A 56613-nucleotide genomic window follows, 5' to 3' on the forward strand; every position below is an offset into this window, starting at 1 on the left:
GCCAATTAAAGCTTTCCTCTTATTTGAAGCCGACTCCGATCAGTGCAGAAATGATTCCCCCCCCACAGATCATTTCATTTTCGTTAATCGCAACAAACACCGGCAGGCCAAACCCTGTCTGCTCTATCTGCTCCATGATGCCGCTGTACAGATCGGGCACGGACAGCACGGCGGCGGCCACGTCGATGAAATCGGTGGTCAATAAATTGGTGATTTCTCTCTCGGTAGCAAAGCAGTCAGGGCAATTACGGTTGAGTGCGATTTTTAAAGATTGCATAATATAACCTTTATTTCAGATAAAGTTGTTCTGCAACTGCTAAAAAACTCAGCAGCTGTTGGTGGCTGGAAAATGGCATTAGCATGCCGCTGACTTAATAATAATCGTCAGTGGGTCAGACCATTTTTCTTTGAACAATAAAATCCCGACGGCCCAGCAGCCGCGAATAAAAAGATTTTATTTTGTTGCCGACGAAATTAGACACAGGTTATCTGTCGCCAAAAATTAATCAGGTGACGGAAGTAATAAGGCTAATTCAATGTCGGCTATCTGAAAGGTTAGAGAGCGTTAAAGAAGTGGAAGTCGAAACAGCTGCGGTGGGAAACCATCATAATATGCGTTGTGCGCCTGATATGAGGCATAACCCGGTTATTGTTTTCCATTTGATTTTCCTTTTATGAAAAGGTAGCGCCATTTTATCGGGCAAAAAGCCTTTTACTGTGAGCTTAATCAACAAATTAAAGGTGAAACAGAAATAAAAAATCACTGATTATGCATAACGTAGTGAATACGTTTGCATAAAGAACTATTGGTAGTTTAATTGTTTGTTATATGTTGCTTTTTGAGGGGAGTTGATCTTGTTTCAATAGAGCAGGGAAGGGGGTGCCGCGAGGCACCCGTAGGAAGTATTTAGCCTAAAGCCACCATCAGCGCGCCGCAGGTGATAAGCGCCACGCCTATCCCGGCGATCAGCGACACTTTCTCACCAAACAGAATCACCGCCAGAATCACAGCGAACACCACGCTCAGCTTATCGATAGGGGCGACCTTCGACACTTCACCGCTTTTGATCGCCATAAAATAGAACAGCCAGGACAGCGCCCCGGCCACGCCGCTTAACAAAATAAACAGCAGCGCTTTTTTATCGGCAAACACCGTACTAACAAGATTCAGTTTTCCCTGAACGACGACCACTCCAACTAAAAATAACGCCATGACCACGGCACGAACGGCCGTGGCGGTATTGGCATCCAGATGCTGCAAACCAACCTTGCCAAAAATAGCGACCAGCGCTGCCGTGGCGGCAGACAACAGGGCGTAGACTAACCATGCGCTCATAAAAGACTCCTCCTGAACCGACAAGAGGTTACTCTTTCACAGCATAAAACGGTAGCCGATCCCGGTTTCGGTGAGCAGATGGCGAGGGCGGGCGGGGTCGCTCTCCAGTTTCTGGCGCAGATGGCCCATATAAATCCGCAGATAATGGCTGTGTTCCACGGCATTCGGGCCCCAAACCTGATTCAGGAGCTGGCGCTGTGTCAGGACTTTGCCGTGGTTATTCAGCAGGGTGGCCAGCAGGCGGAACTCAATGGGCGTGAGGTGAATTTCCTCTTCGCAGCGGGTAATGCGGCGGGAGGCGAGGTCGACCCGGATTTCGGAAAACTGATAAACCGGATCGGGCTGAACGATGCTGGCGTGTCGGCGCAGGGCAACACGAAGCCTGGCCTGCAGTTCACCGATGCCAAACGGCTTGCTGAGAAAATCATCCGCGCCGGCATCCAGGGCGGCTATCTTCGCCTGTTCGTCACTCCGGGCTGACAGGACTATGACCGGCGTCTGGCTCCACTGGCGGAAGTCACGAATAAAATCGATGCCGTCGCCGTCCGGCAGGCCAAGATCCAGAATCACCAGATCCGGCTTGCGGGTGGCGGCTTCAATCAGGCCGCGCTGCAGGGTTTCGGCATCAAACACGCGTAACGATTCATCTTCCAGCGCGGTGCGCAGAAAGCGGCGGATCTCTTTTTCATCCTCAATTATCAGAACCGTTGTCACAGCACCTCAATCATTTCAGGGAGTTCGGGGGGAGGCGATAAAGGTAGCACAACGTGGAAGCTGGCACCGCCTTCCGGGCGGTTAAGCGCATAAATTGTGCCGCCGTGGACTTCAACAATCGCCCGGCAGATGGCCAGCCCAAGCCCAACGCCAGGAATAGCTGACTCTTTGTTACCTCGGGCAAATTTATCAAAAATCAGCAGTTCTTTACCAGCGGGAACCCCCGGGCCGCTGTCCCAAACTTCCAGGTCCAGTTTGTCTGCCGTCGATGTAGCTTTAATGCCAATGTTGGCTTTATAACCGGCATATTTCACCGCATTTTCCAGCAGGTTGATCAGCACGCGTTCAAACAGCGGGCCGTCGACTTCAATCAACATCAGCGGGTCAGGCAAATTAAGGGCGATATGGCGGCCGCCGAGGCCCGGCTCAAGCATCTTCAGCGCGCTGCCAACCACTTCTTCAAGCGTCAGCCACTCTTTGCGAAGGTTAAAACCGCCAGACTGAATGCGGGCCATATCCAGCAGATTATTCACCAGCCGGGTGGTGTTCAGCACGTGCTGACGGATTTCGTTGGCCTGCGGGGCATGTTTTGACCCTTCACTGGCGAGATCCAGCGTGAGGATTTCTGCCTGGCCGAACAGCACGGTTAGCGGTGTGCGCAGATCGTGCGAAAGCGCGGCCAGCAGCGAGTTGCGGATTTGCTCCCGCTCGCTGGAAAGCCTGGCCTGTTCTTCGCTGGCGGTGAGCAGCAACCTGTCGAGCGCGGTGGCGACCAGCAAGGTAAAGGTTTCCAGCAGGCGCTGTTGCTCGGGGATCATCAACTGGCGCAGATTCTCAGGCTCAACGACCAGCAGGCCCAGCGTTCTTTCCGTCGTGCTGAGCGGCAGAATACGGTAGGGCACGCCCGGTAGCGTATCCGTCCCGGCACCGGCGGGCTGGCCTTTATCAAAGCTCCAGCGGGCAATGGCCTCATCCCACTGAGCGGGTTCCCCTTCGGCAGCAATGCGGCTTAGTTTGCCATGATCGTCCGGCAGCAGCAGCAGGCTGCGGGCCTGGAAGGTATTATTAATAAACTGCACGCTGGTGGCGGCGACGTCCTGCGGCGTGCGGTCATCGGCCAGCGCTTTAGACATCTCATAAAGATGGCGAGTGCGCTGTTCTCGATAGCGGGCGATGCGTGCCTGATAGCGCACACCGGCGGTCAGATTACCGATCACCAGCCCCACGGTGAGCATCACGCCGAAGGTCAACAGATACTGAACATCCGACACGGCGAGCGTGCCTCGCGGCGCAATAAAGAACAGATCGAAGCTGATAACGTTGATGACTGTCGCAAGGACGGACGGCCAGCGGCCATAAAACAGCGCGACCATCACCACGCCAAGCAGGTAGATCATCACCAGGTTGGCGGCATCAAAGGCCACCAGCCACTGATTGGCGATAAAGGTAATAAACGCACAGAGCACCACTGCCACGGCACAGCCGCGCAGTTGAATGCGCCATTTCTCGCTTAACGTTCTGGTGTCCGGCGCTCTGGTCGGGGAGGGGAGAGGCTTTTCATCCAGCGCAACAATCACCAGATCGAGGTCCGGGGCGCGTTTGGCTAACCGGTCGGCAAAAGAAGTACGGTGCCACCAGCGGCGCGTAGTATGGCGGCCAATAATGATTTTGCCGAGATTGTGTTCGCGGGCGTAACGCAATACCGCTTTTTCTTCATTGGGATCGGCAAGCGTGGCGGTCTCAGCCCCCAGTTCCTGAGCGAGCCGCAGAGCGCTTAAAATTGTCCGTCGCTGATGCTCCGGCAGGCGGTGAAGCTGTGGCGTTTCGACGTAGACGGCGTGCCAGACGCTGCCGAGCTTGGCGGCCAGGCGCGCGGCGGTGCGAACCAGTTTTTCATTGCCGTTGCTATGGCCGATGCACAGCAGGATGGCGTCGCGCGTGTGCCAGACTTTCTCCTGACCCTGGTTATCCCGCCAGGCGCGCATTTGATCGTCTACGCGGTCCGCCGTACGTCGCAATGCCAGCTCGCGCAGGGCGATAAGGTTGCCTTTACGGAAGAAATGCTCGATGGCGCGTTCTGCCTGGCCGGAGATATAAACTTTGCCTTCGTGCAGGCGCTGGCGGAGATCGTCCGGCGGTAGGTCAACCAACACAACTTCGTCGGCGGCGTCGAAAATAGGATCGGGGACGGTTTCGCGCACCTGAATCCCGGTTACGCCGCCTACCACGTCATTCAGGCTCTCCAGATGCTGAACGTTAACGGAGGTGAGGACGTCGATCCCGGCTTCAAGCAGCTCTTCCACGTCCTGCCAGCGTTTGGGGTGACGTGAGCCTGGCGCGTTACTGTGCGCCAGTTCGTCCATCAATATCAGGGCAGGGTTGCGGGCGAGGGCGGCGTCCAGGTCAAACTCCTGAACCAGACGCCCCCGGTGATGAATACGACGAGGGGGCTGAATCGTCAGCCCTTTCAAAAGTTCGGCGGTTTCCTGGCGGCCGTGGGTTTCCACCACGCCCACCAGTACATCGAGGCCCTGCGCCCGCAGGCGCTGCGCCTCCTGAAGCATCGCGTAGGTTTTCCCGACGCCCGCACAGGCGCCGAAGAAGATTTTCAGTTTCCCACGCGGCTGGCGGTTGACTTTCTCCAGCAGCTTATCGGGGTTGGGGCGCAGCGGCTCCTCGGTCATAACGCGTCCTTTTTACTTCGCCTGGAGATGGTCCAGCGCCAGGTTCAGCTTAACGATATTCACTACCGGCATGCCGATAAAATTCACCAGCGGCGTCGTTGTGTTTTCAGCCACCAGACGAGCGATTTGCTCAACCGGCAGGTTTCTGGCTTTAGCCACCCGTGGGATTTGCCACGCGGTAGCCTCAGGAGAAAGCTGCCCGTCCAGGCCGCTGGCGGAGGTGGTGACTAAATCAACGGGAACCGCTGGATTAGCCTCCGGGTTAGCCGCACGCAGCGCGCTAATGCGAGCCTTAACCTCTTTGTCCAGCTCCGGGTTGCTGGCCGCAAGGTTGCTGCCGCCGGATGCCATTGGATTATAGGGGCTATCTGAGGTGGCAGAAGGGCGGCCCTGGAAATATTTTGCGTTAGTAAAGTCCTGACCAATCAGCTCTGAACCGCGAACCTTACCTTCTTCAACGATCAACGAGCCGTTGGCCTGGGCCGGGAACCACCATTGCCCCAGCAGCGTGGCGACGAGGGGATAAACCCCTCCGGTAATCAGCGTCAGGATAATCAGCAGTAATAAAGCGGGGCGTAACGTAGCCATGTTCTTTTCCTCTTAGACCAGACCGAGCACGGTCAGGATCACGTCAATCACTTTGATACCAATAAACGGCACGATGATACCGCCCAGGCCATAGATCCACAGGTTACGGCGCAGCATCGCGGCAGCACTCAGCGGCTTGTAGCTAATGCCTTTTAACGCCAGCGGGATCAGGCAGATGATGATCAGCGCGTTAAAAATGACCGCACTCAGAATGGCCGAAGCAGGGGAGTGCAGGTGCATCACGTTCAGCGCGTTGAGCTGCGGATAAGTCACCGCAAACGCCGCCGGAATAATGGCGAAGTATTTCGCCACGTCGTTAGCGATACTGAAGGTGGTCAGCGACCCGCGCGTCATCAGCATTTGCTTCCCGATGTGGACCACTTCAATCAGCTTGGTTGGGTTAGAGTCCAGGTCAACCATGTTACCGGCTTCTTTCGCCGCCTGAGTCCCCGAGTTCATTGCTACCGCTACGTCTGCCTGCGCCAGGGCAGGGGCGTCGTTGGTGCCGTCGCCCGTCATTGCCACCAGGCGGCCTTCGGCCTGATACTGGCGAATCAGCGCCAGCTTGGCTTCCGGCGTGGCTTCGGAAAGGAAGTCATCGACCCCCGCTTCGGCGGCAATCGCCGCGGCGGTCAGGCGGTTATCCCCGGTGATCATCACCGTTTTGATGCCCATCTGGCGCAGCTGCGCGAAACGCTCTTTGATGCCGCCTTTAACGATGTCTTTCAGCGCAATCACGCCCAGAACGTTAGCCCCTTCGGCAACCACCAGCGGCGTACCGCCCTGGCGAGCCACGCCTTCAACCAGCGTGTCGACCTGGGCCGGGAAGTGGCCGTTGTTCACTTCTACATGGCGGCGGATGGCATCCACAGAACCTTTGCGGATCATGCGATCCTGAATGTTGATGCCGCTCATACGGGTTTGTGCGGTAAACGGCACAAATGTCGCCTGCAGGTTTTGCACGTCGCGTTCGCGCAGGTTAAAGCGCTGTTTTGCCAGCACTACAATGCTGCGGCCTTCCGGGGTTTCATCCGCCAGCGAGGCCAGCTGCGCGGCATCGGCCAGCTCTTTTTCATCCACGCCAGGGGCAGGGAGGAACGCAGAAGCCTGGCGGTTACCGAGCGTGATGGTACCGGTTTTGTCCAGCAGCAGGACGTCGATGTCGCCTGCGGCTTCTACTGCACGGCCGCTGGTGGCAATAACGTTCGCGCCCAGCATGCGGCTCATCCCGGCTACGCCGATGGCGGAAAGCAGGCCGCCGATGGTGGTTGGGATCAGGCAGACCAGCAGGGCCACCAGCACGGTGACGCTTGCCGCCTGGCCGCCATAGGCAGAGAACGGCCACAGGGTAGCGGTCGCCAGCAGCAGCACGATGGTCAGCGCTACCAGCAGGATAGTCAGGGCGATTTCGTTCGGCGTTTTACGACGCTGGGCGCTTTCCACCATGGCAATCATGCGGTCGAGGAAGGTTTCCCCAGGGTTTACGCTGCACTGGATGACCAGCCAGTCGGACAGAATGCGCGTCCCGCCGGTTACCGAGGCAAAGTCGCCGCCGGATTCACGGATAACCGGGGCTGATTCCCCGGTGATGGCGCTTTCATCCACCGACGCGCCACCTTCAAGGACTTCGCCATCGCAAGGGATGATGTCCCCGGCTTCCACCAGCACGATGTCACCTTTACGCAGGTCGGCTGCCGGAACATGGTCAACCTGGGCATCGTGCTGCGGGCTGCGCAGTTTGCGCGCCCAACTGGTTTTTTTCACCCCTTTCAGACTGTTTGCCTGGGCCTTGCTGCGGCCTTCTGCCAGCGCCTCAGCAAAGTTGGCGAACAGTACGGTAAACCACAGCCACAGGCTGATGGCGAGCGTGAAGAGGGCATCCCCCTGCTGTAAGCCGGTGAACATCGCTATCCCGAGTAGGGTAGTGATAATGCTCCCCACCCAGACGATAAACATCACCGGGTTGCGCCACTGCACCTGCGGGGCGAGCTTTTTAAAAGAATCAATTAGCGCCTGACGGATCAGACCAGGTTCAAACAGCGCCTGTTGCTTGCGACTCATGGAAGCCTCGTAATCAGAAATTAACCAGAGAAAGGTGTTCCGCAACCGGGCCTAAAGCGAGGGCGGGGATAAAGGTCAGGGCGCCAACCAGCAGCACTGTCCCAATCAGTAAACCGATAAACAGCGGGCCATGCGTTGGTAATGTACCAATGCTGACGGCCTGGGATTTTTTCGCGGCCAGGGAGCCGGCAATCGCCATCACCGGGATAATCACCCCGAAGCGCCCAATCCACATGCACACGGCCAGCAGCATGTTCCAGAACGGCGTGTTGGTGCTCAGCCCTGCAAATGCGCTGCCGTTGTTGTTTGCGGCGGAAGACACCGCATACAGCACTTCGCTGAAGCCGTGAATCCCTGGGTTTGCCATTCCGCTGCGGCCAGCTTCCGTCATCATCGCCAGCGCGGTGCCAAGCAGCACCAGAGCCGGGGTGATAAGAATAGCCAGCGAGGTCATCTTCATTTCCGGCACGTCGATTTTCTTACCCAGGTATTCCGGAGTGCGTCCAATCATCAGGCCGGCGATAAATACGGCCAGCAGCACGAACAGCAGCATGCCGTACAGGCCAGCGCCTACGCCGCCGAAGACCACTTCGCCAATCTGCATCAGCCACATTGGCACCATACCGCCCAACGCCGTGAAGGAGTCATGCATGGCGTTGACCGCCCCGCAGGATGCGGCGGTAGTAATGACCGCAAACAGGCTGCTGTTCAGAATGCCGAAGCGGCTCTCTTTGCCTTCCATGTTGATGCTGCTGTTCGCGCCCAACTGCATAAAGTGCGGGTTGCCCTGCAGTTCGGCCCACATCACCACCACTACGCAGACCACGAAGATGATGGTCATCGCCCAAAGCAGCGCGCGCCCCTGACGACGGTCACCAACGGCTTCACCAAAGGCAAAGCAGAGTGCGGCCGGAATCAGGAAGATGGAAACCATCTGCACGAAGTTGCTCAGCGCCGTAGGGTTCTCAAATGGGTGAGAGGAGTTGGCGTTGAAGAAGCCCCCACCGTTGGTGCCCAGCATTTTAATGGCTTCCTGAGAAGCGACTGGCCCCATTGGCAGCAGATGCTGAACGCCTTCAAGGGTGGTGTAAGGCTGGTAAGCAGAGAAGTTCTGCAGCGAGCCCTGGCTGATAAAGAACAGCGCCATCACCAGCGAGATCGGCAGCAGGATATACAGCGTAACACGGGTTAAATCGACCCATGCGTTGCCCAGCGTGCTGGTGGAATGGCGAGAGAAACCGCGGATCAGCGCAAAGACCACGGCAATACCGGTTGCGGCGGAAACGAAGTTTTGTACCGTCAGGCCCACCATCTGGCTGAAGTAGCTCAGCGTGGTTTCGCCGCCGTAGGACTGCCAGTTAGTGTTGGAGACAAAACTAACGGCAGTGTTCAGCGCCAGGTGCCAGGAGAGGCCAGGCAGATGCTGAGGGTTAAGTGGCAAACTGTCCTGGAACAGCAGCATCGCAAACAGCAGGATCAGCCCGAAAACGTTAAACGCCAGAATCGCCATCAGATAGCGTTTCCAGCTCATTTCTTCGCCTTTGCTGCCCATCATCGACCACATAAACGGCTCAATGCGGCCCACGATCGGCAGCGGTTCACCGTCGATCAGTCGTGCCAGCACGGCTCCCAGCGGTTTCGCAAGGGCAAAGAGCACCAGCAGGAAGCTGGCGATCAGTAAAAATCCGGACGCAGCCATTAAAACGCCTCCGCTTTAATCAGGGCATAAACCAGGTAACCCAACAGCAAGAAGACCAGCACGATGCCGGTTATGACGCCTGCACTCACAATCCACCTCCAAAGGTGCGTTAAGCATTTCGCGGCAGAATAGGATTTCGGGTGAAAAGATGTCGTAAAAGTCCGGGGGCGGGGTGTAAAAAAAGTATAAAAATGGCAAAAGCCATTAGTTAACTAATGATTAGTATTTATTTAACCATTCTGTAACTTAATTACAGGTAGAAAGATAAGCAGCGCACAAAAAAGTGCAATTATCTGGTCGGAGGAGTAGTAAACTTTCAAACAATGAGATAGTATTTTGACCAGATAACAAGTTTCGATTTTCCGACATGCGGTGTCGGTCACATATTATGAGGAGAAGCCTATGTCTTTATACAAAGAATACCCTGCGCATCAGGTCATCCTGCGTCGCACTTTCGCCGTAGCTGCCGGCGTGCTTGCCCTGCCGGTGATGCTGTTCTGGAAAGATCGCTCGCGTTTTTACAGTTACCTGCACCGCGTGTGGTCAAAAACCAGCGATAAGCCCGTGTGGATGGCACAATCCGAAGCTGGCGCCTTCGACTTTTACTAAAAAGCTGAATCGATTTGACGAAAGCTACCTCCGGGTAGCTTTTTTGTTGCCTGCGTCTTGCTACACTTAGTTAACAACTGAGGCTCGGGCAGGCAGCGATGTCACTTAGTCTGGCATTGGCATTCTTCTGCTGCCCGGAATAACTTCCAATATTGAACCGTCGCCGAAGCGCAAGGGCGGCGGTCAGGCAATTCATTCAGGGAGAGTTATGACCACCCATCTGGTCTGGTTTCGCAACGATCTACGTATTCACGATAACTACGCCTTACATGCCGCCTGCCGTAACCCCGATGCAAAAGTAATCGGTTTATTTGTTGTGACGCCCGAACAGTGGCGGCAGCATGTGATGGCGCCAAAACAGGCTGAATTCATCTTTGAACATTTACGGGCCCTGGGCCAGGCGCTTGCCGCGCGTGGGATTGAACTTCATCTCAGGCAGGTCGCAGATTTTGCCGCGTCGATAGACTGTATAAAAGGATTCTGCACTGAACAAAAAGTCGACGCACTTTTTTACAACTACCAGTATGAAGTCAACGAGCGCGCCCGGGACGCCACGCTGGAAAAAGCGCTTGATGTCGACGTGACCGTACAAGGCTTTGATGACAGCCTGCTGCTGGCACCGGGCAGCGTTACGACCGGCAACCATGAGATGTATAAAGTATTTACCCCGTTCAGCAAGGCGTTTATCCGACGTCTGCAGGAGGGGCTGCCTGAATGCGTGCCTGCACCTAAAGCCCGGGGAGAGTCCCACTTCAATGAACGCTTTGCGTTCGATGCGCCACGTGAAAAATTTGACCACGAGATTTTCCCTGTAGGTGAACAGGAGGCGATCGGTATGCTGCGTAAATTCTGCCAGCAACCGGCTGCCGACTACCCGGAACAGCGAGATTTCCCTGCCGTTGAAGGAACCAGCCGCCTGTCGCCCTATCTGGCAACCGGCGTTTTGTCTCCTCGCCAGTGCCTGCATCGCCTGTTAAAAGAGCAGCCTAAAGCGCTGGAAGGTGAAGCCGGAGCGACCTGGCTCAACGAACTTATCTGGCGCGAGTTTTACCGCCACCTGATGGTTGCTTACCCGAAACTTTGTCGTCATCGCCCGTTTATCGCCTGGACCGATAAGGTTCGCTGGAGCGAGGATGATGCGCAGCTTGAAGCCTGGCAGCAGGGTAAAACCGGCTACCCGATTGTCGATGCGGCGATGCGCCAGCTGAACCAAACAGGCTGGATGCATAACCGCTTACGCATGGTCGTGGCGAGTTTTCTGGTGAAGGATTTGCTGATCGACTGGCGGCAGGGCGAGCGCTATTTTATGTCGCAGCTGATTGACGGCGATCTGGCGGCGAACAACGGCGGCTGGCAGTGGGCGGCTTCCACCGGTACCGACGCTGCACCTTATTTCCGTATTTTTAACCCGACAACCCAGGGCGAGCGCTTCGACGCGGACGGCGACTTTATCCGCCACTGGCTGCCGGAGCTAAAAGCGATTCCCGGCAAGCAAATCCATACGCCGTGGGACTGGGCCGATAAACAAAAGCAAACGCTGGACTACCCGCGCCCGATTGTTGACCATAAGCAGGCCCGACTGAATACGCTTGCGGCCTATGAAGCAGCAAGAAAATAACCGAAGAGAATAATGATGAAAAACAGTGAACTGGAACGCCTGATCAATGAAAAGCTGAACAGCGCGGCTATTAGCGATTACGCCCCCAATGGCCTGCAGGTTGAAGGCCGGGCAGAGATCCGCAAAATTGTTACCGGCGTGACCGCCAGCCAGGCGCTACTGGATGAAGCCGTGCGTCAGCAGGCCGACGCGGTGATTGTGCACCATGGCTATTTCTGGAAAAACGAATCACCGGTCATTCGCGGCATGAAGCGTAATCGCCTTAAGACGCTGCTGGCGAATGACATCAATCTTTACGGCTGGCATTTACCGCTCGATGCCCATCCGCAGTTGGGCAATAACGCCCAGTTGGGTGCGCTGCTGGGCATTGAAACGAAAGGGGAAGTTGAGCCGCTGGTGCCGTGGGGTGAATTCCCGACGCCGCTTTCCGGCGTTGAGCTTGCCTCCTGGATTGAAATGCGTTTAGGCCGCACGCCGCTGTGGTGTGGCGATACTGGCCCGGATCAGATTCGCCGCGTGGCGTGGTGTACCGGCGGCGGGCAGGGCTTTATCGATAGCGCCGCACGTTTTGGCGTGGATGCGTTTATTACCGGCGAGGTTTCTGAGCAGACGATTCATTCGGCCCGCGAGCAGGGGCTGCACTTCTACGCTGCTGGTCACCATGCCACTGAACGCGGCGGTATCCAGGCGCTGAGCGACTGGCTAAACAGCGAAACCGATCTCGACGTTATTTTTATCGATATCCCAAACCCAGCCTGATTCTGGAGGGCCTGTGCAACGAGCTCGCTGTTATTTACTAGGTGAAAAAGCGGTGGTTTTGGAACTGGAGCCTCCCGTCATGCTCGTCAGCCAGCAGCGTATTTGGGGGCTGTTGGAGCGCCTGAATGTCTCTGATGAGGTGAGCGAGGCCATTCCGGGCATGAATAACATCACCGTTGTGCTGAAGGATCCTCAGCGGCTGGCGCTGGACGGTATCGAGTGGCTGCAGCGCTGGTGGGAAGAAAGTCAGGCGGTAATACCCACGCCTCGCCGGATTGAGATCCCGGTAGTTTATGGCGGAGAAGCCGGGCCCGATCTTGACGCAGTAGCTCGCCAGAACGATCTCACTCCCGCTCAGGTGGTCGCCCTGCATTCAAGTGCTGCATACATTGTCTATTTCCTCGGCTTCCAGCCTGGATTTGCCTATCTGGGCGGTTTACCAGACATCCTGGCGACGCCCCGGCGCGCCGAGCCTCGGCTAGAGGTTGCTGCAGGCTCCGTGGGTATTGGCGGTAGCCAAACCGGCATTTATCCGCTGACGACGCCGGGCGGCTGGCAAATTATCGGCCGCACTCCGCTCAGCTTGTTTAACCCTGGCAAATCATCACCCACTTTATTATTGCCCGGAGACAGCGTGCGTTTTGTGCCGCAGAAGGAAGGCATATGCTGAAAATTATTCGCGCCGGTCTACAGACCAGCGTGCAGGATACCGGCCGTGAAGGGTTTCGCCAGCTTGGCGTCAGCCGCTGCGGCGCGCTAGATATGCCCGCGATTACTGTCGCCAATTTATTGGTCGGGAATACGCCCGACACACCGGCGCTGGAGATTACGCTTGGGCAATGCGTGATTGAGTTTGGGCGTGATGGCTGGTTTGCACTGACCGGCGCAGGTTGCCATGCGGATCTGGATGGCAAAGCCGTCTGGACAGGCTGGCGGTTGGCGGTAAAAAAAGGGCAAAGGTTAACGTTAAAAAAACCGACGCACGGTATGCGCAGCTATCTCTCCGTTGACGGTGGCTTAGATGTCCCCGAGGTTATGGGCTCTTACAGCACCGACCTTAAAGCCGGTATTGGCGGCCATGAAGGACGGCTGTTGCGCGATGGCGATCGGCTTCCTCTGCGGAAATCTCAGCACAAATTTCAGCGTTCACGGGGCGTAAAACAGCTGCTGTGGGGCAATCGTATTCGCGCCCTTGCCGGGCCGGAATATCAGGAGTTCAGCAAGGCTGCACAGGAGAGCCTCTGGCGGCTGGCCTGGCAAATCAGCCCGCAGAGTAACCGGATGGGCTATCGGCTACAGGGGCCGGAGCTGGAGCGAACTTCCCAGCGGGAAATGCTGTCCCACGGCCTGCTGCCCGGCGTTATTCAGGTGCCGCGCAACGGCCAGCCAATCGTCCTGATGAACGATGCGCAGACAACCGGCGGCTACCCTCGCATTGCCTGCGTTATCGAGGCCGATCTTTACCACCTGGCCCAGGTCAGGCTGGGGGAGCCTATTCATTTTGTGCCGTGTTCGCTGGAAGAGGCGCTAAAGGCGCGCCGTGAGCAGGCCATTTATCTCGAGCAGATTGCCTGGCAACTGGCGCAGGAAGAATAACGTTTCAGGGAGTTGAGTATGCCGGAAGGACCGGAAATCCGCCGCGCGGCGGACAAGCTTGAAGCCGCCGTGGGCGGCGAGCCGTTAACCGAAGCCTGGTTTGCTTTTGAAGAGCTAAAGCCGTTCGAGGCTATGCTCAAGGGCAAGACTATCGAGCGGATTGAAACCCGCGGCAAAGCAATGCTGACACATTTTTCGAATGGCTTAACGTTGTATAGCCATAATCAGCTGTACGGCGTCTGGCGAGTTGTTGAGGCTGATAAAGAGCCAGAAACTAAGCGAGTGCTGCGAGTTAAGCTGCAAACGGCTGAAAAAGCCATTTTGCTGTACAGCGCTTCGGACATTGAAATGCTGGAGCAAGGACAGCTTGAGCAGCATCCTTTCCTGCAGCGCGTAGGGCCGGATGTGCTGAACGAGGCGCTGACGGTGGAGCAGGTTAAAGAGCGTTTGCTGTCGCCGAAGTTTCGCCGCAGGCAGTTCAGCGGCTTGCTGTTAGATCAGGCATTTTTGGCCGGGTTGGGTAACTACCTTCGGGTAGAGATTCTTTGGGAGGCAGAGCTTGCGCCTCATCATCGCGCCGAAGATCTCACCGCTGAACAGGTTGAGCGTTTCGCCGGGGCGCTGCTGGCTGTGCCACGTCTTTCTTATCAGACGCGAGGGCAGGTGGATGAAAATAAACATCACGGCGCGATCTTTAGCTTCAGGGTATTTCATCGGGCCGGTGAACCGTGCGAACGCTGCGGAGGGATAATTGAAAAAACGATGCTCTCTTCGAGGCCGTTTTACTGGTGCCCTGCCTGTCAGAAATAAAAAAAACGCGCCATAGGGCGCGTTTTTTACTCAGAAAGCGAAAACATTACTTTTTGAGATCTGATTTGAAATCACGTTTGTCGTAGCCGGTATACAGCTGACGTGGACGGGCAATTTTGATGCCGTCGTCGTGCATTTCGTTCCAGTGTGCAATCCAGCCCACGGTACGCGCCATCGCGAAGATAACGGTAAACATGGAGGATGGAATGCCCATCGCCTTCAGGATGATGCCGGAGTAGAAGTCTACGTTCGGGTAGAGTTTCTTCTCGATGAAATACGGGTCGTTCAGCGCGATGTGTTCCAGCTCCATCGCCACTTCCAGCAGGTTGTTGTCCTTCAGGTTCAGCTCTTTCAGCACTTCGTGACAGGTTTCACGCATCACGGTGGCACGCGGGTCGTAGTTTTTGTACACGCGGTGGCCGAAGCCCATCAGGCGGAACGAGTCGTTTTTGTCTTTGGCACGACGGATAAATTCTGGAATGTGTTCCACGGTGCTGATTTCTTCCAGCATCTTCAGCGCAGCTTCGTTCGCGCCGCCGTGAGCCGGTCCCCACAGAGAAGCAATACCCGCAGCGATACAGGCAAACGGGTTAGCGCCGGAAGAACCTGCGGTACGCACGGTGGAGGTTGAAGCATTCTGTTCGTGGTCAGCGTGCAGGATCAGAATACGATCCATTGCGCGTTCCAGAATTGGGTTAACTTTGTACTCTTCGCACGGCGTGGAGAACATCATGTTCAGGAAGTTAGCCGAGTAGGAGAGGTCGTTGCGCGGGTAAACGAAAGGCTGGCCAATCGAATACTTGTAACACATTGCCGCTACGGTTGGCATTTTTGAGAGCAGGCGGAATGCCGCGATTTCACGGTGGCGTGGGTTATTCACGTCAAGGGAGTCGTGGTAGAAGGCCGCCAGCGCACCGGTCACGCCGCACAGCACGGCCATCGGATGCGAGTCGCGACGGAAACCGTGGAACAGACGGGTAATCTGCTCGTGAATCATGGTGTGGCGGGTAACGGTGGTTTTGAATTCGTCGAATTGCTCCTGAGTCGGTTTTTCACCGTTCAGCAGGATGTAGCACACTTCCAGATAGCTGGATTCGGTGGCCAGTTGGTCAATCGGGAAGCCGCGGTGCAAAAGAATGCCTTCGTCACCGTCGATATAAGTGATTTTGGACTCGCAGGATGCGGTAGAGGTGAAACCTGGGTCAAAAGTAAATACACCTTTAGAACCAAGACTACGGATATCAATTACATCCTGACCTAGCGTGCCCTTTAGCACATCAAGTTCGAGAGCATCGTCACCATTTAGGGTGAGGTTTGCTTTAGTATCAGCCATTTACGGTCTCCTTAGCGCCTTATTTCATAAGACTGCCGGGCATCCGATTTGCATTCGAACCCACAATGGTTGGTTACCCCTTTTTTAATTGGCTCGCGGCTCTGTTTAGAGGAGTACAACCAGGGTACAGAGCGATGGGCGCTTGCAGGTAACACTCGCTTTGAGGGCGAAACTACAGCAAATCAGCGTCTTAGCAATCAGTATCATTCAAACCTGTATATCACTAATAACTGTCCTGATCTCTCGGGTCAATACCCATCCACTGTTACATAACTATTACTCAGGTGAAAGGCTGACCCTATAACTTTTGCGAATTATACGGCTTTTCGGGCCCTGTTTGTAACAAGAATGTTTAACTTTTGTCAAATCAGATGATTAAAATTTAAAATAATGTTGTTATCGTGATCCTGCTCACTGTTCCGAGCAAAACCCTTCAAACATTATGTGGGTTAATTGTAATGATTTTGTGAAGAGCCTATACTGCCGCCAGGTCTCCGGAACACCCTGCTACCGGGAGCCACCCAGCGTTGTAGCCAGATCTCTGGCCTCTGGATGTAGCTGTTTTTTGCATGACGCACAGTTATAGAAAGTTAGCGCTGTCTGACCCCGAATGCAGATCCGGAGGAAGGAAACAATAAGAAGAGCATGTGGGCGCTATTCATGATAAGAAACGTGAAAAAACAACGACCTGTCAATCTGGACCTGAAAACGATCCGGTTCCCCGTCACTGCAATCGCTTCCATCCTCCACCGCGTTTCCGGCGTGATCACATTTGTGGCGGTCGGCATTCTGCTTTGGTTGCTGGGACTGTCACTCTCCTCCCCGGAAGGTTTTCTGACCGCTTCCGCCGTGATGAGCAGCTTTATCGTTAAATTTATAATGTGGGGCATTCTGACGGCTCTGGCCTATCACGTGGTGGTCGGTATTCGCCATCTGCTGATGGACTTTGGCTATCTGGAAGAGACCTTTGTAGCGGGCAAACGATCCGCACATATCTCCTTTGTTATTACTGTCGTGCTTTCAATTCTTGCAGGAGTCCTCGTATGGTAAGCAATGCCTCCGCATTGGGTCGCAATGGCGTGCACGATTATGTGCTGGTTCGCGCTACCGCCATCGTACTCACCCTGTACATCATCTACATGATTGGTTTCTTCGCTTTCACCAGCGAGCTGACCTACGACGTCTGGCACGGCTTCTTTGCCTCTGCCTTCACCAAAGTTTTCACCCTGCTGGCACTATTCTCTATTTTGATTCATGCCTGGATTGGCATGTGGCAGGTGTTGACCGACTACGTTAAACCGCTGGCGATTCGCCTTCCTTTACAGCTGCTGATTGTTGTCGCGCTGTTGGTTTACGTCATTTATGGATTCGTTGTGGTGTGGGGTGTGTAATGAAACTGCCAGTCAGAGAATTTGATGCTGTAGTGATTGGTGCCGGCGGCGCAGGTATGCGCGCGGCGCTACAGATTTCCCAGAGCGGCCAGACCTGTGCGCTGCTTTCTAAAGTGTTCCCTACCCGTTCCCATACCGTATCCGCGCAGGGTGGCATCACCGTGGCGCTCGGTAATACCCATGAAGATAACTGGGAATGGCACATGTATGACACGGTAAAAGGTTCCGACTACATCGGTGACCAGGACGCCATTGAATACATGTGTAAAACCGGCCCGGAAGCGATTCTGGAACTGGACCATATGGGCCTGCCTTTCTCCCGTCTGGAAAACGGTACCATTTATCAACGTCCGTTCGGCGGCCAGTCAAAAGACTTCGGCGGCGAGCAGGCGGCACGTACTGCCGCCGCAGCTGACCGTACCGGCCACGCGCTGCTGCACACCTTGTATCAGCAGAACTTGAAAAACCACACCACCATCTTTTCTGAGTGGTATGCGCTGGATCTGGTGAAAAACGCCGATGGCGCCGTGGTTGGCTGTACCGCACTGTGCATCGAAACCGGAGAAGTGGTTTACTTCAAAGCCCGCGCAACCGTGCTGGCGACAGGCGGTGCGGGCCGTATCTATCAGTCCACCACCAACGCCCACATTAATACCGGTGACGGCGTGGGCATGGCTATCCGCGCTGGCGTGCCGGTGCAGGATATGGAAATGTGGCAGTTCCACCCAACCGGTATCGCCGGGGCAGGGGTTCTGGTCACAGAAGGCTGTCGTGGTGAAGGCGGTTACCTGCTGAACAAACACGGCGAGCGCTTCATGGAGCGTTATGCCCCGAATGCGAAAGACCTGGCGGGTCGTGACGTGGTGGCTCGTTCCATCATGATCGAAATCCGTGAAGGTCGTGGCTGTGATGGTCCGTGGGGCCCACACGCCAAACTGAAGCTCGACCATCTGGGTAAAGAAGTGCTGGAATCCCGCCTGCCGGGCATTCTGGAACTGTCCCGTACCTTCGCCCACGTCGATCCGGTGAAAGAGCCGATTCCGGTTATCCCAACCTGCCACTACATGATGGGCGGCATTCCGACCAAAGTAACCGGTCAGGCGCTGACCGTGAACGAGCAGGGCGAAGATGTGGTTATCCCTGGCCTGTTCGCCGTGGGTGAAATCGCGTGTGTTTCCGTGCACGGTGCGAACCGCCTGGGCGGCAACTCCCTGCTTGACCTGGTGGTGTTCGGTCGTGCTGTCGGCCTGCATCTGCAGGAATCTATTGCCGAGCAGGGCGATCTGCTTGATGCAACCGAAGCTGAAATTGACGCCTCTCTTGAGCGCCTTAACCGCTGGAACGGCAACCGTAACGGTGAAGATCCGGTGGAAATCCGCAAAGCGCTGCAGGAATGTATGCAGCACAACTTCTCGGTGTTCCGTGAAGGCGATGCGATGGCCAAAGGGCTTGAGCAACTGAAAGCGATCCGCGAGCGTCTGAAAAATGCCCGTCTGGACGACACTTCCAGCGAGTTCAACACCCAGCGCGTCGAGTGTCTGGAGCTGGATAACCTGATGGAAACCGCTTACGCCACTGCGGTGTCGGCAAACTTCCGTACCGAGAGCCGTGGCGCGCATAGCCGCTTCGACTTCCCGGATCGTGATGACGAAAACTGGCTGTGCCATTCCCTGTATCTGCCAGAGTCGGAGTCCATGACGCGTCGTAGCGTCAACATGGAACCGAAACTGCGTCCGGCGTTCCCGCCGAAGATTCGTACTTATTAATGCGGAGACAGGACAATGAAACTCGAATTCTCAGTTTATCGTTATAACCCGGATGTAGACGACGCTCCGCGTATGCAGGATTACACCCTGGAAGCGGAAGATGGTCGCGATATGATGCTGCTTGACGCTTTAATGCAGCTGAAAGAAAAAGATCCTAGTCTGTCATTCCGTCGTTCCTGCCGCGAGGGCGTTTGTGGCTCTGACGGCCTGAACATGAACGGCAAAAACGGTCTGGCCTGTATCACGCCAATCTCGGCGCTCGGCAACGGCAAACAGAAGATAGTCATCCGTCCTCTGCCCGGCCTGCCGGTGATCCGCGATTTGGTGGTGGACATGGGGCAATTCTATACTCAATATGAGAAGATTAAGCCTTACTTGTTGAATAATGGGCAAAATCCACCCGCTCGCGAGCATTTACAGTCGCCGGAGCAGCGTGAAAAACTGGATGGTCTGTACGAGTGTATTCTTTGCGCCTGCTGCTCGACCTCCTGCCCATCGTTCTGGTGGAACCCGGACAAGTTTATCGGCCCGGCCGGTTTGCTGGCGGCGTATCGTTTCCTGATCGACAGCCGCGACACCGAAACCGACGCGCGTCTGGACGGCCTGAGCGATGCTTTCAGCGTATTCCGCTGCCACAGCATTATGAACTGCGTCAGTGTCTGTCCTAAGGGGCTGAACCCGACGAAAGCTATCGGCCATATCAAGTCGATGCTGTTGCAAAAAAGCGCTTAAGTAAGAAAAGTACCCTTTCCTCGCAGGGGAGAGGGTACAAATTGCAGGAAATCTTTAAAAACTGCCGACGATCTTCCCCCTCTCTCTTATGGGGAGAGAGGGAAGGGGTGAGGGGAAACCCTTAAGACAGTTTCTAAAGGTTCCTTCGCGGGCCGCCCTCCACGGCAACAGGCTCGAAGAAAGTGAACCCTGGAACGTATACCTGTATACCCTACGGTGTGCGTTATAGTTATCCACGGCGAAATAAGCATAAATTTGCTTAAGGGATCACGATGCAGAACGGCGCGATGAAGCCCTGGCTGGACTCTTCCTGGCTGGCGGGCGCAAACCAGTCCTACATAGAGCAGCTCTATGAAGACTTCTTAACCGATCCTGACTCTGTTGATGCGCACTGGCGCACCATGTTCCAGCAGTTAGCTGGCACCGGAGCCAGACCGGATCAATTCCATTCAAAAACGCGTGATTATTTCCGTCGTCTGGCGAAGGATGCCTCACGTTACTCCACCGCAATCACCGATCCTGACACTGACGTTAAGCAAGTTAAGGTTCTGCAGCTGATCAACGCCTGGCGTTTCCGCGGGCATCAGGCAGCTAACCTCGATCCGCTTGGCCTGTGGAAGCAAGAATCCGTTCCCGATCTGGATCCGGCTTTCCACAACCTGACGGATGAGGATCTGCAGCAGAGTTTTAACGTGGGTTCTTTTGCCGGCGGCAAAGAAACCATGAAGCTTGCGGATCTGATTGACGCACTGCAACAAACCTACGGCGGCTCTATTGGCGCCGAATACATGCACATTACCAACACAGAAGAAAAACGCTGGATCCAGCAGCGCATTGAATCTGTGGTGGGCCAGTCAACCTTTACGCCGGAAGAGAAAAAACGCTTCCTGAGCGAGTTGACTGCAGCAGAAGGTCTGGAACGTTACCTGGGTGCCAAATTCCCTGGGGCGAAACGCTTCTCGCTGGAAGGCGGAGACGCGCTGGTTCCGATGCTTAAAGAGATGATTCGCCACGCCGGTAAGAGCGGCACGCGCGAAGTGGTGCTGGGTATGGCGCACCGCGGTCGTCTTAACGTGCTGATCAACGTGCTGGGTAAAAAACCGCAGGATCTGTTCGACGAATTTGCGGGCAAACATAAAGAACACCTTGGTACCGGTGACGTGAAGTACCACATGGGCTTCTCTTCCGATGTTGAAACCGAAGGCGGCCTGGTTCACCTGGCGCTGGCGTTTAACCCGTCTCACCTTGAAATCGTTAGCCCGGTGGTTATCGGTTCCGTGCGTGCGCGCCTTGATCGTCTGGATAAGCCAGGCAGCAACCAGGTTCTGCCGATCACCATTCACGGTGATGCCGCTGTAGCCGGGCAGGGCGTGGTTCAGGAAACCCTGAACATGTCCAAAGCGCGTGGTTATGAAGTGGGCGGTACCGTACGTATCGTTATCAACAACCAGATTGGTTTCACCACCTCTAACCCGCTGGATGCACGCTCCACGCCGTACTGTACCGATATCGGTAAGATGGTGATGGCACCGATTTTCCACGTCAATGCAGATGACCCGGAAGCCGTTGCCTTCGTGACTCGTCTGGCGCTGGACTTCCGTAATACCTTCAAACGCGACGTGTTTATCGATCTGGTTTGCTATCGTCGCCACGGTCATAACGAAGCTGATGAGCCAAGCGCAACTCAGCCAGTGATGTACCAGAAAATCAAAAAACATCCGACCCCACGTAAGATTTACGCCGACAAGCTGGAGCAGGACAAACTGGCCACGCTGGAAGATGCCACCGAAATGGTGAATCTGTACCGCGATGCGCTGGATGCCGGTGAATGCGTCGTCAACGAATGGCGTCCGATGAACATGCACTCCTTTACCTGGTCGCCGTACCTCAACCACGAGTGGGACGAAAGCTACCCGAACAAGGTTGAGATGAAGCGCGTGCAGGAACTGGCTAAGCGCATCAGCACCGTGCCGGAAGCCGTAGAAATGCAGTCTCGCGTGGCTAAGATTTACGGCGATCGTCAGGAAATGGCGAGCGGTAACAAGCTGTTCGACTGGGGCGCTGCGGAGAACCTGGCTTACGCCACGCTGGTCGACGAAGGCGTGTCCGTCCGTCTGTCCGGTGAAGATGCGGGTCGCGGTACCTTCTTCCACCGCCATGCGGTTATCCATAACCAGAGCAACGGTTCTACCTATACGCCGCTGGCGCACGTGCATAACAGCCAGGGCATTTTCAAAGTCTGGGATTCCGTGCTGTCTGAAGAAGCGGTGCTGGCCTTTGAATACGGTTACGCCACGGCAGAACCACGCACGCTGACCATTTGGGAAGCCCAGTTTGGCGACTTCGCTAACGGTGCTCAGGTTGTGATTGACCAGTTCATCAGCTCCGGCGAACAGAAATGGGGCCGTATGTGTGGCCTGGTGATGCTGCTGCCGCACGGCTATGAAGGTCAGGGCCCAGAGCACTCCTCCGCGCGTCTGGAGCGCTACCTTCAGCTGTGCGCCGAGCAGAACATGCAGGTTTGCGTCCCGTCTACGCCGGCTCAGGTTTATCACATGCTGCGTCGTCAGGCGCTGCGCGGGATGCGCCGTCCGCTGGTCGTGATGTCACCGAAATCTCTGCTGCGCCATCCGCTGGCGGTTTCCAGCCTCGACGAACTGGCCAACGGCACTTTCCTGCCGGCAATTGGTGAGATTGACGAACTGGATCCTAAAGGCGTGAAGCGTGTAGTACTGTGTTCCGGTAAGGTTTACTACGACCTGCTTGAGCAGCGTCGCAAGAACGACCAGAAGGATGTGGCGATTGTGCGTATCGAGCAGCTCTATCCGTTCCCGCATCAGGCGGTACAGGAAGCGCTGAAGCCGTTCGCTCACGTGCATGATTTTGTCTGGTGCCAGGAAGAGCCGCTGAACCAGGGCGCCTGGTACTGCAGCCAACACCACCTCCGCGAAGTGATTCCGTTTGGGTCAGCCCTGCGTTATGCAGGTCGCCCGGCCTCCGCCTCTCCGGCGGTAGGGTATATGTCCGTTCACCAGAAGCAGCAGCAAGATCTGGTTAATGACGCGCTGAACGTCGAATAAATTAAAGGATAAATAATGAGTAGCGTAGATATTCTAGTTCCTGACCTGCCTGAGTCCGTAGCCGACGCGACAGTGGCAACCTGGCATAAAAAACCGGGCGACAGCGTCAAACGTGACGAAGTGCTGGTTGAAATCGAAACTGACAAAGTGGTGCTGGAAGTCCCTGCTTCAGCGGACGGCATTCTGGATGCGGTACTGGAAGACGAAGGCACGACCGTGACTTCTCGTCAGATTCTGGGTCGCCTGCGTGAAGGCAACAGCGGCGGGAAAGAAACCTCCGTTAAGTCTGACAGCAAAGAGTCCACCCCGGCTCAGCGCCAGCAGGCTTCTCTGGAAGAGCAGAATAACGATGCCCTCAGCCCGGCTATCCGCCGTCTGATTGCAGAAAATGACCTCGACGCCAGCGCTATCAAAGGCAGCGGCGTAGGTGGCCGTATCACTCGTGAAGACGTTGAAAAACACCTGAGCGAAGCGAAAGCAAAACAGCCTGCACAGGCGAAAGCCGCAGAAGCATCTCAGGCGCCAGTTGCTCCACTGGCTGGCCGCAGCGAAAAACGCGTGCCGATGACCCGTCTGCGTAAGCGCGTGGCCGAGCGTCTGCTGGAAGCGAAAAACTCCACCGCCATGCTCACAACCTTCAACGAAGTGAACATGAAGCCAATCATGGAACTGCGTAAGCAGTACGGTGAAGCGTTTGAAAAACGTCACGGCGTGCGTCTGGGCTTCATGTCCTTCTACATTAAAGCGGTTGTTGAAGCGCTGAAACGCTATCCGGAAGTGAATGCTTCTATCGACGGCGAAGACGTGGTTTACCATAACTACTTCGACGTCAGCATCGCGGTTTCTACCCCGCGTGGCCTGGTAACGCCAGTGCTGAAAGATGTTGATACCCTGGGGATGGCCGACATCGAAAAACGCATCAAAGAGCTGGCGGTGAAAGGCCGTGACGGCAAGCTGACCGTGGAAGAGCTGACCGGCGGTAACTTCACCATCACCAACGGTGGCGTCTTCGGTTCTCTGATGTCTACGCCAATCATCAACCCACCGCAGAGCGCGATCTTGGGCATGCACGCCATCAAAGACCGCCCAATGGCGGTTGACGGTAAAGTTGAGATCCTGCCGATGATGTATCTGGCGCTCTCTTACGATCACCGTCTGATCGATGGCCGCGAGTCCGTGGGTTACCTGGTAGCGATTAAAGAGCTGCTGGAAGATCCAACTCGTCTGCTGCTGGACGTGTAGTCAAACAAGACTCTGGCGGGTGCTATGACACCCGCCCCTACAACCAAATCTAACCTTACCCCGAGCATTAATGCTCTTTATCTGGATGGATAGAACTCATGAACTTACACGAATATCAGGCGAAACAGTTGTTTGCTCGGTATGGTTTGCCGGCACCCGTCGGTTACGCCTGCACCACACCGCGTGAAGCGGAAGAAGCCGCCTCTAAAATTGGCGCGGGTCCTTGGGTGGTGAAATGTCAGGTTCATGCCGGTGGCCGCGGTAAAGCGGGCGGTGTGAAAGTGGTTAACAGCAAAGAAGACATTCGTGCTTTTGCTGAGCACTGGCTGGGCAAACGTCTGGTGACCTACCAGACGGACGCCAACGGCCAGCCTGTACACCAGATTCTGGTTGAAGCTGCAACCGACATCGACAAAGAGCTGTACCTGGGCGCGGTTGTTGACCGTAGCTCTCGCCGCGTAGTCTTCATGGCTTCCACCGAAGGCGGCGTGGAAATCGAAAAAGTGGCGGAAGAAACCCCACACCTGATCCACAAAGTTGCGCTGGATCCGCTGGCGGGCCCAATGCCTTATCAGGGTCGTGAGCTGGCGTTCAAACTGGGTCTGGAAGGTAAACAGGTTCAGCAGTTCACCAAGATCTTTATGGGTCTGGCGACTATTTTCCTTGAGCGCGACCTGGCGCTGATCGAAATCAACCCGCTGGTGATCACTAAGCAGGGCGATCTGATCTGCCTCGACGGCAAACTGGGTGCCGACGGTAACGCGCTGTTCCGTCAGCCGGACCTGCGTGAAATGCGCGATCAGTCTCAGGAAGACCCGCGTGAAGCTCAGGCTGCACAGTGGGAGCTGAACTACGTGGCGCTGGACGGCAACATCGGCTGCATGGTTAACGGTGCGGGCCTGGCAATGGGCACCATGGACATCGTTAAGCTGCACGGCGGCGAGCCGGCTAACTTCCTGGACGTTGGCGGCGGCGCGACCAAAGAGCGTGTAACTGAAGCGTTCAAAATCATCCTGTCAGACGACAAAGTAAAAGCCGTTCTGGTGAACATCTTCGGTGGTATCGTACGCTGCGACCTGATTGCTGACGGCATTATCGGCGCGGTAGCTGAAGTGGGCGTTAACGTGCCGGTGGTAGTGCGTCTGGAAGGTAACAACGCCGAACTGGGCGCGAAGAAACTGGCGGATAGCGGCCTGAACATCATTGCAGCGAAAAGTCTGACGGACGCAGCACAGCAGGTTGTTGCTGCCGTGGAGGGGAAATAATGTCCATTTTGATCGATAAAAACACCAAGGTAATTTGCCAGGGCTTTACCGGCAGCCAGGGGACTTTCCACTCCGAACAGGCGATTGCCTACGGGACGCAAATGGTTGGCGGAGTGACGCCAGGCAAAGGCGGTACTGAACATCTGGGTCTGCCGGTATTCAATACCGTGCGTGAAGCCGTTGAAGCTACCGGCGCGACTGCTTCCGTTATTTACGTTCCAGCCCCGTTCTGCAAAGACTCCATCCTGGAAGCGATTGACGCGGGCATCAAGCTGATTATCACCATCACCGAAGGCATCCCTACGCTGGATATGCTGACCGTGAAAGTGGCACTGGATGAAGCTGGCGTGCGTATGATCGGGCCAAACTGCCCGGGCGTTATCACCCCAGGCGAATGCAAAATCGGCATCATGCCGGGGCACATTCACCTGCCGGGCAAAGTAGGCATCGTTTCCCGTTCCGGGACGCTGACCTATGAAGCCGTTAAGCAGACCACCGACATCGGCCTCGGCCAGTCAACCTGCGTTGGTATCGGCGGTGACCCGATTCCTGGCTCCAACTTCATTGATATCCTGAAGATGTTCCAGGCAGACCCGAAAACCGAAGCCATTGTGATGATCGGTGAAATCGGCGGGAGCGCAGAAGAAGAAGCGGCTGCCTATATTAAAGAGCACGTGACCAAACCTGTTGTGGGCTACATTGCCGGCGTTACCGCGCCTAAAGGCAAGCGTATGGGCCACGCGGGCGCCATCATTGCGGGCGGGAAGGGAACTGCGGATGAGAAATTCGCTGCTCTGGAAGCCGCTGGCGTGAAAACCGTTCGCAGCCTCGCCGACATTGGCGATGCGCTGAAAGCTATTCTGCCGCAGTAAGCAGATGCCCCCGCGTAAGCGGGGGAAACAGTAATAATAAGTGTTCGACATGGTTGGCCACCCTGGGTGGCCTTTTTTTATGTTTCTGCCTTGATAACCCAGCTTCATCTTGCGCTGCATCGCGCATTCCCTCGCCTTTATTCTTTTCCTGAATAATTTCTCATCGCGATATTTTCACTCTGTAACCTTATAAAAAATAATGATTTGTTAATTTAATTTATATCAAAAGTGAATTATTTGTGAATATTAAAAAGAGGGTGCCGAAATCACAACAAAAGATAGCGGATAAATAGTGTAAAGATGACCCGGTGGGCAAAGGGTAAATTTAAGGTTCAGGTTTAAATATCCGCCTTATGTTGAGAATAAGCGCCACGAAATTAACCTAAAGCGAAGTGCCAAAACATATCGTTAACAACAAATTCACGATTAATTCTCTATTGAAAAATAATTAACATTACCAATGTAAATTGTTTTGGATCAAGGTTTAAAGCTGGCTTTGCAGGGTATAAAGGGGCAAAATTGCTGCAGATCAAACTGGCCGAATAACGGTGTTTTAGCTATAAATTGATCGCCGTCGTAAAACGTAAAAAACATTAAGCAAAGACCTGTTTATTGTAAGGGAATTGCAGGGTAATATAATTACGGGTTATTTTTGATTTAATTAACGTGTTTGTAACCTTTCACCTTTTGATTTCACATTTGAATAAAGTGGGCGAGAAAAAGGGGGACTGGAAGCGAATGTATTTGTATTAGGGCATGCTTGTGGGAAACCTCCCGGTGAACCACAGTCGAAGTCTTCATGCGAAGAGCAAGGAGTCAAGATGTTTGATATTGTCGAACTGTCGCGCTTACAGTTTGCCTTGACCGCGATGTACCACTTCCTGTTTGTGCCGCTGACGCTAGGTATGGCGTTCTTGCTGGCCATCATGGAAACGGTCTATGTGCTGTCAGGTAAGCAGATTTATAAAGATATGACCAAATTCTGGGGCAAGTTGTTTGCAATCAACTTTGCGCTGGGGGTGGCAACCGGTTTGACCATGGAGTTCCAGTTCGGGACTAACTGGTCTTACTATTCTCACTATGTAGGGGATATCTTCGGTGCGCCGCTGGCGATCGAAGGCCTGATGGCATTCTTCCTCGAATCTACCTTTGTTGGTCTGTTCTTCTTTGGCTGGGATCGCCTCGGCAAAGTTCAGCATATGGCCGTTACCTGGCTGGTAGCATTGGGCTCCAACCTCTCCGCGCTGTGGATTCTGGTCGCTAACGGCTGGATGCAAAACCCTATCGCTTCCGACTTCAACTTCGAAACCATGCGTATGGAAATGGTCAGCTTTGCCGAGCTGGTCCTGAACCCGGTTGCGCAGGTTAAATTCGTTCACACCGTAGCGTCCGGCTATGTCTGTGGCGCGATGTTCGTGCTCGGTATCAGCTCCTACTATCTGCTGAAAGGCCGCGACGTCGCTTTTGCCAAGCGTTCCTTCGCAATTGCCGCGAGCTTCGGTATGGCGGCTATTCTCTCTGTTATCGTGCTGGGCGATGAGTCTGGCTACGAAATGGGTGACGTGCAGAAAACCAAACTGGCCGCGATTGAAGCCGAATGGGAAACTCAGCCAGCGCCGGCGGCGTTTACCCTGTTTGGTATTCCTGACCAGGATAAGCAAGAAAACCGTTTCGCCATTCAAATTCCTTACGCGCTGGGCATCATTGCAACCCGTTCGGTCGACAAGCCGGTAACCGGCCTGAAAGAGCTGATGGTGCAGCACGAAGAGCGTATCCGTAACGGGATGAAGGCTTACAGCCTGCTTGAGCAACTGCGCAGTGGTTCAACCGATCAAAGCGTGCGTGATAACTTCAACCACGTGAAAAAAGACCTTGGCTATGGTCTGTTGCTGAAGCGCTATACGGAAAACGTTACCGACGCGACCGAAGAGCAGATTCAGAAAGCAACCAAAGATTCCATTCCTCGCGTAGCACCGCTTTACTTCGCGTTCCGTATCATGGTGGCCTGCGGCTTCCTGATGCTGTTCATCATTGCTGTGTCCTTCTGGACCGTGACCCGTAACGCTATTGGCTCGAAAAAATGGCTGCTGCGCGCCGCGCTGTACGGTATTCCACTGCCGTGGATTGCTATCGAATCCGGTTGGTTCGTTGCGGAATATGGGCGTCAGCCTTGGGCGGTAGGTGAAGTTCTGCCAACGGCCGTTGCAAACTCGTCATTGAGCGTGGGCGACCTGCTGTTCTCCATGATACTGATTTGCGGCCTCTACACGCTGTTTATGGTGGCGGAACTGTTCCTGATGTTCAAATTTGCTCGCCTTGGGCCGAGCAGTCTGAAAACAGGGCGCTATCACTTTGAGCAGTCCAACGTGGCTTCTCAGCCGGCACGCTAAGACAGGAGTCGTCAAATGATCGATTATGAAGTATTGCGTTTTATCTGGTGGCTGCTGGTCGGCGTTCTGCTGATTGGCTTCGCCGTCACCGACGGCTTCGATATGGGCGTGGGCATGCTGTCACGCGTGATTGGCCGCACCGACGTTGAGCGCCGCATTATGGTTAACTCCATTGCGCCGCACTGGGACGGAAACCAGGTTTGGCTGATTACCGCAGGTGGCGCGCTGTTTGCTGCCTGGCCAATGGTTTACGCTGCTGCCTTCTCCGGCTTCTATGTGGCGATGATTCTGGTGCTGGCTTCTTTGTTCTTCCGTCCGGTCGGGTTCGACTACCGCTCGAAGATTGAAGATACCCGCTGGCGCAACATGTGGGACTGGGGCATTTTCATCGGCAGCTTCGTACCGCCGCTGGTGATTGGCGTGGCGTTCGGCAACCTGCTGCAGGGCGTACCTTTCCACGTTGATGAGTACCTGCGTCTTTACTACACCGGAAACTTCTTCCAGCTGCTGAATCCGTTTGGCCTGTTGGCGGGTGTTGTTAGCGTGTCGATGATTGTGGCACAGGGCGCAACCTACCTGCAGATGCGTACCGTGGGCGAGTTACATCTGCGAGCTAAAGCCGCTGCCCAGATTGCGGCACTGGTGATGATGGTTTGCTTTGCACTGGCAGGCGTTTGGGTGGTTTACGGCATTGATGGATACGTTGTGACCTCTGCATTGGATCATCACGCTGCCTCTAACCCGCTGACTAAAGAAGTGGCACGTCAGGCAGGAGCCTGGTTGGTGAACTTCAACAATATGCCAGGCCTGTGGGCAATCCCTGCGCTGGGCGTTGTGCTGCCGTTGCTGACCATCCTCATGTCTCGTCTGGAGAAAGGCGCCCTGGCGTTTATCTTCTCCTCGCTGACGCTGGCCTGTGTGATCCTGACTGCCGGTATCGCGATGTTCCCATTCGTGATGCCTTCCAGCACCATGATGAACGCTAGCCTGACCATGTGGGATGCGACGTCCAGCCAGCTGACGCTGAATGTGATGACCTATGTTGCTATTGTGTTCGTGCCAATCATTCTTCTCTACACCACCTGGTGTTACTGGAAAATGTTCGGTCGTATCACGAAAGAGCACATCGAAAGCAACTCCACCTCTCTGTACTAATAAGGAGCTGATTATGTGGTATTTTGCATGGATTCTGGGCACGCTTCTCGCGTGTGCATTCGGGATTATTACCGCGCTGGCTCTCGAGCACGTTGAGGCGAGCAAAGCCGGAAAAGAAGAGCACTGATGGAATACGTTATCGCGAAACTGTACGCGGTAATGGACAAGAGCCCCTTGCGGGCTCTTTCCTTAGTGATGGCGCTGGTGCTGGCTGGGTGTATTTTTTGGGACCCGTCTCGTTTTGCCGCCAAAACGAGTGAGCTGGAGATTTGGCATGGCTTCCTGCTGATGTGGGGCGTTTGTGCCGGGATCATTCATGGAGTGGGTTTCCGCCCAACCAAAGTGCTCTGGCAGGGCATTTTCTGCCCGTTGATTGCCGATTTAGTGCTCATCGCTGGACTGCTGTTTTTCTTCTTCTGAATGCCGTCGCGCATTCCCCTGCACGATGCAGAAATTATGGGCTTTAACAAGCCCATAAAAATTTACTTAACGTTTAAAACAATCCATTCCAAACCCTCATTCTCTTGCGTATAGTAAGCAGCGTTTAATTGCATTACCGGGATGTAAAGTGAGTACAACGCTGTTTCGATGGCCGGTTCGTGTTTACTACGAAGACACTGACGCCGGTGGTATGGTTTACCATGCCAGTTATGTTGCTTTTTATGAAAGAGCACGCACAGAGATGCTGCGCCAGCACAACTTTAACCAGCATTCCCTGTTGGCGGAGCGTGTCGCCTTTGTCGTACGCAGGATGACGGTTGATTATCTTGCGCCTGCCCGACTCGACGATTTACTCGAAATCCAAAGTGAAATTACATCGATGCGCGGCACTTCTATGGTGTTTACGCAGCGAATAGTCAACGCTGAAAATCAGTTACTGAACCAAGCTGAAGTGCTGATTGTTTGTGTTGATCCACACCTTATGAAGCCTCGTGCGCTTCCCAAGTCTATTGTCGCGGAGTTCAAGCAGTGACTGACATGAATATCCTTGATTTGTTCCTGAAGGCTAGCCTTTTGGTCAAATTTATCATGTTGATTTTGATTGGTTTTTCCATCGCATCATGGGCAATCATCATTCAGCGAACGCGTATCCTTAATGCCGCCAGCCGTGAAGCTGAGGCGTTTGAAGACAAGTTCTGGTCCGGGATCGAACTGTCTCGCCTGTATCAGGAAAGCCAGGGCCGTCGCGAAAACCTGAGCGGTTCCGAGCAGATCTTCTACTCTGGCTTCAAAGAGTTCGCGCGTTTGCATCGCGCCAATACCCATGCGCCAGAAGCCGTGGTTGAGGGGGCATCTCGTGCGATGCGCATCTCAATGAGTCGCGAGCTGGAAACGCTGGAAACCCATATTCCTTTCCTTGGCACCGTTGGTTCCATCAGTCCGTATATCGGCCTGTTTGGTACGGTGTGGGGGATCATGCATGCGTTTATCGCCCTGGGTGCGGTGAAGCAGGCGACATTGCAGATGGTTGCGCCCGGTATTGCTGAAGCGCTGATCGCAACCGCGATTGGTCTGTTTGCTGCTATCCCGGCCGTTATGGCGTACAACCGCCTTAACCAACGCGTGAACAAACTGGAATTGAATTACGACAACTTCATGGAAGAGTTCACGGCTATCCTGCACCGTCAGGCTTTTACCAGCAGCGAAAAGCAGTAACAAGGGGTAAGTCATGGCCAGACGCGGACGTGGTCGTCGTGAGCTGAAGTCAGAAATTAACATCGTTCCTTTGCTGGACGTGCTGCTGGTGCTGCTGCTGATCTTTATGGCAACGGCGCCGATCATCACCCAGAGCGTCGAAGTGGATCTGCCGGATGCGACAGACTCACAGACCGTTAGCAGCAACGATGAACCGCCGGTCATTATTGAAGTGTCCGGGGTAGGGCAGTACAGCGTAGTGGTTGAGAAAGATCGCATGGATCAGCTGCCGTCAGAGCAGGTTGTTGCCGAAGCGCAGCGCCGTCTGCAGGCGAATCCAAAAACGGTCTTTTTGATCGGCGGCGCAAAAGATGTTCCGTATGACGAGATCATCAAGGCGCTGAATCTGTTGCATCAGGCGGGCGTGAAGTCCGTTGGTTTGATGACGCAGCCAATCTGATCCATCTCGCTTAAAACGTTTGGGAACCGATAGTGTCAAAGGCAACCGAAGAGAACGCTAAATTAAAACGGGCGATCATCGTTTCAGTGGTGCTGCATATCATTTTGATTGGCATCCTGATCTGGAGCTCGTTTGATGAGCACATTGATGCATCCGCTGGTGGTGGCGGTGGTTCTTCTATTGACGCGGTGATGGTTGACCCGGGTGCGGTAGTGGAAAACTACAATCGCCAACAGCAGCAGCAGGCAAGCAGCAAACGCGCTGCTGAACAGCGTGAAAAACAGGCGCAGCAGCAGGCAGAAGAACTTCAGCAAAAACAGGCGGCAGAGCAACAGCGCCTGAAAGAGGTGGAGAAAGAGCGTTTAGCTGCCCAGGAGCAGGCAAAAGCACAGGCCGAACAGCAGAAGCAGGCTGAAGCGGCCGCGAAGCAGGCTCAGGAGCAACAGAAACAGGCCGAAGCTGCTGCTGCAGCGGCGAAGGCAAAAGCGGACGCGCAGGCGAAGGCTCAGGCTGACGCTCAGGCAAAAGCTCAGGCTGATGCCCAGGCTAAAGCAGCAGAAGAGGCCGCGAAGAAAGCGGCTGCGGATGCTCAGAAGAAAGCCACTGAAGAAGCGGCTAAGAAAGCGGCTGACGCCGAGAAAAAAGCCGCTGCTGATGCTGCCGCAGCAGCGAAAAAAGCTCAGCAGGATGCTGAGAAAAAAGCTGCAGATGCTGCCGCGAAGAAAGCCGCTCAGGAAGCGGAGAAGAAAGCCGCCGCTGAAGCTGCCAAGCAGGCAGCTGCAGAAAAAGCTGAAGCTGCGAAACAGGCTGCTGCCGATAAAGCAGCGGCTGAAAAGGCTGCCGAGAAGGCCGCCGCTGACAAAGCTGCTGCCGCGAAAGCCGCAGCAGATAAGAAAGCGGCCGCTGACGCGAAGAAGAAGGCCGCCGCTGAGAAAGCCGCTTCTGACAAAGCCGCAGCGCAGGGCGTTGACGACTTATTCGGTGATTTAAGCTCAGGTAAGAATGCACCGAAAACAGGCGGTGGGGCGAAAGGTAATGCCGCAGCCGCCGCTGGAAAAGGGAATAATAAAAACAACGGCGCAAGCGGTGCCGAGATCAACGGTTACGCAGGTCAGATAAAGGCAGCGATCGAGAGTAAGTTCTATAACGATCCTTCGTTTGCCGGTAAGACCTGTTCACTGCGGATCAAACTGGCACCGGATGGCCTTCTGCTTGATATCAAGCCAGAAGGTGGCGATGCGGCGCTTTGCCAGGCTGCCATTGCGGCAGCGCGTCTGGCGAAGATTCCTAAGCCGCCAAGCGAAGCTGTTTATGAAGTCTTCAAGAACGCACCGATCGACTTTAAGCCTTAACGCGGTTTTCCCCGCCATGACGGGGAAAGCACACTAAGCTGAGTTACAGGGTTTTGGTAGTTTTGTGTATTTGGGTTTGTTAACATTCTGCTAAATTATCGTGGGCTTTCCGCCCGGATAAGGGAGATATGATGAAGCAGGCATTTCGTGTAGCGTTAAGTTTCTTAATGCTGTGGGCAGCGGTGCTGCACGCAGAAGTTCGTATCGAGATCACCCAGGGTGTCGACTCTGCTCGTCCGATTGGTGTGGTTCCGTTTACCTGGGCAGGCCCTGGCGCCGCGCCTGAAGATATTGGTGGCATTGTTTCTGCCGACTTGCGTAACAGCGGTAAATTCAACCCACTCGACAGATCTCGCCTGCCTCAGCAGCCGGGTTCTGCTCAGGAAGTTCAGCCTGCGGCCTGGACAGCGCTGGGCATTGACGCCGTTGTCGTCGGTCAGGTTACGCCTAACGGTGACGGCAGTTACACCGTTGCTTACCAGCTGGTAGACACCTCTGGTGCGCCGGGCACGGTGCTGGCTCAGAACTCCTACAAAGTGAACAAGCAGTGGCTGCGTTATGCAGGCCACACCGCCAGCGACGAAGTGTTTGAGAAGCTGACCGGGATTAAGGGCGCATTCCGTACCCGCATTGCTTACGTTGTACAGACCAATGGCGGGCAGTTCCCGTATGAGCTGCGTGTTTCTGATTACGATGGCTACAACCAGTTTGTGGTTCACCGTTCTCCGCAGCCGCTTATGTCTCCAGCCTGGTCTCCGGACGGCAGCAAACTGGCTTACGTGACCTTCGAAAGCGGCCGTTCTGCGCTGGTTGTGCAGACGCTGGCTAACGGCGCAGTGCGTCAGATTGCCTCATTCCCGCAGCACAACGGTGCACCGGCATTCTCTCCGGATGGTTCTAAGCTGGCGTTCGCGCTGTCTAAAACCGGCAGCCTGCAGCTTTACGTGATGGACTTGGGCTCTGGCCAGATTCGTCAGGTGACTGAGGGTCGCAGCAACAACACCGAACCAACCTGGTTCCCGGACAACCAAACTCTGGCCTATACCTCTGACCAGGCGGGGCGTCCACAGATTTATAAAGTCAGTATTAATGGCGGTGCTCCGCAGCGTCTGTCCTGGGAAGGTTCTCAGAACCAGGATGCCGATGTCAGTGCCGACGGTAAAATTATGGTAATGGTCAGCTCCGCTAGCGGTCAGCAGCACATTGCCAAACAGGATCTGGTAGCGGGTGGCGTAACAACTTTATCGTCAACGTTCCTGGATGAAACGCCAAGTCTGGCACCTAACGGCACTATGGTAATCTACAGCTCTTCTCAGGGGATGGGATCCGTGCTGAATTTGGTTTCAACAGATGGGCGTTTCAAAGCGCGTCTTCCGGCAACTGATGGACAGGTCAAATTCCCTGCCTGGTCGCCGTATCTGTGATAACAATATTGATTATTAAAGGATCAAAGAAATGCAACTGAACAAAGTGCTGAAAGGGCTGATGATTGCTCTGCCGGTTATGGCTATCGCGGCGTGTTCTTCTAACAAGAGCGCCAACAATGGTCAGAGCGGTGAAGGTATGCTGGGTGCCGGCACTGGTATGGACGCTAACGGCCACGGCAACATGTCTTCTGAAGAGCAGGCTCGTCTGCAGATGCAACAGCTGCAGCAGAACAACATCGTTTATTTCGGTCTGGACAAATACGATGTTAGCTCTGAATTCGCTGCAATGCTGGATGCGCACGCTAACTTCCTGCGTAGCAACCCGTCTTACAAAGTGACCGTAGAAGGTCATGCGGATGAGCGCGGTACCCCAGAGTACAACATCGCACTGGGCGAACGTCGTGCTAACGCTGTTAAAATGTACCTGCAAGGTAAAGGCGTTTCTGCAGACCAGATCTCCATCGTTTCTTACGGTAAAGAAAAACCTGCAGTACTGGGTCATGACGAAGCGGCTTACGCTAAAAACCGTCGTGCCGTACTGGTTTACTAAGAGAATCGCATGAGCAGTAACTTCAGACATCACTTGTTGAGTCTGTCGTTACTGGTTGGCATAGCGGCCCCCTGGGCCGCTACTGCTCAGGCGCCAATCAGTAGTGTCGGATCAGGCTCGGTCGAAGACCGCGTCACTCAACTCGAGCGTATTTCTAACGCTCACAGTCAACTTTTGACCCAACTCCAGCAACAACTCTCCGATAACCAGAATGACATTGATTCCCTGCGCGGTCAGATTCAGGAAAATCAGTATCAGCTGAATCAGGTTGTGGAACGTCAAAAGCAAATTTTGCTGCAGATGGATAGCCTTAGCGGCGCGGCTGCGGGAGCAGGGCAACAACCTGCTGCCGGAGCTACCCAGACTGCCACGCCGGATGCTGGGGCCTCTAACACGGCTCCTGCTGCCCCGGTGCAAGGCGGTGACGCTAATAGCGATTACAACGCTGCTATCGCGCTGGTGCAGGATAAATCGCGTCAGGACGATGCTATCAACGCGTTTCAGTCCTTTGTGAAGAAGTATCCGGATTCAACTTATCTACCTAACGCCAACTACTGGCTTGGTCAGTTGAATTACAACAAAGGCAAAAAGGATGATGCGGCGTTTTATTTTGCCTCTGTGGTGAAAAACTACCCAAAATCTCCTAAAGCACCGGACGCCATGTTTAAGGTTGGCGTGATCATGCAGGACAAAGGCGACACTGCAAAAGCGAAAGCCGTCTACCAGCAGGTCGTTAAACAGTATCCCAATACTGACGGTGCAAAGCAGGCTCAAAAACGTCTGAATGCGCAATAATGCGTGCGGCCTGACCAGATATCGTCGTTTTTCTGGTCTTGCCGTGCGAAACATAATCAGTTGAGCGATCTGCGTCAAAATTATTGTTGCGTCAAAATCTTAAATCAGTAATATATGCCGCCGTTGCCAAGGGATACGAAACAAACCCAAAGTGACGCAAAAGTGGGTCGTTAGCTCAGTTGGTAGAGCAGTTGACTTTTAATCAATTGGTCGCAGGTTCGAATCCTGCACGACCCACCACTTTAAAGTAAAAGCAGTAAAGAAGTTTGCATAAGCCGCACAGCGGGTCGTTAGCTCAGTTGGTAGAGCAGTTGACTTTTAATCAATTGGTCGCAGGTTCGAATCCTGCACGACCCACCAGCTTAAAGTAGAAAGATGTAGTCAGGCGTGAAGGGTTCGAACCTGCAGCAGGTTCTAATCTAGCGAAGCAAAACTTCAAAGCAGTAACCGCATACAGCGGGTCGTTAGCTCAGTTGGTAGAGCAGTTGACTTTTAATCAATTGGTCGCAGGTTCGAATCCTGCACGACCCACCAATGTAGAAAGGCGCCCTAAAGGCGCCTTTTTGCTATTTGCGATTCGTGTGGGTTCGAACCTGCTGCAGGTTCGACAAAATTGTCGGGAACAATTTTGCATCGCCGCTTGCGGTGACCCGAAGGGTGAGTCTCAGGATGAGACGAGTGTATCCTGCATAATTTTCCCACCAATGTAGAAAGGCGCCCTAAAGGCGCCTTTTTGCTATCTGCAATTTGAAAATCCCCGCTTTTTATCCTGCCCTGCATCCTACGTTTCTTTTTCTTACGGCCCATCAGGCAATAACTCACGACATCTCGACTAAATTTCGCTATCTTGTTTAGCATATAAAACATTGAGTGCAGGTAATAGCGTAAATCACGCTTGATACGGCCTGTTGTGTTAAGTCAGTAAAACGAGATTGCATGATGAGCGTAATGTTTGACCCGGAAACCGCGATTTATCCTTTCCCGCCTAAACCCACCCCCCTGAGCGGGGATGAAAAACAGTTCTATCGTGAAAAAATTAAGCGCCTGCTTAAAGAGCGGGATGCGGTGATGGTGGCACATTACTACACCGACCCGGAAATTCAGTCGCTTGCGGAAGAGACCGGCGGATGTATTTCCGACTCGCTTGAGATGGCTCGCTTCGGCGCTAACCACCCGGCATCAACGCTACTGGTGGCCGGCGTTCGTTTTATGGGGGAAACGGCGAAAATCCTCAGCCCTGAGAAAACAATTTTGATGCCAACCCTCAATGCAGAATGTTCATTAGATCTCGGCTGCCCGATTGAGGCGTTTAACGCTTTTTGCGACCAGCACCCGGATCGGACGGTGGTCGTCTATGCTAATACCTCTGCCGCGGTAAAAGCCCGTGCGGACTGGGTCGTGACATCCAGTATTGCGGTAGAGTTGATTGAACATCTGGACAGCCAGGGGGAGAAAATCATCTGGGCGCCGGATCGCCACCTTGGCAGTTATGTTCAAAAGCAAACGGGTGCCGATGTGCTGTGCTGGCAAGGAGCCTGCATTGTGCATGATGAATTTAAAACTCAGGCTCTGGCGCGGATGAAGGCGCTATACCCTAATGCAGCGGTGCTGGTCCATCCAGAATCACCGCAGGCGGTGGTTGATATGGCCGATGCCGTGGGCTCGACCAGTCAGCTAATTAATGCCGCCAAAACGCTGCCTCATCAGCAGCTTATTGTGGCTACTGACCGTGGGATATTTTATAAAATGCAGCAGGCGTGCCCGGACAAAGAGTTACTGGAGGCGCCAACTGCAGGGGAAGGAGCAACCTGCCGTAGCTGTGCACATTGCCCGTGGATGGCAATGAATGGGCTCAAAGCGATTGCAGAGGGGCTGGAGCAGGGTGGCGCTGCGCACACTATAGAAGTAGACGCTGCGCTGCGTGAAGGGGCTCTCGTTCCGCTTAATCGCATGCTCAACTTCGCGGCAGAGTTACGTCGGACGGTAAAAGGTAACGCGTAAGAGAATTACGCTCTGGGGAGTTCATGGATTTTTTTAGTACGCAGAACATACTTGTCCACATTCCCATTGGGGCGGGTGGGTATGACTTATCATGGATTGAGGCCGTGGGGACGCTGGCGGGTTTGCTTTGCCTAAGGCTATTGCCTGGCTGGTGATTATCATCGCCTCGATTGGGCTAATGACGATGTTTATCGACCCGGTCTTTGCTTTCCTCACCCGGATTGCCGTGACGGTGATGCAAAGCCTGGGGATGAACGTTACCCTGCCAGAACTCCAGCCAGATGCTTACCCGTTCTGGGACTCGTGCATGATGGTTCTGTCGATTGTGGCCATGATTCTCATGACCCGTAAATACGTGGAAAACTGGCTGCTGTGGACAATCATCAATGTGATAAGCGTTGTTATCTTTGCGCTGCAGGGCGTTTACGCGATGTCGCTGGAATATCTCATCCTGACTTTCATTGCGCTAAACGGTAGCCGGATGTGGATTAAAAGCGCGCGGCAGTCGGGCTCGCGCGCCTTCTCCTGATCAATGATGATGATGAGCATGGCCGGCAGGATGGTCATGCTCGTTCAGGTCGCAGTTTGGCCCGTGGCAAACCTGATACTCCATCTGTACCGTGGCATGTTCTATCTGGTACTCGTGCGCCAGGAAGTGATGTATACGCTCCAACAGGGCATCATGATCGTGCGGCGGTACGACCTGAACATGCAGCGTCATCAATGGCTTCTCTCCAACCAGCCAGATATGTACGTGATGGACGTTACGCACTTCCGGTATCGAACGTGACAGATTGCGTTTCAGAGCGGCAATATCAATGGCGCTCGGCGCACCTTCCAGCAGTTCATTTACGCTCTCTTTCAGCAGGCTCCAGGCGCTGCGCAATACCAGGCAGGAAACCAGCACCGAGAGGATCGGGTCAATCGGCGTCCAGCCCGTCCAGAGAATCACCACCGCCGCCACAATGGCCCCCACTGAACCCAGCAAATCGCCAAGAACATGGAGTGCTGCAGCGCGAACGTTGAGATTTTTCTCGCCGCTGCCGCTGTGCAGGATCCAGAAAGAGACCAGGTTCGCCAGTAGCCCGGCGATGGCGATAGTCAGCATCGCCCAGCCCGCAATCGGTTGGGGGTTCGAGAAGCGCTGAATCGCTTCCCAGACGATTAGGATTGTGATCACTACCAGTGCGATAGCGTTAACAAAAGCGGCGAGCGTCGTGAGGCGCAGCAGGCCAAAAGTGTGCCGGGCGTTGGGGGGGCGACGGGCAAAATGCACGGCCAGCAGGGCAAACAGCAGGGCGGCTGCATCGGTTAGCATATGGCCTGCGTCGGCCAGCAGGGCCAGTGAGCCGGAAAGCAGGCCGCCGATGACTTCGGCAACCATAAAAATTGCCGTGATGAGGAAAGCAAACAACAGGCGTTTTGCGTTATTGTCGGAAGGTGTGTGTTGGTGTGAATGCGCCATAATCTCTCACAAATATCAGTCACGTTGAGCTAATTATAACCGCTTCCTGACGTCAACTTGTTGAAAGATGCCGATAAAAAAAGAGAGCCGTCTGGCTCTCTTCCAACTATTTTTTGTGAGGGAATTACTGCGAAGTTCCGTCGACTTTTTTGTTCACGTCTTGCCCGCTTCCGGTCTCAACTTTTTTGTTGATGTCAGGGCAACGTCCATCTTTGCACATGCTGTTTTTGTGCACTTCGCTTTTGCTCATTTTATGGTGAGAACCGTTGATTTTGTCATTGCTGACGCCGTTTGGAGCAACTTTTTGATGTGCGTCAGGCGCGACCTGGCCCGCTTCGGCGCTGGCGTTTGCCTGCCCGTTGTTTGCGCCCGACGTTGAGTCTGCGGCATAGACGATTCCGCTACCCAGGGTCAGCGTGGCGGTTAATAGCAGTGTGGTTAATTTTTTCATGTTGTGCTCCTGTTCTGGTCGTTATTGCTGGATAACTTCGTCCAACAGTGCAGTGCAATATGCTGAAAAACTTTGCAGGGCAGGGGGCTGCACCGGGGTTTAATTTTCAAAATAGTTTTCCATATTGAAAATTTAATACTTTTCAGCGTTAACAGTTGAGAAGTGTAGTTAACAGGCGCGTGTTCACCACATTTTCACTGTTTTTTTCGAGTTTTCAGGATTAATCTGTGAGAAGTGTAAAAGCCCGTTTACACTTGTGGTTATGCGAGTTAGATTGAAAGGATTGCAACGAAGAAAAATATCAGGATGACCCCGGAACTATCATGAATTATCAGAACGACGACTTAAGAATCAAAGAGATTAACGAACTTCTCCCCCCTGTAGCGCTGCTGGAAAAATTCCCCGCCACTGAAAAAGCTGCCCACACCGTCTCTCAGGCCCGAAAAGCGATTCACAAAATCCTTAAAGGCAGCGACGATCGTCTGCTGGTGGTGATTGGCCCTTGCTCCATTCACGACACGAAGGCTGCCAAAGAGTACGGCGCACGCCTGCTGGCATTGCGTGAAGAACTTCAGGGTGAGCTGGAGGTGGTGATGCGCGTTTATTTTGAAAAGCCGCGTACCACCGTGGGCTGGAAAGGCCTGATTAACGATCCGCACATGGACAGCAGCTATCAAATTAACGACGGCCTGCGTATTGCGCGTAAGCTGCTGCTGGATATCAACGATTCCGGCCTGCCGGCGGCCGGGGAATTTCTGGATATGATCACGCCTCAGTATCTGGCGGATCTTATGAGCTGGGGAGCAATCGGCGCGCGTACCACCGAGTCGCAGGTTCACCGTGAGCTGGCCTCAGGCCTGTCTTGCCCGGTTGGCTTTAAAAACGGTACCGACGGCACGATCAAAGTGGCTATTGATGCTATCAACGCCGCAGGTGCGCCACATTGCTTCCTGTCCGTGACCAAGTGGGGTCATTCCGCCATCGTCAACACAAGTGGGAACGGTGATTGCCACATTATTCTGCGCGGCGGCAAAGAGCCTAACTACAGCGCCAAGCATGTGGAAGAGGTAAAAGCGGGACTGGTGAAAGCGGGTCTTGAGCCACAGGTGATGATCGATTTCAGCCATGCCAACAGCAGTAAACAGTTTAAAAAGCAGATGGATGTTTCTGCCGACGTTTGCGGTCAGATTGCCGGTGGCGAGAAGGCAATCATCGGCGTGATGATTGAAAGCCATTTGGTAGAAGGCAACCAGAGCCTGGAGAGCGGCGAGCCGCTGGTCTACGGCAAAAGCGTGACCGATGCCTGCATTGGCTGGGAAGATACCGAAGTGGCGCTGCGCAAGCTTGCCGATGCGGTAAAAGCTCGTCGCGGCTAATGGCCTGATTTGAGCAATAAAAAAGGCGTGGTGCATACCACGCCTTTTTTTATGGGCGGCGAATTACTTCGCTTTACCCTGGTTGGCTACTGCTGCGGCTTTGGCTGCGATTTCGTCAGCGTTGCCCAGGTAGTAACGTTTCAGCGGTTTGAAGTTCTCATCAAACTCATAAACCAGCGGCACGCCGGTAGGGATGTTCAGCTCGAGGATCTCATCTTCGCTCAGGTTATCCAGGTATTTAACCAGCGCGCGCAGGGAGTTACCGTGAGCAGCAACGATAACGCGCTCGCCGGATTTCATGCGTGGCAGAATGGACTCATTCCAGAACGGCGTTACGCGGTCGATGGTCAGCGCCAGGCTTTCGGTGGTTGGCAGCTCGCTGTCGGTCAGTTTTGCGTAACGTGGATCGTGGCCAGGGAAGCGCTCGTCGTCTTTAGACAGCTCAGGAGGGGTGATCGCGAAGCCGCGACGCCACTGTTTAACCTGCTCGTCACCGTATTTTTCGGCGGTTTCAGCTTTGTTCAGACCCTGCAGCGCACCGTAGTGGCGCTCGTTCAGTTTCCAGGATTTCTCGACCGGCAGCCAGGCCTGGTCCAGTTCATCGAGGATGTTCCACAGGGTGTGGATGGCACGTTTCAGCACAGACGTATAAGCGAAGTCGAAGGTGAAGCCTTCATCCTTCAGCAGCTTACCGGCAGCTTTCGCTTCGGTACGGCCTTTATCAGACAGATCAACATCATACCAACCGGTGAAGCGGTTTTCGTTGTTCCACTGGCTTTCGCCGTGACGAACCAGAACCAGCTTAGTAACAGCCATGATTTACTCCTTAATGAGCCTGGGATTAATGATAACAATTATCATTATATTGCCGCGCCATAAGCCACGGCAATGATAAACGTTTAACATAGCGAAAAAGCGCGTGGAGTGTAAGGTGGTTGTAAAAGGTTGTTATATTTTTGGCGTGATTTGGCGGTAAAGTCAGCGATTTGGTGAGAAATTGCCCTTAATGAAAAGGGCAACAAATTTTAATGAGGCAAAAACTGGTATTCCGTGATGCTGAGGTATGTTTCTCCCGGCTCTAACCAGCAGTCCGGCTGCGGCCATTCCGGGTGATTTGGGCTGTCCGGTAAGAATCCGCTTTCCAGCGCGACACCATTCCAGTCGCTGTAGCTTTGCCCGTCGCGCGCTGGCGTACCCGCCAGATAATTGCCGCTGTAGCATTGCAGTGCCGAAGCCGTCGTGAACACTTTCATTTCCAGCTCACCGTCGGTAGACCAGACGCTTGCCGCTGGATTGCTAATGTCGCCTTTTGCCTGCAGCAGGAAAGCGTGATCATAGCCTTTGGTGGCCTGCTGATCGGCATCGCTCAGGAAATCCTGTCCGATGGGTTTCGGCTCACGGAAGTCGAAGCTGGTACCGTCAACCTTTTTCAGTCCGCCAGCGGGCAAGCCGTCTACGTCAACCGGCAGGTAGCTGTCGGCCAGCAGCTGAAGCTTATGTTGACGAACGTCGTTCTGAGCGTTGTCCAGATTGAAGTAGGCGTGGTTGGTGAGATTGACCGGACACGGCTTATCAACGGTGGCGCGAAGCTCGATACTAATGCGGTTATCTTCCGTAAGGGCGTAACGGGCCGTCGCGTGTAGTTTGCCGGGGAAACCCTGATCGCCGTCGCATGAGTCCAGCTCGTAAATCACTTCCTGCTCATTTTGAACGGCAATACGCCAGCGGCGCTTGTCGAAGCCTTCCGGCCCGCCGTGAAGCTGGTTTTCGCCCTGGTTAACGTCAAGCTGGAGCGTCTCGCCGCCAACGGTGAGTTTCCCTCCCGCAATACGGTTAGCGTAGCGCCCGACAGTTGCGCCCATAAAGGCACTTTGCTGCAAATAGTGCTCGGGTGATGCGCAGCCGAGTAATGTTTCCCTCACGCTGCCGCCCTTTACCTGTACCCGGCAAGAAAGCAGGGTCGCGCCCCAGTCCATCAGCGTGACCACCATCCCTGCGCCGTTGCGCAGGGTGGTCAGGCGAAACGACTGGCCGTCCGGCGCCAGCTGTGGCGTTTCTTTTAGCATTGACCCGCTCCTTCGGAGGCTTTGCAAACGTAGAAGGTTTCTTTAATACCCGTTTTGCTCTCGTATTGTTCTTCCACTGCTTGTTTAACGGCCGGGACAAGGTCTTCAGGCACCAGCGCGACAATACAGCCCCCAAAACCGCCCCCGGTCATACGTACGCCACCTTTCTCGCCAATTGTCGCCTTCACGATCTCCACGAGGGTGTCGATTTGTGGCACGGTAATTTCGAAGTCATCGCGCATGGAGGCGTGTGACTCGGCCATCAGCTGGCCCATTCGGACAAGATCACCTTTTGCCAGCGCGTCAGCGGCTTCCACAGTACGGATGTTTTCGGTCAGCACGTGACGAACGCGTTTGGCAACGATTGGATCCAGCTCGTGCGCCACTTCGTTGAATTTTGCCAGGTCGACGTCGCGCAGGGCTTTCTGGCTAAAGAAACGAGCGCCGGTTTCACACTGTTCGCGGCGGGTATTGTATTCGCTGCCAACCAGCGTGCGCTTAAAGTTGCTGTTGACGATCACCACCGCGGCGCCTTTTGGCATCGAAACGGCTTTTGTGCCGAGAGAACGGCAGTCAATCAGCAGTGCATGGTCTTTCTTACCAAGGGCGGAAATCAGCTGATCCATGATGCCGCAGTTACAGCCGACAAACTGGTTCTCTGCTTCCTGGCCATTAAGCGCCAACTGCGCGCCATCAAGAGGTAGATGGTAAAGATGTTGGAACACTTTGCCTACCGCGACTTCCAGCGACGCGGAAGAGCTCAGGCCAGCACCTTGCGGCACGTTACCGCTTATCACCATATCCACGCCGGAAAAGTTGTTATCGCGCTTCTGCAGATGTTTCACCACGCCGCGGACATAATTCGCCCACTGTTGAGTATCGTGCGAGACGATAGGGGCATCGAGGGAAAAGCTGTCCTGCTGATTGTCATAATCGGCGGCAATAACTCGCACGATGCGGTCATCTCGTTTGGCGCAGCTGATAACCGTTTGATAATCGATGGCACAGGGGAGCACAAAACCGTCGTTGTAATCGGTATGCTCGCCAATCAGATTAACGCGGCCCGGAGCCTGAATAGTGTGGGTTGCCGGGTAAGCAAATTGTTCGGTGAACAGATGCTGGGTTTTCTCTTTCAGACTCATAATGACGCTCCTGACTGGCGGAAATGAATATCACTGACGGCACGCAAGCGTTCTGCGGCTTGCTCTGCGGTTAAATCGCGCTGAGTTTCAGCCAGCATTTCATAGCCGACCATAAACTTACGCACCGTGGCGCTGCGTAGCAGCGGCGGGTAGAAATGGGCATGAAGTTGCCAGTGCTGGTTGCCCTCACCGTTAAACGGTGCGCCGTGCCAGCCCATGGAGTAAGGGAAAGAGCACTGGAACAGGTTGTCATAGCGGCTGGTGAGCTTTTTCAGCGCCAGTGCCAGGTCAGTACTTTGTTCTGCGCTTAGGTCGGTGATACGCAGGACGTGTGTTTTGGGCAGCAGCAGCGTTTCGAACGGCCAGGCAGCCCAGTAAGGGACGACTGCCAGCCAATGTTCGGTTTCAACCACGGTGCGGCTACCGTCCGCCTGTTCACGCTGCACATAGTCCAACAGCATAGGCGTGCCCTGGTGGGCGAAATATTCACGTTGTTGGTAATCTTCACGGGCGACCTCGTTAGGCAAGAAGCTGTTTGCCCAAACCTGTCCATGAGGATGTGGGTTGGAGCAGCCCATGGCCGCGCCTTTATTTTCGAAGACCTGAACCCACGGGTATGTCTGCCCCAGCTCGGCGGTTTGCTGTTGCCAGGTTTTTACCACTTCTTCCAGAGCAGGAATGGAAAGCTCCGGCAGCGTTTTACTGTGATCGGGAGAGAAGCAGATAACCCGGCTGGTACCCCGCGCGCTTTCGCAACGCATCAGTGGGTCATGGCTTGCCGGGGCATCGGGCGTGTCCGTCATCAGCGCGGCAAAATCGTTGGTAAAAACGAAAGTGCCAGCGTAATCAGGATTTTTATCCCCGGTGACGCGCGTGTTGCCAGGGCAGAGAAAACAGTCCGGATCGTGAACCGGGAGTTTGTCTTGCGCTGGCGTTTCCTGCGCGCCCTGCCAGGGACGCTTCGCCCGATGTGGCGAAACCAGAATCCATTGACCCGTTAGGGGGTTATAGCGTCGATGCGGATGATCGACCGGGTTAAACTGCTCCATCACCTATCCTTAATCTTCATAACCTTGGGGGTGGCGTGACTGCCAGCGCCAGGTATCGTCTGCCATTTCCTGCAGCGAACGGCTGACACGCCAGTTGAGTTCTTTGTCGGCTTTGGTGGCGTCGGCCCAGTAGGCCGGCAGATCGCCGTCACGGCGCGGTGCAAAGTGGTAATTCACCGGTTTGCCGCAGGCTTTGCTGAAGGCATTCACAACGTCGAGCACGCTGCTGCCGATGCCCGCGCCGAGGTTGTAAATATGCACGCCCGGTTTACCGTTCAGTGCCTGCATGGCGGCGACGTGGCCGTCGGCGAGATCCATCACGTGGATGTAGTCACGCACGCCGGTGCCGTCTTCGGTTGGATAATCGTTACCAAAGATAGCCAGCGAGTCGCGGCGGCCGACGGCAACCTGCGCAATGTAAGGCATCAGGTTATTTGGGATGCCCTGAGGATCTTCCCCCATGTCGCCTGACGGATGTGCGCCAACCGGGTTGAAGTAGCGCAGCAGAGCAACGCTCCAGTTCGGCTGTGCTTTCTGCAGGTCGGTAAGAATTTGCTCAACCATCAGCTTGCTTTGCCCGTAAGGGCTGGCCGGCTTGCCGGTAGGGAAACTTTCTACATAAGGGATTTGAGGCTGGTCGCCATAAACGGTGGCGGAAGAGCTGAAGATGAAGTTAGTTACGTTTGCCGCTCGCATCGCGGCGATAAGCTTCAGGGTGCCGGTCACATTGTTGTCGTAATACTCCAGCGGCTTATTCACCGATTCACCGACGGCTTTCAGGCCGGCAAAATGGATGACGGCATCAATACGATGATCACGGAAAACCTCTGCCAGCAGGGCTTCGTCGCGGATATCACCGTTGATAAACTGAGGATGCTTGCCCCCCAGGCGCTCAATCTCCGGCAATACGCTGCGTTTGCTGTTGCATAAGTTATCGAGGATCACCACGTCGTGCCCGCTTTGCAGCAATTGCACGCATGTATGGCTTCCAATGTAACCGCTACCACCTGTAACTAAAACTCTCATTTTTCGCTCCATATAGCCTATGGGTTAAGATAACCATAGCATATCAGATGGCTGAAAAATGTGATATGTACCAGATTAGTGGTATCGTTTACACTGCGTTTTTTACCGTGAATAAAAAAGGCGTAATGTATTGTAAAACAAATGCGTAAAGATAGAAGTGTGCGTCTATTCCGAAAGTCAAAGTTCGGCAGGATATAAAAAGGCGCCGCAGCGCCTTGAAGGATTAAACCGGAAGAATATTTTCTATCTGATAGCCGTATTTATCACCATCCGGTACAAACGTCAGCCGGTGGGTAATACACTGTGGCGCATCTTCGGCGTGGTGGGACACAAACAGCAGCTGCGTTTCTCCCTCGCCAATCAAAATATCGACAAAGCGGCGTATCAGCTGCCGGTTAAGCGGGTCCAGGCCTTGCAGAGGTTCATCCAGTATCAGCAGAGTTGGATGCTTAACCAGCGCGCGGGCAATCAACGCCAGGCGCTGCTGCCCCCATGAGAGGCTGTGGAAAGGTGCGTCAGCCGTGGCGTTATCCATCCCCAGCATGTTCAGCCATTCTCGGGTCAGCTTTTGTTGGCGATCTGAAACTGCCTGGTAAATTCCGATGGAGTCGAAATAGCCCGAAAGAATCACGTTGCGAACGGTGGTGCTAACCCGGTAGTCCAGATGCAGGCTGCTGCTGACGTAACCAATATGTTTTTTGATATCCCATATTGTCTCACCGCTGCCACGGCGGCGGCCAAACAGCGTCAGATCGTTGCTATAGCCCTGAGGATGATCCCCGGTGATCAGGCTGAGTAATGTCGATTTTCCTGCGCCGTTAGGGCCGACAATCTGCCAGTGCTCACCGGGGTTCACCGACCAGCTAAGTTTGTGCAGGATAGGGCGATCGTTGTATTCCACCACGCCGTCTTTAAGCACAATACGAGGCTCGTTTTCCGGCAGCGTATAGCGAGCAGACGGATCGTCAGCCTCCGGAAGCGCCACGCCCGCCAGTTTTTCGCTATGGGCTAGCTGCGCAATAAGCGCCTGTTCCAGCAGGGCCTGCTTTTCACCGCTTTCCGTTAGCGTGCAGTCTGCCAGCACGCCGGCAAATTGAACAAAATCAGGGATCTCATCAAACCGGTTGAGCACCAGCACCAGGGTATAGCCCTGAGCGCTCAGCTGTGCGAGCAGGTCAGCCAATTGTTGGCGAGACTTCACGTCCAGGCCGTCGAATGGCTCATCCAGGATCAGCAGTTCTGGCTCCGACATCAGCGCCTGACAAAGAAGCGTTTTACGCGTTTCCCCGGTCGACAGGTATTTAAAGCGGCGGGTGAGCAGATGCTCAATGCCAAATAGCGCGGCCAGTTCACGGCAACGGGCTTGATTCACCACTTCTTCCTGGATGATTTCTGCGGTGGTGCGGCCGGTGTCGTCTTCGTCGGCGCTTAGCATATCGGTGTTATTGCGCTGCCACTCGTCGCTAACCAGCTTTTGCAACTGTTCAAAAGAGAGATGAGCAATGCGGGTGAAGTCGCAGCGGCGTTCGCCCTTCATGATGGGCAGGCTACCCGCCAGCGCACGGGCAAGAGCGGATTTGCCGCTGCCGTTCGCGCCAACAAACGCCCAGCTTTCTCCGGCGCGAAGAGTAAGGTCGTTCAGGGTAAGGGTTTTTATGTCGCTAAGGTGAAACGTACCTTGCGAAATTTGCAACGCAGACATGTTTTATCCCATTTTTTGCAGCGATGAGGCTACAGAAATACGGCGTGTCTGCGTTGATGTCAATGGGAAGTGGACTTTTAGCAGAGTGTGGCGACAATCACTCTGTCCGCATTGAAATATGCTGTGACCTTAGCACCTTCTGCCAGCGCCTGTTGTTCTACGTGGATATTCGGCAGGGTGGCGCACAGCGTCTGGCCATCGGCCAGTTGAATCAGCACTTCACTTTGCTCTTTGCCCTGCTCAATGCTGTTGATTTTGCCCGGCAGCTGGTTATCGGCATTGCCCGCCGCATGAGCATCAATCGTGACGTCTATCCACGGTGCTTTGATAAGCACCAGCACTTCTTTGCCTTCGTCCAGCCCCAGCCGCTCTGCACTTTGGCGGGTAATCGCCGCTTTCAGGCGAGTTTCACCGTCAGCCAGCAGAATATCTACGTGCTGCTGAACCTGTTCGTCATCGCGTTTTAGCACGGTGCCAAACAGCTGGTTGCGGGCGCTGGTTTGCAGCGAAAAACGGGAGATGGCGGCGAGCAGGCTATCCAATGGCAGGGCGTCATCCTGCAGAACATTAAAGGCCTTTTGTTGTATTTGCGCGAGCAAATCGTAGAGCTGAATAAGACGCTCGCCGTAACGGGTGAGCACCGCGCCGCCGCCGCCTTTACCGCCGGTAGCGCGATCAACCAGGCTTGATTCTGCCAGCTGGTTCATTTCGTTAATCGCATCCCACGCGCTTTTGTAACTGATGCCTGCCAGTTTCGCACCCTGACTAATGGAACCCGTGTGGCGGATTTGTTTAAGCAGCGCAATACGTCGCGGGTCGGCGAACAGCCGTTGCTGGAGTTTCAGCGTCAACAAAATTTCAGCTTGCATGGTCTCTCCGTGCCAGAAAAAACCTTATTTTCCTCTATTGTGCCGATCCGGGCAAATGGCACAAAAGGAGAGTGCGTTTTTCTTAACTGCCGCTAGAATAATCATTCTCGCTTTTGCCGGAGGCAACTATGTTCGAGTTATTGAAAAGCCTGGTGTTTGCCGTGGTCATGGTGCCGGTTGTGATGGCAGTCATCCTCGGTCTCATCTACGGATTGGGTGAAGTGTTTAACGTCTTTTCAAAAGTCGGTCATCGCGACCAACAGCCGAAACAGCATCACTGATTCCCTGAAAACCCGGCATTTGCCGGGTTTTCTCTTTCTGCCGCGTTAGCGCCCCGCAAGCAGCCATTCCGTTGATCTCCGTCAAGAACTTTAAAGCCCTTCTTCTTTCTGCCGATAAATTCTGTATCTTCCGCATTGCAATCGTTATATTTCACGTTACATAACGAAACAAACGGAGTGAAAACATGAATCAACGTTGGGTTCGCCTCGCCCTGGGCGCGGCTTTATCGGTTTCTCTGGCAGGCCAGGCACTGGCTGAAAGTAGCAAAATTACCGTCTTTGCGGCGGCATCGTTAACCAATGCGATGCAGGATATTGCCACGCAATATCAGAAAGAGAAGAAAGTTGAGATCGCTTCTTCTTTTGCCTCTTCCTCCACGCTGGCTCGCCAGATTGAAGCAGGTGCGCCAGCCGATCTGTTTATTTCTGCCGATCAGAAATGGATGGATTATGCTGTTGAGAAAGACACCATCAAAACGGACACCCGCGAAACGCTGCTGGGCAACAGCCTGGTGGTGGTCGCCCCGACTGCCAGCAAGCAGGGCGACATTGCCATTGACGCGAAAACTGACTGGGCTTCGCTGCTAAAAGGCGGTCGTCTGGCGGTGGGCGATCCTGACCACGTGCCTGCGGGGATTTACGCCAAAGAGGCGCTGCAAAAACTGGGCGCGTGGGACACTTTATCCAGTAAACTTGCTCCGGCAGAAGACGTTCGCGGTGCGCTGGCTCTGGTTCAGCGTGACGAAGCCCCGCTGGGTATCGTTTACGGTTCTGATGCCGTGGCCGGAAAAGGTGTGAAAGTTGTGGGCACCTTCCCGGAAGATTCTCACAAAAAAGTGGAATACCCGATTGCGATCGTTAAAGGCCACGATAACCCGTCAGTGACCGCGTTCTATAGCTATCTGAAAGGACCGGAAGCGGCGAAAGTTTTCCAAAAATACGGATTTACGACGAAACAATGATATTGAGCGATCCCGAGTGGCAGGCGGTACTGCTGAGCCTAAAAGTCTCATCCATTGCGGTACTGTTCAGTCTTCCCATCGGGATCTTCTTTGCCTGGGTGCTGGTGCGTTGCCGCTTCCCGGGCAAAGCCTTGCTCGACAGCCTGATTCATCTTCCCTTAGTCCTGCCGCCGGTGGTGGTGGGCTATTTGTTATTAGTGGCCTTTGGTCGCCGCGGGTTTATCGGCGCCTGGCTGTATGACTGGTTTGGCATTACCTTTGCCTTTAGCTGGCGTGGCGCGGTGCTGGCGGCGGCGGTCATGTCGTTCCCGCTGATGGTTCGTGCGATTCGCCTGGCGCTCGAAGGCGTTGATCTCCGCCTTGAACAGGCGGCAAGAACGCTGGGCGCAGGGCGCTGGCGTGTCTTTTGCACCATTACTTTGCCGTTAACACTACCGGGTATTATTGCCGGTACCGTGCTGGCTTTTGCCCGGTCGCTCGGTGAGTTCGGCGCAACAATCACCTTCGTTTCCAACATTCCTGGTGAAACCCGAACGCTACCTTCAGCCATGTATACCCTGATTCAGACCCCAGGCGGAGAAAGCGCCGCCGCACGTTTATGCCTGATCGCAATAGCGCTGGCGATGACCTCGCTGCTGGTGGCTGAATGGCTGGCGAGAGTCAGCCGCAAACGTATGGGGGCAAACTGATGCTGGAACTTAAGTTCGTTCAAACGCTGGGCACGCATCGGCTGGAAATCAATGAAACCCTGCCGGGCCAGGGTATCACGGCCATTTTTGGCGTCTCTGGCGCAGGAAAAACCTCATTAATCAATGCGATTAGCGGCCTGACTAAGCCCGAACAGGGGCGTATCGTGCTGAACGATCGCGTCCTGACTGATGCCGAAAAACAACTTTATCTGCCGCCCGAAAAGCGTCGTGTCGGCTATGTATTCCAGGACGCCCGACTGTTTCCGCACTACCGTGTTCGCGGCAATTTAAAATACGGCATGGCAAAAAGCATGGCTGGCCAGTTCGACAAGTTGGTGGCACTGCTCGGCATCGAAGATTTGCTGGAACGTTTCCCGTGGAGCCTGTCCGGGGGCGAAAAGCAGCGAGTTGCCATTGGACGGGCACTTCTGACCGCGCCGGAGCTATTGCTGCTGGACGAGCCGCTAGCCTCGCTGGACATTCCCCGTAAACGTGAACTATTGCCTTATCTCCAACGGCTAGCCCGCGAGATCAACATTCCGATGCTGTACGTGAGTCATTCGCTGGAGGAAATCTTGCATCTGGCGGACAAAGTGCTGGTGCTGGATGCGGGAAACGTGAAGGCGTTTGGCAACCTTGAAGAGGTGTGGGGCAGCAGCGTGATGCATCCGTGGTTGCCTAAGGAACAGCAAAGCAGCGTGCTGAAAGTCACCGTGCTGGAGCACCATCCCCATTACGCCATGACGGCGCTGGCGCTTGGCGATCAACATCTGTGGGTGAACAAAATCGACAAGCCGGTGCAGGCCCCGCTACGTATTCGCATTCAGGCTTCGGACGTCTCTTTGGTGCTTCAGCCGCCGGTGAATAGCAGTATTCGTAACGTGCTGCGGGCTAAGGTCGCTCAGTGCTTTGATGACGAAGGGCAGGTGGAGGTTCAGCTCGAGGTGGGTTCCCGCACGCTGTGGGCGCGCATCAGCCCCTGGGCCCGGGACGAGCTGGCGGTAAAGCCCGGTCAGTGGCTGTATGCGCAAGTGAAAAGCGTGTCGATCGCAACCTGATTACAGCACGTACTTATAAAGCGTTTCGGCTATCCCCGTTTCCAGATTCGTGCCGATAGTCATAGCTGCGCGGGATTTTATCGCGTCGTCGGCATTGCCCATGGCCACGCCCATCCCGGCGCTTTCCAGCATGCTCAGATCGTTGTAGTTGTCGCCGAACGCAATCACCTGATCCATTGACAGCCCCTGAGAAGCTACCCACTGAGCCAGACGAGCACCTTTGCTGTTTCCCCGCTGGGCGACGTCAACCTGATCGTGCCAGGACCATTCGCAGGAGAGATTCAGTTCGCGTTCTACTTCAACGGTAAACTGCTTGAGTTTGGGTATGTCTGAGTCAGTCAGGGCGAATTTCCAGATGGACTTCACCTCCTGCGCGGCTTCTTTCAATGAAGGCACGCTGCGGAAAACCGGACGCTGATTTTCAGGTAATGATTGCGCCCAGTTCTGGGTACGGGCGACGTGGGCTTTAACGTGTTCTGAGCTTTCGAGATAAAGCATTGCATCGTCGACGTACATCAGGCCATGTACCCGGTGAGCCGTCAGTAAATCCACCATTTGCGTGGCCTGCTCCGGGCGAAGAGGATCGGACGCCAGAACCTTTTTTGCATGATAATCATACAAATAAGTGCCATTACAGCAAATTGCAGGTGTATCCAGAGCCAGTGCCTGATAAAAAGGATGTATGGCGACATGATGGCGACCCGTTACGATAACCACTTTCACGCCCGCTTCGCGAGCTTGCTGAAGGGCCGTAATAGATTCCGGAAGAATTGTTTTTTGCGGTGTCAGCAGGGTGCCGTCGAGATCGAGAGCAATTACGCGATAACTCATTTAGGGTTCCAGTCATTATTCATAAGGTTCGTTCCGATGGTACACCGCTCGCGCTGTAGCGCAAAATAGCCCGAGCCGTGAGCCGGCCTTATGATGCTTACTTACGACGTCAGGAGGAAAGTAAAGTCATGAAACAGACAGTTTATACCGCCAGCCCGGAAAGCCAGCAGATCCACGTCTGGACGCTGCACGCCAGCGGTGAAATGACGCTTGTGCAGGTTGTTGATGCTCCAGGGCAAGTTCAGCCGATGGTCATCAGCCCGGATAAACGCTTCCTGTACGTTGGCGTGCGCCCCGAGTTTCGCGTAGTGGCTTACCGCATTACGCCGGATGATGGCTCTCTGACGGAAGCTGGCGTGGCGCCTCTGCCGGGCAGTCCAACCCACATTTCTACCGACCGTAAAGGCCGCTTCTTGTTCAGCGCTTCATACAACGCGGCAAACGTGGCGGTGATCAGCCTTGAAAACGATGGCCTGCCGGGCGAAACCGTTGACGTGGTTGAAGGGCTGGATGGCTGTCACTCGGCGAATATCTCCCCGGATAACCGCACGCTCTGGACGCCTGCGCTGAAACAGGATCGTATTTGCCTGTTCACGCTGTCCGACGACGGCAAGCTGGTGGCACAAACGCCTGCTGAAGTGACTACCGTAGAAGGTGCTGGTCCCCGTCATATGGCGTTTCACCCGAACCAGCAATATGTCTACTGCGTGAACGAGCTGAACAGCACCGTTGATGTCTGGGAACTGCGCGACCCGCACGGCAAAATTGAATGTGTGCAGACGCTGGACTTTATGCCGCCAGGTTTCACCGGTACCCGCTGGGCTGCCGATATCCACATCACACCTGACGGCCGCCATCTTTATGCCTGTGACCGCACCGCCAGCATTATCACCGCGTTCAGCGTTTCCGAAGACGGCAGCGTGCTGAACATCGAAGGCTATCAGCCAACGGAAGAGCAGCCTCGCGGCTTCAACGTTGACCACAGCGGTAAATATCTTGTTGCCGTGGGGCAGAAATCCCATCATGCCGCCGTCTATAAAATTAATGGCGAGCAGGGGCTGCTGGAAGAGAAAGGCCGCTATGCGGTGGGACAGGGCCCAATGTGGGTAGCGATTCTCGCGCGCTGATTTTCAGGCATAAAAAAACCTCGCTTCGGCGAGGTTTTTATTTAGCGTTTGGGAATTACTTCTCTTCGACGACCGGGCTGCCTACGCCGCGGTTGTTGAACTCCCACATGCGGTTGAAGCTTGGGTCATTCAGATCGCGTTTGATCGCGCCCTTATCGTCTTTGGTGCCAACGTTGCCCGCGAACGGACGCTTAGACTCCAGCGCATCGCCCCACGGTTTAGCCGTGTTGAAACCTTCGTTGATCACGCTGTCGCGGATCACAACCTGACCATTCGCGGCCTGGCTGTTTTCACCGGCTAAATCCCATGAGCGTCCCAGCTGAGCGTCACCGGCTGCGGTAAAGCGGCTGTTGATCGCCAGGAAGCCGTAGTAGATGTTCGGCAGAGTAGCTGGCGCGAACACCGAACCTTCTTTGGTGCGGCTGTTTACCAGGCGGAAATCGGTGTTGTCGAACACCACGGCACCGCGGCCTGCGACCACATCCACATCACCTTCAATGTAGCTGTTGGTTACCAGCGTGCGCGGCTGACGGTTGGTCAACATGCGGTTCTGAACGTCGCTGTTGGTGACGAAGAAAGTGTTCTGACGGCCCAGCAGGTGAACATTGTTCAACTGCACTTTATCGCCATCGCTGCGCAGCGCAACGGCCTGGTGATTACCGGCATCCACGCTGTCGCCCAGAGTATTCTGGATGGTCAGGTTCTGGAGCTGCAGGCCATTATTCTGTGACCAAACGGCAGCCGAACACATTACGCCCACGGTCGCATCGCGGCGGCTCTGGCAGTTATCAAACATGTACCAGGCGGGTTTCCCTGGCATATATTTTCCGCCTGGGTTAACGGTGCGACGCCAGGTTGTCGGGTCGGTTTCAGAGTCCAGCGTCAGGCCGATTTTGACATCGTCTGCGTTGCCGGAGGTGCCGTACAGCGTCACGCTGCCGGAAGCCGCAGGAATATACACCGTACCTTCATATTGACCCGGCATAATGGCGATATACAGGCGAGAGCTGCTGTGCTTAATAATGGCAGCGTCCACCGCGGCCTGGACTGACGTATGGGTGACGCCAGGCGTACCGGCAGGGCCAACCACGAAATCAGGCTGCTGAGGAGTACGAATCGAGGACGGCGTCCACGCGGCTTCATTTGGGTTCATTGCCGTGAAGTAGCGTGCAGCGACAAAATTCTGCGCTTCGTCAGCCGCCAGGATCGGGCGGGACTGGGTTCCCGGCGCCACCTGAGTAGACGGTTTGTCCTGGGGTGGGGTTGAGCTACATGCACTCAGCGCCACGGCGAAAGCCAGGGCTGCGGCGCGACGAGAAACCGATAATGTGTTCAAGGTTGCTCCTTGCTGTACGGTGGAATAGAGGGTTATTTCAAAACCTGCTTTTTATACTAAGTTGAGCGAAACGGGAAGCCGATTTGTGCAAATCGGCTTCAGAAAGAGGGAAGAGGACGTTATCCGATGATGAAAAGGGTGTGGTTAATCTTTTTCTACGGTGTACTGGCCGTCTTTCTTGCGAATAATATATTTGTGGTCACTGTCGCAGGAGACGGTAAGTGAACCCCCGAATGCGGCGGGGTAAACGCTGTTCACGGTATCGCACTGATAACCCGCCTGACGAATCACTGACTGTGACTCCGCCTTGAGCTGGGGCGAGCCGGTATCGGCCAAGGCGCTGCCTGCTATCAGGCAGAAGCTGAGTACAACGGTTCTCTTCATTTCTGTCTCTCTATGATGTGAATCTGGTGAAACGTTAATCGGCAGCGAGACGGGAAGGGATTAATAACTTAACTGGATTTATTTGTGTAAATTAATTTCAGAAATCGATTAGTGAAGGGCAGACCAGGCCGGCGGCGATGCCGGCCCGGGTGAAACAGAAACTAGCGGAAAAACTCAGGATTTTTTACCGCCTGCGCGACGGCCATAATTAATTTATTCAACTGCTCGGGGCTGATGATGTAAGGCGGCATCAGGTAGATCAGGCGGCCAAACGGCCGGATCCAGACGCCCTGTTCAACAAAGAAACGTTGTAAAGCGGCCATATTGACAGGCCTGAGCGTTTCCACCACGCCAATAGCACCCAGCACACGCACGTCGGCTACGTTTTCGCTCGCGGTAAGCGGCAGCAAACCTGCCTGGAGCTGACGTTCAATCGCCTGAACCTGCTGCTGCCAGTCTCCTTCCGCCAGTAGCGCCAGGCTTTCACTGGCAACCGCGCAGGCGAGCGGGTTCCCCATAAAGGTTGGGCCGTGCATAAAACACCCGGCTTCACCATTGCTGATGGTCTCCGCGACGTGACGAGTTGCAAGCGTAGCGGAAAGCGTCATGGTGCCGCCGGTCAGTGCCTTGCCGAGACACATAATGTCCGGTGAAATACCTGCGTGGTCGCAGGCAAAGAGCTCCCCGGTGCGGCCAAAGCCCGTAGCGATTTCGTCGGCAATCAGTAGAATCCCCTCCCGGTCGCACATGCGACGGAGGCGGCGAAGCCATTCAGGGTGATAAAAACGCATCCCGCCCGCGCCCTGGACGACCGGTTCGAGAATAACGGCGGCAATCTCTTCGCGATGCGCGGCCATCAGTCGTGCGAACGGCACGATA

Annotated in this window: 55 protein-coding genes, 3 tRNA genes and 1 pseudogene (1 of these 59 only partly in view); 36 read left to right on the forward strand and 23 right to left on the reverse strand. The window is 54.6% G+C overall.

What is annotated here, in order from left to right:
• Positions 1–19: 19 nt before the first annotated feature.
• From CNE01S_RS13350 to kdpF, 9 genes are all read right to left on the reverse strand, one after another.
• Positions 20–277: an Orn/Lys/Arg decarboxylase N-terminal domain-containing protein gene (locus tag CNE01S_RS13350; protein WP_061276711.1), complete on the reverse strand. Its 258-nt coding sequence runs from the start codon at positions 275–277 to the stop codon at positions 20–22.
• Positions 278–555: 278 nt separating this feature from the next.
• Positions 556–660 carry a leader peptide SpeFL gene (speFL, locus tag CNE01S_RS25265; protein ID WP_115586272.1) on the reverse strand — a complete coding sequence of 35 codons (105 nt, stop codon included), beginning with the start codon at positions 658–660 and terminating at the stop codon, positions 556–558.
• A gap of 247 nt (positions 661–907) precedes the next feature.
• The gene (locus CNE01S_RS13355) at positions 908–1336 is read right to left on the reverse strand and encodes an EamA family transporter (RefSeq protein WP_039291206.1); all 429 of its coding nucleotides are present in this window, start codon (positions 1334–1336) and stop codon (positions 908–910) included.
• A gap of 36 nt (positions 1337–1372) precedes the next feature.
• The gene (gene kdpE, locus CNE01S_RS13360) at positions 1373–2050 is read right to left on the reverse strand and encodes a two-component system response regulator KdpE (RefSeq protein WP_061276713.1); all 678 of its coding nucleotides are present in this window, start codon (positions 2048–2050) and stop codon (positions 1373–1375) included.
• Positions 2047–4734, reverse strand: coding sequence for a two-component system sensor histidine kinase KdpD (gene kdpD / locus CNE01S_RS13365; protein WP_008456121.1), 2688 nt, complete (start codon positions 4732–4734; stop codon positions 2047–2049). Before kdpD ends, kdpE begins: the two co-directional genes overlap by 4 nt.
• Before the next feature lie 12 nt (positions 4735–4746).
• The gene (kdpC, locus tag CNE01S_RS13370) at positions 4747–5322 is read right to left on the reverse strand and encodes a potassium-transporting ATPase subunit KdpC (RefSeq protein ID WP_061276715.1); all 576 of its coding nucleotides are present in this window, start codon (positions 5320–5322) and stop codon (positions 4747–4749) included.
• A 12-nt stretch (positions 5323–5334) separates the two neighbouring features.
• Positions 5335–7383, reverse strand: coding sequence for a potassium-transporting ATPase subunit KdpB (gene kdpB / locus CNE01S_RS13375; RefSeq protein ID WP_061276717.1), 2049 nt, complete (start codon positions 7381–7383; stop codon positions 5335–5337).
• 13 nt (positions 7384–7396) lie between these two features.
• Entirely contained in the window at positions 7397–9082 is a 1686-nt protein-coding gene (kdpA, locus tag CNE01S_RS13380; RefSeq protein WP_061276718.1) for a potassium-transporting ATPase subunit KdpA, read from the reverse strand.
• The gene (kdpF, locus tag CNE01S_RS25005; RefSeq protein WP_008456132.1) at positions 9082–9171 is read right to left on the reverse strand and encodes a K(+)-transporting ATPase subunit F; all 90 of its coding nucleotides are present in this window, start codon (positions 9169–9171) and stop codon (positions 9082–9084) included. The genes kdpA and kdpF overlap by 1 nt, the downstream gene beginning before the upstream one ends.
• A 313-nt stretch (positions 9172–9484) precedes the next feature.
• Here kdpF and CNE01S_RS13390 point away from each other — a divergent pair, with 313 nt between their 5' ends.
• The 6 genes from CNE01S_RS13390 to nei all read left to right on the forward strand — a co-directional run bounded on the left by CNE01S_RS13390 (position 9485) and on the right by nei (position 14474).
• The gene (locus CNE01S_RS13390) at positions 9485–9691 is read left to right on the forward strand and encodes a YbfA family protein (protein ID WP_061276720.1); all 207 of its coding nucleotides are present in this window, start codon (positions 9485–9487) and stop codon (positions 9689–9691) included.
• A 208-nt stretch (positions 9692–9899) separates the two neighbouring features.
• Positions 9900–11309, forward strand: a complete 1410-nt coding sequence (gene phrB, locus CNE01S_RS13395; protein ID WP_061276722.1) for a deoxyribodipyrimidine photo-lyase — start codon at positions 9900–9902, stop codon at positions 11307–11309.
• Positions 11310–11324: 15 nt separating this feature from the next.
• Positions 11325–12068: a type 2 GTP cyclohydrolase I gene (locus CNE01S_RS13400; RefSeq protein WP_061276852.1), complete on the forward strand. Its 744-nt coding sequence runs from the start codon at positions 11325–11327 to the stop codon at positions 12066–12068.
• Positions 12069–12081: 13 nt separating this feature from the next.
• Positions 12082–12738 (forward strand): 5-oxoprolinase subunit PxpB, encoded by a 657-nt coding sequence (pxpB, locus tag CNE01S_RS13405; RefSeq protein ID WP_061276724.1) that lies wholly within the window; start codon positions 12082–12084, stop codon positions 12736–12738.
• Complete coding sequence (gene pxpC / locus CNE01S_RS13410) at positions 12732–13664, forward strand: 5-oxoprolinase subunit PxpC (protein WP_061276726.1); 933 nt, start codon at positions 12732–12734, stop codon at positions 13662–13664. Before pxpB ends, pxpC begins: the two co-directional genes overlap by 7 nt.
• A gap of 18 nt (positions 13665–13682) precedes the next feature.
• Positions 13683–14474 carry an endonuclease VIII gene (gene nei / locus CNE01S_RS13415; RefSeq protein WP_061276728.1) on the forward strand — a complete coding sequence of 264 codons (792 nt, stop codon included), beginning with the start codon at positions 13683–13685 and terminating at the stop codon, positions 14472–14474.
• Between the two features lie 46 nt (positions 14475–14520).
• Here the strand turns inward: nei and CNE01S_RS13420 are convergent, their stop codons facing one another.
• The gene (locus CNE01S_RS13420) at positions 14521–15807 is read right to left on the reverse strand and encodes a citrate synthase (RefSeq protein ID WP_008456139.1); all 1287 of its coding nucleotides are present in this window, start codon (positions 15805–15807) and stop codon (positions 14521–14523) included.
• A gap of 645 nt (positions 15808–16452) precedes the next feature.
• Here CNE01S_RS13420 and sdhC point away from each other — a divergent pair.
• The 24 genes and pseudogenes from sdhC to pnuC all read left to right on the forward strand — a co-directional run bounded on the left by sdhC (position 16453) and on the right by pnuC (position 38449).
• Positions 16453–16857: a succinate dehydrogenase cytochrome b556 subunit gene (sdhC, locus tag CNE01S_RS13425; RefSeq protein WP_039291221.1), complete on the forward strand. Its 405-nt coding sequence runs from the start codon at positions 16453–16455 to the stop codon at positions 16855–16857.
• Positions 16851–17198, forward strand: a complete 348-nt coding sequence (sdhD, locus tag CNE01S_RS13430; RefSeq protein WP_038474592.1) for a succinate dehydrogenase membrane anchor subunit — start codon at positions 16851–16853, stop codon at positions 17196–17198. Before sdhC ends, sdhD begins: the two co-directional genes overlap by 7 nt.
• Positions 17198–18964: a succinate dehydrogenase flavoprotein subunit gene (gene sdhA, locus CNE01S_RS13435; protein WP_038474589.1), complete on the forward strand. Its 1767-nt coding sequence runs from the start codon at positions 17198–17200 to the stop codon at positions 18962–18964. Before sdhD ends, sdhA begins: the two co-directional genes overlap by 1 nt.
• 15 nt (positions 18965–18979) lie before the next feature.
• Positions 18980–19696: a succinate dehydrogenase iron-sulfur subunit gene (locus CNE01S_RS13440; protein ID WP_061276730.1), complete on the forward strand. Its 717-nt coding sequence runs from the start codon at positions 18980–18982 to the stop codon at positions 19694–19696.
• A 272-nt stretch (positions 19697–19968) separates the two neighbouring features.
• Positions 19969–22776: a 2-oxoglutarate dehydrogenase E1 component gene (gene sucA, locus CNE01S_RS13445; protein ID WP_061276733.1), complete on the forward strand. Its 2808-nt coding sequence runs from the start codon at positions 19969–19971 to the stop codon at positions 22774–22776.
• Between the two features lie 15 nt (positions 22777–22791).
• A complete protein-coding gene (gene odhB / locus CNE01S_RS13450; protein ID WP_061276735.1) occupies positions 22792–24018 on the forward strand; it encodes a 2-oxoglutarate dehydrogenase complex dihydrolipoyllysine-residue succinyltransferase in 1227 nt (408 codons plus the stop codon).
• 98 nt (positions 24019–24116) lie between these two features.
• Positions 24117–25283, forward strand: coding sequence for an ADP-forming succinate--CoA ligase subunit beta (sucC, locus tag CNE01S_RS13455; protein ID WP_039291227.1), 1167 nt, complete (start codon positions 24117–24119; stop codon positions 25281–25283).
• On the forward strand, positions 25283–26155 hold the full coding sequence (gene sucD / locus CNE01S_RS13460) for a succinate--CoA ligase subunit alpha (protein WP_008456147.1): 873 nt from the start codon (positions 25283–25285) through the stop codon (positions 26153–26155). Before sucC ends, sucD begins: the two co-directional genes overlap by 1 nt.
• 821 nt (positions 26156–26976) lie before the next feature.
• Complete coding sequence (cydA, locus tag CNE01S_RS13465; RefSeq protein ID WP_061276737.1) at positions 26977–28545, forward strand: cytochrome ubiquinol oxidase subunit I; 1569 nt, start codon at positions 26977–26979, stop codon at positions 28543–28545.
• Between the two features lie 15 nt (positions 28546–28560).
• Complete coding sequence (cydB, locus tag CNE01S_RS13470; protein ID WP_061276739.1) at positions 28561–29700, forward strand: cytochrome d ubiquinol oxidase subunit II; 1140 nt, start codon at positions 28561–28563, stop codon at positions 29698–29700.
• A 13-nt stretch (positions 29701–29713) separates the two neighbouring features.
• Positions 29714–29827 (forward strand): cytochrome bd-I oxidase subunit CydX, encoded by a 114-nt coding sequence (gene cydX, locus CNE01S_RS13475; protein ID WP_008456153.1) that lies wholly within the window; start codon positions 29714–29716, stop codon positions 29825–29827.
• Complete coding sequence (ybgE, locus tag CNE01S_RS13480) at positions 29827–30120, forward strand: cyd operon protein YbgE (protein WP_039291236.1); 294 nt, start codon at positions 29827–29829, stop codon at positions 30118–30120. The genes cydX and ybgE overlap by 1 nt, the downstream gene beginning before the upstream one ends.
• Before the next feature lie 148 nt (positions 30121–30268).
• Positions 30269–30673 carry a tol-pal system-associated acyl-CoA thioesterase gene (ybgC, locus tag CNE01S_RS13485; protein ID WP_008456156.1) on the forward strand — a complete coding sequence of 135 codons (405 nt, stop codon included), beginning with the start codon at positions 30269–30271 and terminating at the stop codon, positions 30671–30673.
• Complete coding sequence (gene tolQ / locus CNE01S_RS13490; RefSeq protein WP_061276741.1) at positions 30670–31356, forward strand: Tol-Pal system protein TolQ; 687 nt, start codon at positions 30670–30672, stop codon at positions 31354–31356. Before ybgC ends, tolQ begins: the two co-directional genes overlap by 4 nt.
• A gap of 13 nt (positions 31357–31369) precedes the next feature.
• Positions 31370–31795: a colicin uptake protein TolR gene (gene tolR, locus CNE01S_RS13495; RefSeq protein WP_008456166.1), complete on the forward strand. Its 426-nt coding sequence runs from the start codon at positions 31370–31372 to the stop codon at positions 31793–31795.
• A gap of 32 nt (positions 31796–31827) precedes the next feature.
• Positions 31828–33147 (forward strand): cell envelope integrity protein TolA, encoded by a 1320-nt coding sequence (gene tolA, locus CNE01S_RS13500; protein WP_061276742.1) that lies wholly within the window; start codon positions 31828–31830, stop codon positions 33145–33147.
• Positions 33148–33278: 131 nt separating this feature from the next.
• Complete coding sequence (gene tolB, locus CNE01S_RS13505; protein ID WP_061276744.1) at positions 33279–34571, forward strand: Tol-Pal system beta propeller repeat protein TolB; 1293 nt, start codon at positions 33279–33281, stop codon at positions 34569–34571.
• 31 nt (positions 34572–34602) lie between these two features.
• Positions 34603–35124: a peptidoglycan-associated lipoprotein Pal gene (pal, locus tag CNE01S_RS13510; RefSeq protein WP_008456172.1), complete on the forward strand. Its 522-nt coding sequence runs from the start codon at positions 34603–34605 to the stop codon at positions 35122–35124.
• Positions 35125–35133: 9 nt separating this feature from the next.
• Positions 35134–35919, forward strand: a complete 786-nt coding sequence (gene cpoB / locus CNE01S_RS13515) for a cell division protein CpoB (RefSeq protein WP_061276746.1) — start codon at positions 35134–35136, stop codon at positions 35917–35919.
• 164 nt (positions 35920–36083) lie between these two features.
• Positions 36084–36159: transfer RNA gene (locus tag CNE01S_RS13520), tRNA-Lys, on the forward strand.
• Between the two features lie 44 nt (positions 36160–36203).
• Positions 36204–36279: transfer RNA gene (locus CNE01S_RS13525), tRNA-Lys, on the forward strand.
• A 98-nt stretch (positions 36280–36377) separates the two neighbouring features.
• Positions 36378–36453: transfer RNA gene (locus CNE01S_RS13530), tRNA-Lys, on the forward strand.
• 405 nt (positions 36454–36858) lie between these two features.
• Positions 36859–37920 carry a quinolinate synthase NadA gene (gene nadA, locus CNE01S_RS13535; RefSeq protein WP_061276854.1) on the forward strand — a complete coding sequence of 354 codons (1062 nt, stop codon included), beginning with the start codon at positions 36859–36861 and terminating at the stop codon, positions 37918–37920.
• A gap of 23 nt (positions 37921–37943) precedes the next feature.
• Positions 37944–38449: pseudogene (gene pnuC / locus CNE01S_RS13540) on the forward strand (nicotinamide riboside transporter PnuC).
• On the opposite strand, the gene zitB reads toward pnuC, so the two are convergent.
• Positions 38450–39385 carry a CDF family zinc transporter ZitB gene (zitB, locus tag CNE01S_RS13545; protein WP_061276748.1) on the reverse strand — a complete coding sequence of 312 codons (936 nt, stop codon included), beginning with the start codon at positions 39383–39385 and terminating at the stop codon, positions 38450–38452.
• Positions 39386–39509: 124 nt separating this feature from the next.
• Positions 39510–39836, reverse strand: coding sequence for a YbgS-like family protein (locus CNE01S_RS13550; RefSeq protein WP_061276750.1), 327 nt, complete (start codon positions 39834–39836; stop codon positions 39510–39512).
• A gap of 323 nt (positions 39837–40159) precedes the next feature.
• Here CNE01S_RS13550 and aroG point away from each other — a divergent pair, with 323 nt between their 5' ends.
• Positions 40160–41212: a 3-deoxy-7-phosphoheptulonate synthase AroG gene (gene aroG, locus CNE01S_RS13555; protein ID WP_061276752.1), complete on the forward strand. Its 1053-nt coding sequence runs from the start codon at positions 40160–40162 to the stop codon at positions 41210–41212.
• Positions 41213–41275: 63 nt separating this feature from the next.
• Here aroG and gpmA read toward each other — a convergent pair whose 3' ends face one another.
• The 7 genes from gpmA to modE all read right to left on the reverse strand — a co-directional run bounded on the left by gpmA (position 41276) and on the right by modE (position 49066).
• Positions 41276–42028: a 2,3-diphosphoglycerate-dependent phosphoglycerate mutase gene (gene gpmA, locus CNE01S_RS13560; RefSeq protein ID WP_008456186.1), complete on the reverse strand. Its 753-nt coding sequence runs from the start codon at positions 42026–42028 to the stop codon at positions 41276–41278.
• A 209-nt stretch (positions 42029–42237) separates the two neighbouring features.
• Positions 42238–43278 carry a galactose-1-epimerase gene (galM, locus tag CNE01S_RS13565; protein ID WP_061276754.1) on the reverse strand — a complete coding sequence of 347 codons (1041 nt, stop codon included), beginning with the start codon at positions 43276–43278 and terminating at the stop codon, positions 42238–42240.
• Positions 43272–44420, reverse strand: coding sequence for a galactokinase (gene galK / locus CNE01S_RS13570; RefSeq protein ID WP_061276757.1), 1149 nt, complete (start codon positions 44418–44420; stop codon positions 43272–43274). Before galK ends, galM begins: the two co-directional genes overlap by 7 nt.
• Entirely contained in the window at positions 44417–45469 is a 1053-nt protein-coding gene (gene galT, locus CNE01S_RS13575) for a galactose-1-phosphate uridylyltransferase (RefSeq protein WP_061276759.1), read from the reverse strand. Before galT ends, galK begins: the two co-directional genes overlap by 4 nt.
• A 9-nt stretch (positions 45470–45478) precedes the next feature.
• Positions 45479–46495 (reverse strand): UDP-glucose 4-epimerase GalE, encoded by a 1017-nt coding sequence (gene galE, locus CNE01S_RS13580; protein ID WP_061276761.1) that lies wholly within the window; start codon positions 46493–46495, stop codon positions 45479–45481.
• A gap of 223 nt (positions 46496–46718) precedes the next feature.
• Positions 46719–48197 (reverse strand): molybdate ABC transporter ATP-binding protein ModF, encoded by a 1479-nt coding sequence (modF, locus tag CNE01S_RS13585; RefSeq protein ID WP_061276763.1) that lies wholly within the window; start codon positions 48195–48197, stop codon positions 46719–46721.
• A gap of 77 nt (positions 48198–48274) precedes the next feature.
• Positions 48275–49066: a molybdenum-dependent transcriptional regulator gene (gene modE / locus CNE01S_RS13590; RefSeq protein WP_061276765.1), complete on the reverse strand. Its 792-nt coding sequence runs from the start codon at positions 49064–49066 to the stop codon at positions 48275–48277.
• 128 nt (positions 49067–49194) lie between these two features.
• On the opposite strand from modE, the gene CNE01S_RS24425 reads away from it, so the two are divergent.
• The 4 genes from CNE01S_RS24425 to modC all read left to right on the forward strand — a co-directional run bounded on the left by CNE01S_RS24425 (position 49195) and on the right by modC (position 52056).
• The gene (locus CNE01S_RS24425) at positions 49195–49347 is read left to right on the forward strand and encodes an AcrZ family multidrug efflux pump-associated protein (protein ID WP_008456213.1); all 153 of its coding nucleotides are present in this window, start codon (positions 49195–49197) and stop codon (positions 49345–49347) included.
• A gap of 185 nt (positions 49348–49532) precedes the next feature.
• Positions 49533–50309, forward strand: a complete 777-nt coding sequence (gene modA / locus CNE01S_RS13595; protein ID WP_061276767.1) for a molybdate ABC transporter substrate-binding protein — start codon at positions 49533–49535, stop codon at positions 50307–50309.
• The gene (gene modB, locus CNE01S_RS13600; protein ID WP_061276770.1) at positions 50306–50998 is read left to right on the forward strand and encodes a molybdate ABC transporter permease subunit; all 693 of its coding nucleotides are present in this window, start codon (positions 50306–50308) and stop codon (positions 50996–50998) included. The genes modA and modB overlap by 4 nt, the downstream gene beginning before the upstream one ends.
• Complete coding sequence (gene modC, locus CNE01S_RS13605; protein ID WP_061276772.1) at positions 50998–52056, forward strand: molybdenum ABC transporter ATP-binding protein ModC; 1059 nt, start codon at positions 50998–51000, stop codon at positions 52054–52056. The genes modB and modC overlap by 1 nt, the downstream gene beginning before the upstream one ends.
• Here the strand turns inward: modC and CNE01S_RS13610 are convergent, their stop codons facing one another.
• Complete coding sequence (locus CNE01S_RS13610; RefSeq protein ID WP_061276773.1) at positions 52057–52887, reverse strand: pyridoxal phosphatase; 831 nt, start codon at positions 52885–52887, stop codon at positions 52057–52059.
• A 128-nt stretch (positions 52888–53015) separates the two neighbouring features.
• Here CNE01S_RS13610 and pgl point away from each other — a divergent pair, with 128 nt between their 5' ends.
• Entirely contained in the window at positions 53016–54014 is a 999-nt protein-coding gene (gene pgl, locus CNE01S_RS13615; protein WP_061276775.1) for a 6-phosphogluconolactonase, read from the forward strand.
• Positions 54015–54069: 55 nt separating this feature from the next.
• On the opposite strand, the gene CNE01S_RS13620 is transcribed toward pgl, so the two are convergent.
• The 3 genes from CNE01S_RS13620 to bioA form a co-directional block, all read right to left on the reverse strand.
• Positions 54070–55350, reverse strand: coding sequence for a putative acyl-CoA thioester hydrolase (locus tag CNE01S_RS13620; RefSeq protein WP_061276776.1), 1281 nt, complete (start codon positions 55348–55350; stop codon positions 54070–54072).
• A 144-nt stretch (positions 55351–55494) separates the two neighbouring features.
• Complete coding sequence (locus CNE01S_RS13625) at positions 55495–55734, reverse strand: hypothetical protein (RefSeq protein WP_061276778.1); 240 nt, start codon at positions 55732–55734, stop codon at positions 55495–55497.
• 161 nt (positions 55735–55895) lie between these two features.
• On the reverse strand, positions 55896–56613 hold the 3' portion of the coding sequence (gene bioA / locus CNE01S_RS13630) for an adenosylmethionine--8-amino-7-oxononanoate transaminase (RefSeq protein ID WP_061276780.1). The gene runs 569 nt beyond the window's last position; only the last 718 of its 1287 coding nucleotides appear in the window; its start codon lies off the right edge, out of view; the stop codon is at positions 55896–55898.

The organism is Cedecea neteri NBRC 105707 = ATCC 33855, from assembly GCF_001571265.1.
Taxonomy (GTDB): Bacteria; Pseudomonadota; Gammaproteobacteria; order Enterobacterales; family Enterobacteriaceae; genus Cedecea; species Cedecea neteri.

What these genes read in the sequence shown, in the direction of transcription:
- CNE01S_RS13350 (WP_061276711.1), bottom strand. Translation starts at nt 277, where the DNA reads ATGCAATCTTTAAAAATCGCACTCAACCGTAATTGCCCTGACTGCTTT.
- speFL (WP_115586272.1), bottom strand. Translation starts at nt 660, where the DNA reads ATGGAAAACAATAACCGGGTTATGCCTCATATCAGGCGCACAACGCAT.
- CNE01S_RS13355 (WP_039291206.1), bottom strand. Translation starts at nt 1,336, where the DNA reads ATGAGCGCATGGTTAGTCTACGCCCTGTTGTCTGCCGCCACGGCAGCG.
- kdpD (WP_008456121.1), bottom strand. Translation starts at nt 4,734, where the DNA reads ATGACCGAGGAGCCGCTGCGCCCCAACCCCGATAAGCTGCTGGAGAAA.
- kdpC (WP_061276715.1), bottom strand. Translation starts at nt 5,322, where the DNA reads ATGGCTACGTTACGCCCCGCTTTATTACTGCTGATTATCCTGACGCTG.
- kdpB (WP_061276717.1), bottom strand. Translation starts at nt 7,383, where the DNA reads ATGAGTCGCAAGCAACAGGCGCTGTTTGAACCTGGTCTGATCCGTCAG.
- kdpA (WP_061276718.1), bottom strand. Translation starts at nt 9,082, where the DNA reads ATGGCTGCGTCCGGATTTTTACTGATCGCCAGCTTCCTGCTGGTGCTC.
- CNE01S_RS13390 (WP_061276720.1), top strand. Translation starts at nt 9,485, where the DNA reads ATGTCTTTATACAAAGAATACCCTGCGCATCAGGTCATCCTGCGTCGC.
- phrB (WP_061276722.1), top strand. Translation starts at nt 9,900, where the DNA reads ATGACCACCCATCTGGTCTGGTTTCGCAACGATCTACGTATTCACGAT.
- CNE01S_RS13400 (WP_061276852.1), top strand. Translation starts at nt 11,325, where the DNA reads ATGAAAAACAGTGAACTGGAACGCCTGATCAATGAAAAGCTGAACAGC.
- pxpC (WP_061276726.1), top strand. Translation starts at nt 12,732, where the DNA reads ATGCTGAAAATTATTCGCGCCGGTCTACAGACCAGCGTGCAGGATACC.
- nei (WP_061276728.1), top strand. Translation starts at nt 13,683, where the DNA reads ATGCCGGAAGGACCGGAAATCCGCCGCGCGGCGGACAAGCTTGAAGCC.
- CNE01S_RS13420 (WP_008456139.1), bottom strand. Translation starts at nt 15,807, where the DNA reads ATGGCTGATACTAAAGCAAACCTCACCCTAAATGGTGACGATGCTCTC.
- sdhC (WP_039291221.1), top strand. Translation starts at nt 16,453, where the DNA reads ATGTGGGCGCTATTCATGATAAGAAACGTGAAAAAACAACGACCTGTC.
- sdhD (WP_038474592.1), top strand. Translation starts at nt 16,851, where the DNA reads ATGGTAAGCAATGCCTCCGCATTGGGTCGCAATGGCGTGCACGATTAT.
- sdhA (WP_038474589.1), top strand. Translation starts at nt 17,198, where the DNA reads ATGAAACTGCCAGTCAGAGAATTTGATGCTGTAGTGATTGGTGCCGGC.
- CNE01S_RS13440 (WP_061276730.1), top strand. Translation starts at nt 18,980, where the DNA reads ATGAAACTCGAATTCTCAGTTTATCGTTATAACCCGGATGTAGACGAC.
- sucA (WP_061276733.1), top strand. Translation starts at nt 19,969, where the DNA reads ATGCAGAACGGCGCGATGAAGCCCTGGCTGGACTCTTCCTGGCTGGCG.
- odhB (WP_061276735.1), top strand. Translation starts at nt 22,792, where the DNA reads ATGAGTAGCGTAGATATTCTAGTTCCTGACCTGCCTGAGTCCGTAGCC.
- sucC (WP_039291227.1), top strand. Translation starts at nt 24,117, where the DNA reads ATGAACTTACACGAATATCAGGCGAAACAGTTGTTTGCTCGGTATGGT.
- sucD (WP_008456147.1), top strand. Translation starts at nt 25,283, where the DNA reads ATGTCCATTTTGATCGATAAAAACACCAAGGTAATTTGCCAGGGCTTT.
- cydA (WP_061276737.1), top strand. Translation starts at nt 26,977, where the DNA reads ATGTTTGATATTGTCGAACTGTCGCGCTTACAGTTTGCCTTGACCGCG.
- cydB (WP_061276739.1), top strand. Translation starts at nt 28,561, where the DNA reads ATGATCGATTATGAAGTATTGCGTTTTATCTGGTGGCTGCTGGTCGGC.
- cydX (WP_008456153.1), top strand. Translation starts at nt 29,714, where the DNA reads ATGTGGTATTTTGCATGGATTCTGGGCACGCTTCTCGCGTGTGCATTC.
- ybgE (WP_039291236.1), top strand. Translation starts at nt 29,827, where the DNA reads ATGGAATACGTTATCGCGAAACTGTACGCGGTAATGGACAAGAGCCCC.
- tolR (WP_008456166.1), top strand. Translation starts at nt 31,370, where the DNA reads ATGGCCAGACGCGGACGTGGTCGTCGTGAGCTGAAGTCAGAAATTAAC.
- tolB (WP_061276744.1), top strand. Translation starts at nt 33,279, where the DNA reads ATGAAGCAGGCATTTCGTGTAGCGTTAAGTTTCTTAATGCTGTGGGCA.
- pal (WP_008456172.1), top strand. Translation starts at nt 34,603, where the DNA reads ATGCAACTGAACAAAGTGCTGAAAGGGCTGATGATTGCTCTGCCGGTT.
- cpoB (WP_061276746.1), top strand. Translation starts at nt 35,134, where the DNA reads ATGAGCAGTAACTTCAGACATCACTTGTTGAGTCTGTCGTTACTGGTT.
- nadA (WP_061276854.1), top strand. Translation starts at nt 36,859, where the DNA reads ATGAGCGTAATGTTTGACCCGGAAACCGCGATTTATCCTTTCCCGCCT.
- zitB (WP_061276748.1), bottom strand. Translation starts at nt 39,385, where the DNA reads ATGGCGCATTCACACCAACACACACCTTCCGACAATAACGCAAAACGC.
- CNE01S_RS13550 (WP_061276750.1), bottom strand. Translation starts at nt 39,836, where the DNA reads ATGAAAAAATTAACCACACTGCTATTAACCGCCACGCTGACCCTGGGT.
- aroG (WP_061276752.1), top strand. Translation starts at nt 40,160, where the DNA reads ATGAATTATCAGAACGACGACTTAAGAATCAAAGAGATTAACGAACTT.
- gpmA (WP_008456186.1), bottom strand. Translation starts at nt 42,028, where the DNA reads ATGGCTGTTACTAAGCTGGTTCTGGTTCGTCACGGCGAAAGCCAGTGG.
- galM (WP_061276754.1), bottom strand. Translation starts at nt 43,278, where the DNA reads ATGCTAAAAGAAACGCCACAGCTGGCGCCGGACGGCCAGTCGTTTCGC.
- galK (WP_061276757.1), bottom strand. Translation starts at nt 44,420, where the DNA reads ATGAGTCTGAAAGAGAAAACCCAGCATCTGTTCACCGAACAATTTGCT.
- galT (WP_061276759.1), bottom strand. Translation starts at nt 45,469, where the DNA reads ATGGAGCAGTTTAACCCGGTCGATCATCCGCATCGACGCTATAACCCC.
- galE (WP_061276761.1), bottom strand. Translation starts at nt 46,495, where the DNA reads ATGAGAGTTTTAGTTACAGGTGGTAGCGGTTACATTGGAAGCCATACA.
- modF (WP_061276763.1), bottom strand. Translation starts at nt 48,197, where the DNA reads ATGTCTGCGTTGCAAATTTCGCAAGGTACGTTTCACCTTAGCGACATA.
- modE (WP_061276765.1), bottom strand. Translation starts at nt 49,066, where the DNA reads ATGCAAGCTGAAATTTTGTTGACGCTGAAACTCCAGCAACGGCTGTTC.
- CNE01S_RS24425 (WP_008456213.1), top strand. Translation starts at nt 49,195, where the DNA reads ATGTTCGAGTTATTGAAAAGCCTGGTGTTTGCCGTGGTCATGGTGCCG.
- modA (WP_061276767.1), top strand. Translation starts at nt 49,533, where the DNA reads ATGAATCAACGTTGGGTTCGCCTCGCCCTGGGCGCGGCTTTATCGGTT.
- modB (WP_061276770.1), top strand. Translation starts at nt 50,306, where the DNA reads ATGATATTGAGCGATCCCGAGTGGCAGGCGGTACTGCTGAGCCTAAAA.
- modC (WP_061276772.1), top strand. Translation starts at nt 50,998, where the DNA reads ATGCTGGAACTTAAGTTCGTTCAAACGCTGGGCACGCATCGGCTGGAA.
- CNE01S_RS13610 (WP_061276773.1), bottom strand. Translation starts at nt 52,887, where the DNA reads ATGAGTTATCGCGTAATTGCTCTCGATCTCGACGGCACCCTGCTGACA.
- pgl (WP_061276775.1), top strand. Translation starts at nt 53,016, where the DNA reads ATGAAACAGACAGTTTATACCGCCAGCCCGGAAAGCCAGCAGATCCAC.
- CNE01S_RS13625 (WP_061276778.1), bottom strand. Translation starts at nt 55,734, where the DNA reads ATGAAGAGAACCGTTGTACTCAGCTTCTGCCTGATAGCAGGCAGCGCC.